This window comes from Saccharopolyspora sp. NPDC050389, from assembly GCF_040655595.1.
Classification (GTDB): domain Bacteria; phylum Actinomycetota; class Actinomycetes; order Mycobacteriales; family Pseudonocardiaceae; genus Saccharopolyspora.
The window spans coordinates 1-55,847 of record NZ_JBFAKG010000029.1; the positions used below are offsets into that span (position 1 = coordinate 1).

Annotated in this window: 59 protein-coding genes and 1 pseudogene (1 of these 60 running past the window's edge); 21 read left to right on the top strand and 39 right to left on the bottom strand. The window is 67.9% G+C overall.

What is annotated here, in order from left to right; genetic code table 11:
• Positions 1 to 133 precede the first annotated feature (133 nt).
• Together AB0I53_RS20215 and AB0I53_RS20220 are read right to left on the bottom strand one after the other, a co-directional pair.
• The gene (locus tag AB0I53_RS20215; RefSeq protein ID WP_358604844.1) at positions 134 to 694 is read right to left on the bottom strand and encodes a hypothetical protein; all 561 of its coding nucleotides are present in this window, start codon (positions 692 to 694) and stop codon (positions 134 to 136) included.
• Positions 695 to 1,259: 565 nt separating this feature from the next.
• Entirely contained in the window at positions 1,260 to 1,640 is a 381-nt protein-coding gene (locus AB0I53_RS20220; protein ID WP_358604846.1) for a helix-turn-helix domain-containing protein, read from the bottom strand.
• A 72-nt stretch (positions 1,641 to 1,712) separates the two neighbouring features.
• On the opposite strand from AB0I53_RS20220, the gene AB0I53_RS20225 reads away from it, so the two are divergent.
• Complete coding sequence (locus tag AB0I53_RS20225) at positions 1,713 to 2,639, top strand: NADP-dependent oxidoreductase (protein WP_358604848.1); 927 nt, start codon at positions 1,713 to 1,715, stop codon at positions 2,637 to 2,639.
• A gap of 228 nt (positions 2,640 to 2,867) precedes the next feature.
• Here the strand turns inward: AB0I53_RS20225 and AB0I53_RS20230 are convergent, their stop codons facing one another.
• The 12 genes from AB0I53_RS20230 to AB0I53_RS20285 form a co-directional block, all read right to left on the bottom strand.
• Positions 2,868 to 3,191 carry a gas vesicle protein K gene (locus tag AB0I53_RS20230; RefSeq protein ID WP_358604851.1) on the bottom strand — a complete coding sequence of 108 codons (324 nt, stop codon included), beginning with the start codon at positions 3,189 to 3,191 and terminating at the stop codon, positions 2,868 to 2,870.
• Positions 3,184 to 3,420 (bottom strand): gas vesicle protein, encoded by a 237-nt coding sequence (locus AB0I53_RS20235; protein WP_358604854.1) that lies wholly within the window; start codon positions 3,418 to 3,420, stop codon positions 3,184 to 3,186. The genes AB0I53_RS20230 and AB0I53_RS20235 overlap by 8 nt, the downstream gene beginning before the upstream one ends.
• A complete protein-coding gene (locus tag AB0I53_RS20240; RefSeq protein WP_358604856.1) occupies positions 3,417 to 4,199 on the bottom strand; it encodes a GvpL/GvpF family gas vesicle protein in 783 nt (260 codons plus the stop codon). The genes AB0I53_RS20235 and AB0I53_RS20240 overlap by 4 nt, the downstream gene beginning before the upstream one ends.
• On the bottom strand, positions 4,192 to 4,647 hold the full coding sequence (locus AB0I53_RS20245; RefSeq protein WP_358604858.1) for a gas vesicle protein: 456 nt from the start codon (positions 4,645 to 4,647) through the stop codon (positions 4,192 to 4,194). The genes AB0I53_RS20240 and AB0I53_RS20245 overlap by 8 nt, the downstream gene beginning before the upstream one ends.
• Positions 4,644 to 5,093: a gas vesicle protein GvpO gene (gene gvpO, locus AB0I53_RS20250; protein WP_358604861.1), complete on the bottom strand. Its 450-nt coding sequence runs from the start codon at positions 5,091 to 5,093 to the stop codon at positions 4,644 to 4,646. Before gvpO ends, AB0I53_RS20245 begins: the two co-directional genes overlap by 4 nt.
• Before the next feature lie 4 nt (positions 5,094 to 5,097).
• A complete protein-coding gene (locus AB0I53_RS20255) occupies positions 5,098 to 5,349 on the bottom strand; it encodes a gas vesicle protein GvpG (protein ID WP_358604863.1) in 252 nt (83 codons plus the stop codon).
• Between the two features lies 1 nt (position 5,350).
• Positions 5,351 to 6,145 (bottom strand): GvpL/GvpF family gas vesicle protein, encoded by a 795-nt coding sequence (locus tag AB0I53_RS20260; RefSeq protein ID WP_358604866.1) that lies wholly within the window; start codon positions 6,143 to 6,145, stop codon positions 5,351 to 5,353.
• Positions 6,142 to 6,564, bottom strand: coding sequence for a gas vesicle protein GvpJ (gvpJ, locus tag AB0I53_RS20265; protein ID WP_358604869.1), 423 nt, complete (start codon positions 6,562 to 6,564; stop codon positions 6,142 to 6,144). Before gvpJ ends, AB0I53_RS20260 begins: the two co-directional genes overlap by 4 nt.
• A 4-nt stretch (positions 6,565 to 6,568) precedes the next feature.
• Positions 6,569 to 7,726 (bottom strand): SRPBCC family protein, encoded by a 1,158-nt coding sequence (locus tag AB0I53_RS20270; RefSeq protein WP_358604872.1) that lies wholly within the window; start codon positions 7,724 to 7,726, stop codon positions 6,569 to 6,571.
• 18 nt (positions 7,727 to 7,744) lie between these two features.
• Positions 7,745 to 8,398: a hypothetical protein gene (locus AB0I53_RS20275; protein WP_358604875.1), complete on the bottom strand. Its 654-nt coding sequence runs from the start codon at positions 8,396 to 8,398 to the stop codon at positions 7,745 to 7,747.
• A gap of 1,131 nt (positions 8,399 to 9,529) precedes the next feature.
• The gene (locus AB0I53_RS20280; protein WP_358604878.1) at positions 9,530 to 9,979 is read right to left on the bottom strand and encodes a hypothetical protein; all 450 of its coding nucleotides are present in this window, start codon (positions 9,977 to 9,979) and stop codon (positions 9,530 to 9,532) included.
• 239 nt (positions 9,980 to 10,218) lie between these two features.
• Entirely contained in the window at positions 10,219 to 10,653 is a 435-nt protein-coding gene (locus AB0I53_RS20285; protein ID WP_358604880.1) for a hypothetical protein, read from the bottom strand.
• A 204-nt stretch (positions 10,654 to 10,857) separates the two neighbouring features.
• On the opposite strand from AB0I53_RS20285, the gene AB0I53_RS20290 reads away from it, so the two are divergent.
• From AB0I53_RS20290 to AB0I53_RS20300, 3 genes are all read left to right on the top strand, one after another.
• A complete protein-coding gene (locus tag AB0I53_RS20290; RefSeq protein WP_358604883.1) occupies positions 10,858 to 11,526 on the top strand; it encodes a hypothetical protein in 669 nt (222 codons plus the stop codon).
• Positions 11,527 to 11,600: 74 nt separating this feature from the next.
• Positions 11,601 to 12,092: an Asp23/Gls24 family envelope stress response protein gene (locus AB0I53_RS20295; RefSeq protein WP_358604885.1), complete on the top strand. Its 492-nt coding sequence runs from the start codon at positions 11,601 to 11,603 to the stop codon at positions 12,090 to 12,092.
• 33 nt (positions 12,093 to 12,125) lie between these two features.
• Positions 12,126 to 12,266, top strand: a complete 141-nt coding sequence (locus AB0I53_RS20300) for a hypothetical protein (RefSeq protein ID WP_358604888.1) — start codon at positions 12,126 to 12,128, stop codon at positions 12,264 to 12,266.
• Between the two features lie 19 nt (positions 12,267 to 12,285).
• Here the strand turns inward: AB0I53_RS20300 and AB0I53_RS20305 are convergent, their stop codons facing one another.
• On the bottom strand, positions 12,286 to 13,329 hold the full coding sequence (locus AB0I53_RS20305; RefSeq protein ID WP_358604890.1) for a glucose 1-dehydrogenase: 1,044 nt from the start codon (positions 13,327 to 13,329) through the stop codon (positions 12,286 to 12,288).
• A 320-nt stretch (positions 13,330 to 13,649) separates the two neighbouring features.
• Complete coding sequence (locus tag AB0I53_RS20310; protein WP_358604893.1) at positions 13,650 to 13,928, bottom strand: hypothetical protein; 279 nt, start codon at positions 13,926 to 13,928, stop codon at positions 13,650 to 13,652.
• Between AB0I53_RS20310 and AB0I53_RS20315 the strand changes: the two genes are divergently transcribed.
• Both AB0I53_RS20315 and AB0I53_RS20320 read left to right on the top strand, forming a co-directional pair.
• Entirely contained in the window at positions 13,825 to 14,445 is a 621-nt protein-coding gene (locus AB0I53_RS20315) for a DUF4142 domain-containing protein (RefSeq protein WP_358604896.1), read from the top strand. The two genes, AB0I53_RS20310 and AB0I53_RS20315, sit on opposite strands and share 104 nt — an antisense overlap.
• Positions 14,442 to 15,071, top strand: coding sequence for a class F sortase (locus tag AB0I53_RS20320; protein ID WP_358604899.1), 630 nt, complete (start codon positions 14,442 to 14,444; stop codon positions 15,069 to 15,071). Before AB0I53_RS20315 ends, AB0I53_RS20320 begins: the two co-directional genes overlap by 4 nt.
• Before the next feature lie 409 nt (positions 15,072 to 15,480).
• Here AB0I53_RS20320 and AB0I53_RS20325 read toward each other — a convergent pair whose 3' ends face one another.
• The 3 genes from AB0I53_RS20325 to AB0I53_RS20335 form a co-directional block, all read right to left on the bottom strand.
• Positions 15,481 to 16,575, bottom strand: coding sequence for a nucleotide disphospho-sugar-binding domain-containing protein (locus AB0I53_RS20325; protein ID WP_358604901.1), 1,095 nt, complete (start codon positions 16,573 to 16,575; stop codon positions 15,481 to 15,483).
• 378 nt (positions 16,576 to 16,953) lie between these two features.
• Positions 16,954 to 17,877, bottom strand: coding sequence for a hypothetical protein (locus AB0I53_RS20330; RefSeq protein WP_358604904.1), 924 nt, complete (start codon positions 17,875 to 17,877; stop codon positions 16,954 to 16,956).
• Positions 17,878 to 18,521: 644 nt separating this feature from the next.
• A complete protein-coding gene (locus tag AB0I53_RS20335; RefSeq protein WP_358604907.1) occupies positions 18,522 to 19,676 on the bottom strand; it encodes a helix-turn-helix domain-containing protein in 1,155 nt (384 codons plus the stop codon).
• A 187-nt stretch (positions 19,677 to 19,863) separates the two neighbouring features.
• Between AB0I53_RS20335 and AB0I53_RS20340 the strand changes: the two genes are divergently transcribed.
• Positions 19,864 to 21,171 carry an MFS transporter gene (locus tag AB0I53_RS20340; protein ID WP_358604910.1) on the top strand — a complete coding sequence of 436 codons (1,308 nt, stop codon included), beginning with the start codon at positions 19,864 to 19,866 and terminating at the stop codon, positions 21,169 to 21,171.
• 13 nt (positions 21,172 to 21,184) lie between these two features.
• Positions 21,185 to 22,426, top strand: a complete 1,242-nt coding sequence (locus AB0I53_RS20345; protein WP_358604913.1) for a M20 family metallo-hydrolase — start codon at positions 21,185 to 21,187, stop codon at positions 22,424 to 22,426.
• A gap of 444 nt (positions 22,427 to 22,870) precedes the next feature.
• Here the strand turns inward: AB0I53_RS20345 and AB0I53_RS20350 are convergent, their stop codons facing one another.
• The 5 genes from AB0I53_RS20350 to AB0I53_RS20370 form a co-directional block, all read right to left on the bottom strand.
• On the bottom strand, positions 22,871 to 23,539 hold the full coding sequence (locus AB0I53_RS20350; RefSeq protein WP_358604916.1) for a hypothetical protein: 669 nt from the start codon (positions 23,537 to 23,539) through the stop codon (positions 22,871 to 22,873).
• A gap of 93 nt (positions 23,540 to 23,632) precedes the next feature.
• Entirely contained in the window at positions 23,633 to 25,120 is a 1,488-nt protein-coding gene (locus tag AB0I53_RS20355) for a dynamin family protein (protein ID WP_358604919.1), read from the bottom strand.
• Positions 25,089 to 26,981, bottom strand: coding sequence for a dynamin family protein (locus AB0I53_RS20360; protein ID WP_358604922.1), 1,893 nt, complete (start codon positions 26,979 to 26,981; stop codon positions 25,089 to 25,091). Before AB0I53_RS20360 ends, AB0I53_RS20355 begins: the two co-directional genes overlap by 32 nt.
• A 52-nt stretch (positions 26,982 to 27,033) precedes the next feature.
• Positions 27,034 to 29,433 (bottom strand): hypothetical protein, encoded by a 2,400-nt coding sequence (locus tag AB0I53_RS20365; protein ID WP_358604925.1) that lies wholly within the window; start codon positions 29,431 to 29,433, stop codon positions 27,034 to 27,036.
• Positions 29,434 to 29,477: 44 nt separating this feature from the next.
• Positions 29,478 to 31,382, bottom strand: coding sequence for an Hsp70 family protein (locus AB0I53_RS20370; protein WP_358604928.1), 1,905 nt, complete (start codon positions 31,380 to 31,382; stop codon positions 29,478 to 29,480).
• Positions 31,383 to 31,724: 342 nt separating this feature from the next.
• Here AB0I53_RS20370 and AB0I53_RS20375 point away from each other — a divergent pair, with 342 nt between their 5' ends.
• The 5 genes from AB0I53_RS20375 to AB0I53_RS20395 all read left to right on the top strand — a co-directional run bounded on the left by AB0I53_RS20375 (position 31,725) and on the right by AB0I53_RS20395 (position 36,152).
• The gene (locus AB0I53_RS20375) at positions 31,725 to 32,096 is read left to right on the top strand and encodes a hypothetical protein (protein WP_358604931.1); all 372 of its coding nucleotides are present in this window, start codon (positions 31,725 to 31,727) and stop codon (positions 32,094 to 32,096) included.
• Between the two features lie 136 nt (positions 32,097 to 32,232).
• Entirely contained in the window at positions 32,233 to 32,976 is a 744-nt protein-coding gene (locus AB0I53_RS20380) for an IclR family transcriptional regulator (protein ID WP_358604934.1), read from the top strand.
• Entirely contained in the window at positions 32,973 to 33,923 is a 951-nt protein-coding gene (gene hutG, locus AB0I53_RS20385; RefSeq protein WP_358604937.1) for a formimidoylglutamase, read from the top strand. The genes AB0I53_RS20380 and hutG overlap by 4 nt, the downstream gene beginning before the upstream one ends.
• Position 33,924: 1 nt before the next feature.
• The gene (locus AB0I53_RS20390; protein ID WP_358604939.1) at positions 33,925 to 35,421 is read left to right on the top strand and encodes an ABC transporter substrate-binding protein/permease; all 1,497 of its coding nucleotides are present in this window, start codon (positions 33,925 to 33,927) and stop codon (positions 35,419 to 35,421) included.
• Entirely contained in the window at positions 35,421 to 36,152 is a 732-nt protein-coding gene (locus AB0I53_RS20395) for an amino acid ABC transporter ATP-binding protein (protein WP_358604942.1), read from the top strand. Before AB0I53_RS20390 ends, AB0I53_RS20395 begins: the two co-directional genes overlap by 1 nt.
• A 409-nt stretch (positions 36,153 to 36,561) precedes the next feature.
• Here the strand turns inward: AB0I53_RS20395 and AB0I53_RS20400 are convergent, their stop codons facing one another.
• The 3 genes from AB0I53_RS20400 to AB0I53_RS20410 form a co-directional block, all read right to left on the bottom strand.
• On the bottom strand, positions 36,562 to 37,623 hold the full coding sequence (locus AB0I53_RS20400; protein WP_358604945.1) for a phosphotriesterase-related protein: 1,062 nt from the start codon (positions 37,621 to 37,623) through the stop codon (positions 36,562 to 36,564).
• Complete coding sequence (locus AB0I53_RS20405) at positions 37,620 to 38,627, bottom strand: DMT family transporter (protein WP_358604947.1); 1,008 nt, start codon at positions 38,625 to 38,627, stop codon at positions 37,620 to 37,622. Before AB0I53_RS20405 ends, AB0I53_RS20400 begins: the two co-directional genes overlap by 4 nt.
• Positions 38,628 to 38,756: 129 nt before the next feature.
• Positions 38,757 to 39,497: a glutamine amidotransferase gene (locus AB0I53_RS20410; protein ID WP_358605145.1), complete on the bottom strand. Its 741-nt coding sequence runs from the start codon at positions 39,495 to 39,497 to the stop codon at positions 38,757 to 38,759.
• Between the two features lie 151 nt (positions 39,498 to 39,648).
• On the opposite strand from AB0I53_RS20410, the gene AB0I53_RS20415 reads away from it, so the two are divergent.
• Together AB0I53_RS20415 and AB0I53_RS20420 are read left to right on the top strand one after the other, a co-directional pair.
• On the top strand, positions 39,649 to 40,659 hold the full coding sequence (locus AB0I53_RS20415) for a LacI family DNA-binding transcriptional regulator (RefSeq protein ID WP_358604949.1): 1,011 nt from the start codon (positions 39,649 to 39,651) through the stop codon (positions 40,657 to 40,659).
• Between the two features lie 13 nt (positions 40,660 to 40,672).
• A complete protein-coding gene (locus AB0I53_RS20420) occupies positions 40,673 to 41,767 on the top strand; it encodes a M20 family metallopeptidase (RefSeq protein WP_358604951.1) in 1,095 nt (364 codons plus the stop codon).
• A gap of 303 nt (positions 41,768 to 42,070) precedes the next feature.
• On the opposite strand, the gene AB0I53_RS20425 is transcribed toward AB0I53_RS20420, so the two are convergent.
• The 3 genes from AB0I53_RS20425 to AB0I53_RS20435 all read right to left on the bottom strand — a co-directional run bounded on the left by AB0I53_RS20425 (position 42,071) and on the right by AB0I53_RS20435 (position 45,207).
• On the bottom strand, positions 42,071 to 43,375 hold the full coding sequence (locus AB0I53_RS20425; protein WP_358604954.1) for a nucleobase:cation symporter-2 family protein: 1,305 nt from the start codon (positions 43,373 to 43,375) through the stop codon (positions 42,071 to 42,073).
• Between the two features lie 109 nt (positions 43,376 to 43,484).
• Complete coding sequence (locus AB0I53_RS20430; RefSeq protein ID WP_358604957.1) at positions 43,485 to 44,546, bottom strand: 2-oxoglutarate and iron-dependent oxygenase domain-containing protein; 1,062 nt, start codon at positions 44,544 to 44,546, stop codon at positions 43,485 to 43,487.
• A 79-nt stretch (positions 44,547 to 44,625) separates the two neighbouring features.
• Positions 44,626 to 45,207, bottom strand: coding sequence for an XRE family transcriptional regulator (locus AB0I53_RS20435; RefSeq protein WP_358604960.1), 582 nt, complete (start codon positions 45,205 to 45,207; stop codon positions 44,626 to 44,628).
• Between the two features lie 223 nt (positions 45,208 to 45,430).
• On the opposite strand from AB0I53_RS20435, the gene AB0I53_RS20440 reads away from it, so the two are divergent.
• Positions 45,431 to 45,574 carry a hypothetical protein gene (locus AB0I53_RS20440; protein ID WP_358604963.1) on the top strand — a complete coding sequence of 48 codons (144 nt, stop codon included), beginning with the start codon at positions 45,431 to 45,433 and terminating at the stop codon, positions 45,572 to 45,574.
• A gap of 66 nt (positions 45,575 to 45,640) precedes the next feature.
• Here AB0I53_RS20440 and AB0I53_RS20445 read toward each other — a convergent pair whose 3' ends face one another.
• The 5 genes and pseudogenes from AB0I53_RS20445 to AB0I53_RS20465 all read right to left on the bottom strand — a co-directional run bounded on the left by AB0I53_RS20445 (position 45,641) and on the right by AB0I53_RS20465 (position 48,668).
• Complete coding sequence (locus tag AB0I53_RS20445) at positions 45,641 to 46,153, bottom strand: ferritin (protein ID WP_358604966.1); 513 nt, start codon at positions 46,151 to 46,153, stop codon at positions 45,641 to 45,643.
• Between the two features lie 230 nt (positions 46,154 to 46,383).
• Positions 46,384 to 46,863 carry a hypothetical protein gene (locus tag AB0I53_RS20450; protein WP_358604969.1) on the bottom strand — a complete coding sequence of 160 codons (480 nt, stop codon included), beginning with the start codon at positions 46,861 to 46,863 and terminating at the stop codon, positions 46,384 to 46,386.
• 39 nt (positions 46,864 to 46,902) lie between these two features.
• Entirely contained in the window at positions 46,903 to 47,784 is an 882-nt protein-coding gene (locus tag AB0I53_RS20455; protein WP_358605148.1) for an MBL fold metallo-hydrolase, read from the bottom strand.
• A 139-nt stretch (positions 47,785 to 47,923) separates the two neighbouring features.
• Positions 47,924 to 48,250, bottom strand: a pseudogene (locus AB0I53_RS20460) (FAD-dependent oxidoreductase); the annotation flags it as partial.
• 10 nt (positions 48,251 to 48,260) lie between these two features.
• A complete protein-coding gene (locus tag AB0I53_RS20465; RefSeq protein WP_358604972.1) occupies positions 48,261 to 48,668 on the bottom strand; it encodes a VOC family protein in 408 nt (135 codons plus the stop codon).
• A gap of 332 nt (positions 48,669 to 49,000) precedes the next feature.
• On the opposite strand from AB0I53_RS20465, the gene AB0I53_RS20470 reads away from it, so the two are divergent.
• Positions 49,001 to 49,456, top strand: a complete 456-nt coding sequence (locus AB0I53_RS20470) for a MarR family winged helix-turn-helix transcriptional regulator (protein ID WP_358604975.1) — start codon at positions 49,001 to 49,003, stop codon at positions 49,454 to 49,456.
• Between the two features lie 281 nt (positions 49,457 to 49,737).
• On the opposite strand, the gene AB0I53_RS20475 is transcribed toward AB0I53_RS20470, so the two are convergent.
• Positions 49,738 to 50,376, bottom strand: coding sequence for a GntR family transcriptional regulator (locus tag AB0I53_RS20475; protein ID WP_358605151.1), 639 nt, complete (start codon positions 50,374 to 50,376; stop codon positions 49,738 to 49,740).
• A gap of 188 nt (positions 50,377 to 50,564) precedes the next feature.
• Here AB0I53_RS20475 and AB0I53_RS20480 point away from each other — a divergent pair, with 188 nt between their 5' ends.
• Positions 50,565 to 51,098 (top strand): SRPBCC family protein, encoded by a 534-nt coding sequence (locus tag AB0I53_RS20480; RefSeq protein WP_358604978.1) that lies wholly within the window; start codon positions 50,565 to 50,567, stop codon positions 51,096 to 51,098.
• A 257-nt stretch (positions 51,099 to 51,355) separates the two neighbouring features.
• Here the strand turns inward: AB0I53_RS20480 and AB0I53_RS20485 are convergent, their stop codons facing one another.
• Complete coding sequence (locus tag AB0I53_RS20485; protein ID WP_358604981.1) at positions 51,356 to 52,834, bottom strand: GAF domain-containing protein; 1,479 nt, start codon at positions 52,832 to 52,834, stop codon at positions 51,356 to 51,358.
• Between the two features lie 206 nt (positions 52,835 to 53,040).
• On the opposite strand from AB0I53_RS20485, the gene adh reads away from it, so the two are divergent.
• Together adh and AB0I53_RS20495 are read left to right on the top strand one after the other, a co-directional pair.
• Positions 53,041 to 54,564 (top strand): aldehyde dehydrogenase, encoded by a 1,524-nt coding sequence (gene adh, locus AB0I53_RS20490; RefSeq protein ID WP_358604984.1) that lies wholly within the window; start codon positions 53,041 to 53,043, stop codon positions 54,562 to 54,564.
• Entirely contained in the window at positions 54,564 to 54,935 is a 372-nt protein-coding gene (locus tag AB0I53_RS20495) for a DUF779 domain-containing protein (protein WP_358604986.1), read from the top strand. Before adh ends, AB0I53_RS20495 begins: the two co-directional genes overlap by 1 nt.
• Positions 54,936 to 55,046: 111 nt before the next feature.
• Here the strand turns inward: AB0I53_RS20495 and AB0I53_RS20500 are convergent, their stop codons facing one another.
• A complete protein-coding gene (locus tag AB0I53_RS20500; RefSeq protein WP_358604989.1) occupies positions 55,047 to 55,424 on the bottom strand; it encodes a PH domain-containing protein in 378 nt (125 codons plus the stop codon).
• 163 nt (positions 55,425 to 55,587) lie between these two features.
• On the bottom strand, positions 55,588 to 55,827 hold the full coding sequence (locus AB0I53_RS20505) for a hypothetical protein (RefSeq protein WP_358604992.1): 240 nt from the start codon (positions 55,825 to 55,827) through the stop codon (positions 55,588 to 55,590).
• A 3-nt stretch (positions 55,828 to 55,830) separates the two neighbouring features.
• On the opposite strand from AB0I53_RS20505, the gene AB0I53_RS20510 reads away from it, so the two are divergent.
• Positions 55,831 to 55,847, top strand: partial view of an acetyl-CoA acetyltransferase gene (locus AB0I53_RS20510; RefSeq protein ID WP_358604995.1) — the 5' end (the start) only. 1,021 nt of this gene lie beyond the right edge of the window; only the first 17 of its 1,038 coding nucleotides appear in the window; it begins with the start codon at positions 55,831 to 55,833; its stop codon lies off the right edge, out of view.

Sequence of the window (55,847 nt, forward strand, 5' to 3'; positions counted from 1 at the left end):
CTGCTCCAAGGCGTCTTACTGTGCTGGACCGGCGTTTGCCCCACATGCCAACGAAAGCTCCCCAAACGAAGACCAACTTAACGAAGTACTACTAGTACTCCAGCCGGACTTCGTGATGTCGTTGGTGGGCCGCTCAGATGCAGGTGCGGCCCATCAGTTGATCATGGTCGGTTGTGTGGACTAACCCTGATCGGCTGGTGGCCGCGGGCTCCAGCGTAAACCCTGACCGATGGGCGGTGATGTTCGAGCAGATGATCACCCGCATCGCTGGTCGGGGAATCGCTACTACGACTGGGCGTTCGCCGACATCGACACCGACGAGCCGAGCGGACACCGGTGGTTGCTGATCCGTCGCAACCGCACCACCGGCGAGCTGGCGTTCTACCGCTGCTACTCGCCCCGCCCCGTTCCACTGCGAGTCCTGGTTCAGGTCGCAGGCCGCAGGTGGACAGTCGAGGAATCGTTCCAGACCAGCAAAGGTCTCACCGGGCTTGATCAACACCAGGTCCGGCTCTGGACCTCGTGGCACCGCTGGACAGTCCTGGGGATGCTCGCCCACGCATTCCTCGCCGTCGTCGCGTCCACCGAACGAAACCCCGGACCGGCGACCCTCGGGTGGATCTCCTTGACCTGCAACGAAATCCACCACCTGTTCACCGCCCTCATCGCCCGACCAATACTCGATATTGCACACCGGATCCGCTGCTCACAGTGGCGCAGACGCCACCAATACCGCGCACAGCAAGGCCACTACCAGCGACAATCCACCCGTGAACCATGACCATCACGAACTTCGGCTGGAGTACTAGGCCGGAGCGTTGTCAGGGCTGCTTCCCACCCTCCCCGGAGTCCCCCGGATCAGGCTGCCCCTGGCTTCAACCGAGCTGCTGCGACAGCCCGGCGGCGGGGTCCTCTCTCCAACACACTCGGTCATCCAACGCCTAGTGGCGCACCATCCCGTCGACGATCAGCACGGTGTCGGAGCCGTGTTTCTTCGTCAGGGGCGCCAGTGCTAGCAGTGGGGCCAGTGGTCCATCACCCGGTCCACAGAGGATTTTGGCGATGCCGAACTTCAGCGCGATCTGCCGGTAGGTGCGGTTGGTGCGCCGTCCGTGCCAGCTTGCTGAACCGGCACATCGACTGCTCGGTGAACACGGGCGCCCACTCCGGCTTGTTCGCGCTGATGAGCTGCTCCACACCATGATCATCGATCATGGTTCGCCAACGCGCTACGGAACAACCTTTAGAGCGGTGAGGGCTCAGCTGTGATGGGCGACCGGCTCGGAATCGGCGTCGAGCGCATCGAGCACTGCGGCGCCGTTCGCCCTCGCCCACTCGGTCAGTATGTGGATCGGATCGATCAGCGTCGCTCCGAGCGGGGTGAGCTCGTACTCGACGCGGGGCGGCACCTCGGCGTAGGCGTGGCGGCGGATGAGTCCGTGCGCCTCGAGCCGTCGGAGCGTCTGGGTGAGCATCTTGCGGGAGATGCCGCCGATCAGCTCGATCAGCTCGCCATGGCGCACCGGGCCCTTGCTGAGGCCGTAGAGCACGACCACCGTCCACTTGTCGGCGATCAGCTCGACCGCCAGACGCGCCGGGCAGTCGGCAAGAAAGGAATCACTGGGACCGAAACCGCGCATGGCGCCAAAGGTACCTGCTGGTTCCTATCGGAAACATAGTCTGGGTTCTCCCCTTCCAAAGCCAGGAGAGTCATGCGAGTCATCACCCAGCAGAAGCTCGGCGGTCCCGAGGTACTCACCATCGTGGACGCGCCCGCGCCCCAGCCCCTGCCGACCGAGGTCCTCGTCCGTGTCAAGGCGATCGGGCTGAACCCGCTGGAGGCGCGACTGCGCGCAGGCGAGTTCCCGCTGATCGGCAAGCCGCCGTTCATCCTCGGCTGGGACATCAGCGGCGTGGTCGAACAGGCGCAGACGTGGCGATTGCGGCCGGGCGACGAAGTGTTCGGAATGCCGCTGTTCCCCCGGGCGGCCAACGCGTACGCCGAAGTCGTGGCTGCTCCGGCGTTGCACCTGGTGCGCAAGCCGGCGTCGCTCTCGCACGTCGAGGCGTCGGCGCTGCCGATCGTCGGGCTGACGGCGTGGCAGGGCCTCGTCGACCTCGCCGGCGTGACCGAGGGCGACCGCGTCCTGGTCCACGGTGGTGGTGGCGGGGTCGGGCATGTCGCGATCCAGATCGCGAAAGCGCTCGGCGCGCACGTGATCACGACCGCCAGCGGGAGCAAGCGGAAGTTCGTCGAGGGGCTCGGCGCCGACGAGATGATCGACTACACGACGGTCGACTTCACCGAGGCGGTCCGCGACATCGACGTCGTGCTCGACACGCTCGGCGGCGACACCGTCGAACGCTCGCTCGACGTGCTCCGCCCAGGCGGGCACCTGGTGACGGCGGTCGCCGACGAGGATTCCGAGCTCGCCGCCAAGTTCGAGGCGGCCGGCATGCGCTTCAGCGGCATCGCGGTCGACCCGGATCCGGTCGCCCTGCGGCGGCTCGTCGAACTCGTCGAACAGGGCAGGCTCCGGGTCCACGTGCAGGAGACGTTCCCGTTCGAGCGCGTCGCCGACGCGCACCGGCTGCTCGACGGCGGTCACCTCCAGGGCAAGCTCGTGCTCACCGTCTGATCCCGTCGTGGGGCCTTGCGTGAGCGAGGCCCCACTGATGAACGGACTTCCGTCGCTCCAAGCGGCTGGCCGACCACCTGGTCCAAGACGTGATTCGGCAAGGTCAGCAGGCTGGCGTCTTCGTCGAACGCCACTACCAGCGACAATCCACCCGTGAACCATGACCATCACGAACTACGGCTGGAGTGCTAGACGCGGCTGGGCTTCTTCGCCCCCGGACCGAGGGTGCTAGTCATCGCGTGGCAGCAGGGGGCCGAGCGGCCCAAGGTCCAGGTTGAGATCCTCAGCGGCGAAGCCGAAGCGGTCGCGGAGTTCGGCCATCGCCTCTTCCAGCTTCATGAGAGCCAGGCCCAGCTCTTCCACCTGATCCTCGTCGAGCCCGCCTTCGTCGACGCGGCGCAGGGCCTGCCGTTCCATCAACTGGCGCAGCAGTTCGACGATGGTGAGGACGAGCCGGACCAGGTCACGTTGGACCGACTCCGCGTCGGTTTCGATGCGGTGCGGCAACCCGCGCTGCCTTTCGGGTCGGTGGTCGCGCCGAGATTCACCCATCGTCGATCTGCTCCCACGAGTCGACATCCATCGTGCCCTCGTGGATCGAGGTGATGATCGCCCGCAAAGACACCCGCACCAGGTCGACCCCGGCCAGCGAAATGGTTACGTCGCCGACAAGCACGACGCCACCCGCCAGCAACCGGTCGAGAAGGTCGACGAGCGCGATCTCCCGGGAGTCGCGAACTGTGAGCGGGCTGCTGTCGCGGCCCCCGGCAATCGCGCTCACTGCTGATCCGCACCTTCCACCGCTGCGAACGAATACGGGGCCCACGGCCCGGTCAGCTCGATCCGCAGGGCGCTCTCCGCGGCGATGCTCTCCACCGCCGCAGTGAACTCCTCGGTTCGCGCATCGTCCACCAGGTAGGCGCCGTTGAGCACCATCGACCCCTGATAGCCCGCGAGATCACGATTCTGCGGCGGGTGCACCCGGTTCGCATGGGATAGTTCGCTGAGCACAGCGTGGATCTCCTCGGCTTGCTGCACCGCCTCGCGCTCCGCCTCGGCCTGTCCCTTCCGTCGTTCCCGAAGCTTGCCGAGGTATGCCTGCCCTGGCCGATCCTGGGCGCCACCGGGGTTCGAGGCGGCGGGCTCCCGCTGCTCCTTCCAGCTGACGTCGGCGAACGCCTTGACACCCCACTCGGTATGACCGGAGATCAGCTCCAGGATGTCGGCGAACGCTGGTCCGCGCTCCGCGAGTGCGGCCCGAACGCGGTCATCGTTGTAGTAGACCGTGGCCAGGGCCAGCGGGGCGACGGGCGAGGCGGTGGCGGCGGCCTCGACGACCCGGCTGTGCGCCCGGACCGTAGTTTCCAGCCACCGCATGTCCTCCAGGTTCTTGCGCAGCCCTTGTTCGCCGAACTCCTCGGCGTCGACCGTGCTGACAAGTGCGGCGAGGCCACCGGAAGTGACCAGCCGGACCTCCGACCCGGCGATTCCAGCCACGTGCCCGGAAATGTCCACGTCTCCTCGCAAGATCGCGTAGACGTAGGAGAGCGTTTCAGCCACGGTCCTGCTCCTCGGAGCTGCGTTCGCGCGCCTCCCGATGAGGTTCGGGAAGCGGCTCGTCCTCCAGAGCGGCCTCGGTCGCGCTGCGCCCGGATTCGAGCTCACGCACCTGTGATCGCAGCGACCGGTTCTCTTCGACCAGGTCACGGTGACCGGAGGACAGCGTGGGGTCGTGTTCCCACCAGTCGATCCCCATTTCGCGGGCGCGCTCGACCGAGGCCACGACCAGCCGGAGCTTGATCGTGAGCAGTTCGATGTCGAGCAGGTTCACCTGGATGTCACCGGCGATGACGATGCCCTTGTCCAAGATCCGTTCCAGGATGTCGGCGAGATTCGCCGACTGCGGCTGTGCGGGCGTCGCGCGCTCGCCGTACCACGTCGGTGCGCGGGCACCGCCTCCTCGCACCGCCGGAGCAGTCGTCCGGTCGTTGCCGTCATAGCCTGTCATCGTTCGTTGCCTCGCCCTCTGGCATAGCGGTCGACACGGTGGTACGAAACGAGATCACCGTCCGCGTCCAGTTCCGCCTCGTACACGGCCAAGATGTCGGCCGAGTCCGGAACCCGGCGGCTCTCGACCACCTCGACGCCCACGACCCAGCCCGTTTCGGACCGTTCAAGGGACGTGACGCCTTCCGGCTCTCGACCGGTCAGCTCGTGCACTTGGCGAACGGCCAGCCGGGCCACCTGGGCCGCTTTGAGTGAATGCCGCGCTCGCGCTCGGCCTTTCTCGTCGTCACTGTCGGGTTCCTGGTGCGCCCGCTTCGGCTTCTGGTCCCGCTCCGGGCTGCTCTTGGCTGCCGCCGTCTTGGATCCCGTTTGCCGAGGGAGGTTGCGCCGGCGGCGCTCCGCCGGTGACTCGCGATCCCCAGACCCGTCGCGCCGCGCCGTGGCCACCAGGTCACATCTCCTCTCCCCGACGTCGCCGCTGCGCCTCGAACAGCCTGGCCAGCAAGTCTTCGTGCAACCGGTCGCGTTCCGGGTCAGTCAGCTCACCGGCGGCGTAGGCGTCGTCGACGTCGGCGATCTGGCGCTGGATGAGCGCGGGATCGTAGTACTGCTGCTCCGCGTGCTGTTTCACCTTTTCGGCGACCCACACGGCACCTCGCACTGGTGCCAGAGGCAGGGTGAGAAGCCCGGTGATGAGTCCCATATCAGGCCTCCGGCAAGAAGTTGTAGGGTGCGAGCGGACCGATCAAGCGCAGGTCGATCCGTCCCGCCCACCGCTCCCCCAGTTCGTCCAGGGCCTGCTCGAACTGCGGGATCTGCTCGCGATCGACGAGGAACGCGGCGTGCACGGCATCGTCCTCGGCTGCGACCGCATGTGAAACTGAAGCGGCAGAAGACGATTCGAGCGAGGCCATCAGCGTCTCCGCATCGGATTCGCGCTTCTGGGCGACGGCGTTGCTGACCAGTTCACCCAGCCGCAAGCGCTCCGCGTAGCCCGCTTCCTCCGGCAGCCCGCTGAGATCTTCGCGGAGCTGTCGGACCTCGGGCACTTCATCCACGATCTCGCGCAGGTGCGCGCTCTCCGCGTACCTGCCTCGAACGGTGAACTGGACGAGTCCTGAAAGTTCGGTGAGCATGGCCTCGAAGTGGTCCTGATGGGGTTCCAGCAGCTCCTCGACGACCGCTTCCGCGGTTCTCACAACGGAACCAAAACGCATCGGTATCACGGTCGTTTCGGCGGCGAGGGTGTCGAGGACGCGCTCGTGCGCGAGCAGGTCCTCGCGGGTGCCGAGCGGTCGAGCCAGCCACACCTCGCTGATCAGCGCGGAGAGTTCGCCGCGCGAGGCAAGCACCACCTTGGCCTCGTCGTCCCCGACGGAGGGCAGCCCGTCCGGCAGCTCTTCTCGGCGATCGATGATGCCGTAGACGTACACGGCTTTCTCGACGTCGCCTTCCGGCTCGGTCCGGACACTCTCGGCGCGCTTCGCGTGCGTGGTCATCGTTCACGCTCCCGGCTCCGCGGTTCCCTGCGCTTGACGGGCTGCTTCTCCCGCTTCTCCTCCTGATCGCCACCCCGGAATTCGTCGAACTTGTCCTTGGCCGCGTCGATCACGCCCTTGGTCTTGCCTTCGACGCCGCTCTGCGTCATGCCCTCCATCAGCTCCGGGAGGTCCTTGCCGCCCTTCTGATCCAGGTCCAGCCTGTTGGTCGCCTCGGCGAACCGCAGGTAGGTGTCCACACTGGCCACTACGACCCGCGCGTCGACGGTGAGGATCTCGATTCCCACCAGCGAAACCCGAACGAAGACGTCGATGACGAGCCCCTTGTCCAGGATGAGTTCGACCACTTCCGCCAAGTCGCCCGACGAACCGCGCTGCACCGGCGATCCGCCGCCCCCTTGCATGCTCGCGACGGTCATGTCATCACCTTCTCCGGCTGGACGTCACCGCTTCGCGGCGACGCCGGCCGCGCTGGTCTTCGTCTTCCCGGCCTTCGTCCTCTTCGTACTCCTCCTCGCCCTCCTCTTCGCCTTCACCCTCGGACTCCTCGGCTTCCGACTCTTCGTCGCCGTACTCGCCCTCCTCCTCTTCGTCGCCGTACTCCTCGGCTTCCTCCTCTTCTTCGCCGTACTCGCCCTCTTCGCCGCCCTCCTCGGCTTCGCCGTACTCGCCCTCGTACTCCTGCGGCTCTTCCTCGCCGGCCTCCGCGCCGTACTCCGCCTCTTCCTCTTCGCGCAAAGCCTCTTCGTGGGTCTTGACGACCTCGCGATCTCGGATCTCGCCACGCCAGCCTTCGATCGCGTCCTGCTCCAAGATCGTGCGCGTCATCAGGTGCCGCTTGATGTACTTGAAGTCGGCGCGAACACGGCGGCCCTGCGCTCGCCACATGTACGCGGTCTTCTCGAAGAGCCCCTGCGGGTAGTACTCGATGACGAGCAGGATCCTCGTCATGTCCGGCGCGAGCTCGTGGAAGGTGATGGAGCCATCCACGGTCCCCTTCGCGCCGGTTGAAGTCCACACGATCCGTTCGTCGGGAACCTGTTCGACGATGGTGGCTTGCCAGCTCCGTTTCGAGAGGAAGATCTGGGCTTGCCAGTTGATCTTTTCGTCGGACTCCTGATCCACGCTGAGGACCTTCTTCGTCATGCTCGGGAAGTCCTCGAACCTGGTCCACTGGTCGTACACGACGCGAATCGGCAGGCCGACATCATTGTGCTCGATGATGTTGACCACCTTGGACTTGCCCTTCTTCCCTCCTTTTCCGCCGCCCATGCCCAGTGCACCTTTGACCTTTTCCGTCACGCCCGTCAAACCGGCTTTCAGCGCCGATTTGACGGGGGATCCACCTGCCGCCAACTCCTTACCGCCCGTGACCGCTGCCATCAGTCCGGCACCACCGTTCTCCGCCGATTCGGTCAACCGTTCGGTCATTTCTTCGACCTTGTCGCCGACGAAACTGGCTGCACGTTCCCCGGCCGACGTCAGCAGCTCCTTGGCTCCGGCCTTCAACGGATCAAGCGGCAGTTCTCGCAACAAGCCACCCGATCTGGATTCGCGACTTTCGCTGGACGGTTGCGCCATGGTCATCACCCAGCCCGCTCAAGACGTCTTCTTCGGAGCCGACGACTTGGGCCTGGAGCTCGTCGCCTGCTTGCGCTTGCCCTGTCCTGCCGACCCGCCACTCCGGCTTCCTGCCCGGCCGCTCGAACCACTGGAGGACTTGGCCGCAGACGTCGCCTTGCCCCGCTCACCGGACCGCGGCGTCCTCGTGGATTCCTTCTCCGCGGCAGAGCTCGATCGCCCGCCACTCGAGGCTGTGGAACGTTCGGGCGTGCGACCCCGTTCCTTCCTGCCTTCCGAGGACTGCTCTTCTTCGCTTTCCTCGGACTCCGTCTCGTCCTCGTCCGCCGCGGTAGTCTCCCCCGAGCTCGCCCCCCGCCGGATCGCCTTCTTGCTGAGGCTGGTCACTCCTTTCCCGGCGTTCGAGACCTGCTCCCCGGCAGCTTCGACGTTGACCGCACGCAAACCGGCGGCACGTTTCGTCAGATTGTCACCAAGCGATTCGATCTTGCTCGTCGCCGCTGCCATCGCCGCTGATTTGGCCGCGTCCAGCAAACGCTCTCGCACCTCTCCCGTGAGCTTCTGCACCTCTGGAGACGCTCCCAGCAGTTTGCCGCCCTTAGCCAGCAGTTCCTTGGGATCCGCTAAACGTCGTCCGGCCAGCATCCCCGCGGCTGTGATCGCGAGCTTCATCTTGCGACTGCGCCCGAGGGCGTAGCCGACGGCTACTGCCATAGCGATCTGAGGTCCGGATTTCATGATCAGCCCCCTGCCCGAACAGCCGGGCGGGCGTGTTGCCCGCAGTCACGACCAGCTCACGCAACCGGGTGCGGCCATGGGTTCGGCGCTACCACCTTGCACATTGACCAAGCGTCGAAGCCCGATCAGCCGACTACCGCGATTATCTTGCCAGGCTACCCGACCGCTGGACGCCGAACACCTTCGTCGCGAGCGATTTCGTGATCGAACCTGCTTTTCAAATATATCAAGCATTTCCATCGTGACCATCCCGCACGATGGAATATCATCGCTCGACTTCGAAAGCGAGATCACCGAAGCACGCCGGTCTCCCGGAGTTCCTCATCCACGATCCCACTCACCCAGCGTCGTAAGGGCCATGAGCGTTCTGAGTAGCACTCTCCGCGATCTCGGCGCCGCGATTCCTCGCCGCCCAGTTCTGCGGATTCTTCATCCGCTGGTCCTGAACGTATGGTCAGGCCGCTCAGGGCGCTCAGCAAGCCTCGGCCGGCTGCGAGCGTCGCCAGAATGCCCCGCGTCTGGGGTCTGGGTCGAAGGCTGTCCAGCAGCAGCGCGTCACTGATGTCGGCCGCCACGCGACCTACAACGGCCAGCAACAACGGGTTCGGGCTGGGAGCGAACGCCAGGGCCAGCCCCGACACAACGTCTCGGGCGCCGATGCCTCGGCAGAGCGCCGCCGTACCCGGGGAAGTTGTTCCGGCCGTGTCGGTCAGTCCGCATGGAACGGCCAGCGTCTCTGGGCGAAGAACGATCGTCGCACCCAGTGCGGCCGTCCCGATGCCGAGCAAGCGAGGGAACCACGTCATGGCGTCGCTCCTTCTCCAAGATGCGAATGCCTTTGGTGGACCGAAGATCCTTGATCAGTTGGGCACCGAACGCACGGCAAACCGTGCGCACCCACCAGTATGCGCCATACGGCGAATGAGCGATTGCGAGTCGAAGATCAACGACGTTCGGGAGTCGCCCGGCGCTGCAAGGTGGTCTTGGTGGCCGACGTTCACTAAGAACCCAGCTCGACCGGAACCTTCCGGCGCGCATGTCAGACGCTCGGAGCCAGGTACCGGGTCAGCCCTGGGCACCCTTCTTCGCTGCCTTCTTCTTCGCTTTTGCCCTGGGTGCCTCGCGCGCGGCTGGGATGGCACCCTCCGGAGGAACGATCGTCTCGTCCGCGGCCTCGCCTACCGACGCTTCGCCAGACGGCTGCTCGGCCTCGCTTGTTTCGAGCTCGACCGAGCGGGTCATGCGATAGGCGGCGTAGGCAGTGCCGGCTCCAGCCACAACGCCTGCGGCACCCACACCCGCGCGCCGCAGGAGCAGCTTCCTGCGATTCAAAACGGCGCGTCGGCGGGCAGGTCTCATACCGCTCAGTTTCTTGCGTGCCAGCCGGCGCGCGAGGTGCAAGGCGACTTTCCCCTTGCGCCAGCGGCCCAGCAGGTAGCCGATGAAAGCCGCCAGGTACACCTTGATCCGGACCAACATCACGACCCTCCCGAACGCCAAGATCGCGGTATGCACGCCAACATCCGAACGCTTGAAATCACACTGCATTCTCCCCTTTCCCAGAGTCCCTCGCGATTCGTCAGGGATTCCCGACACAGCCAGCGGCCGCGGTGATCGTGCGGAAGGATGAAGGTTCAAGAGCTTGTGGCAGCGATGACGATTACCTGCGTTCGGACGGCGACCGCGAACGTGTGGATCAGGGACGGGGTCCGCTCATCGCCAGCGAGGCATCCCCCGAACTCGCGGTCGCCCCATTACTCGGCCTGCAGCACTAGAGGCGCAGGTCCCTCAGCGCGCCGGGGTCGCACCGCCCTGATCACCGCAACGACGATCAGGAACAACAAGAGCAGCACGAGCAACACCGGTCCCAGCAGTAGGACGAGGACGAGGCAGAGGACCAGGAGGAGTTTGGCCTTGGCGCTCAGTCCGGCGACCGCGGCCTTCACCGCTGGCCACAACGGGTGCTTCCCCCTGACGGCAGCGGAAACCCCCGCCAGCGCGGCCTGCACGCCCGGCGACCCGCTCGCCGCGTCGGCGAGTTTGTCCAGCCAGGCGGGAACCTTCCGGAACAGCACCGCGGAGCCCATGGCCAACAGGTCGCGAACGATTCGCCCAGCGGCCTCCCGTAGTCCTCCGGCCAATCGGGCCAGTTTCCGGGTCCCGGCCTCGGCCTTGCCCAGCGCAGCCATGCATCGGGGCTACCCACGGGTGACTGCCGACAACCAATCCAGTGCCGAGCTGTCCGGTGCAGCGACTGGCAAGAGTAGTTCACGCATCGTGGTTTCAACCGCGGGAACTGGGGAACACCGAGCGCACAACTCGGACATCGCCGAGGTCGCGCTCATCAGGTTGGACGCGATTCTCCGGCAATGTGGTCAGCGCCGGAGGTAGCGATGACCCGGATCAAGGTGTTTCTGGCGACCGTCATCGGTTACGTGCACGCGTGGTTGACGAAGCTTGAGCTGCGAATGGCCGCCCGAAAGGTGAGCCGGAAGCTTCGGCGGCTCAACCCTGGTCCGCTCGTCGGCGCTCTGGGCGGGAAGTTGCGGAACGTCCCGCTTGTTCGCGAGCGGACCCAGCACGGCCTGAAGCGCACAGGTCGGACCATTTCCGGCGCTGCCGCAGGCCTGCCGAGGTCCCGCGCTGGAGGAGGGGAAAAGATGGACGAGCCCGGTAGCGAGGGACGGCTCCGCCGACTGCGCACAGGCGTGACCCGCAGAATCGGGGTGATCCTTGCTGCGACCGGCGGCGCCCTCGCCCGGGCCGGTGAGAAGTTGAAGGGCTCCGACGACGGCGCGCGAACACCGCCCGACGAAGACTCGAAACCGCAGGCCAAAAATGCCGCAGAGGAAGAGCGACCGGCGCGCGAGGTTGGCCGGAGTGCACCCGGGCCGCGCACCAAGAAAACACGTTCCAAGAAAGCGCCAGAGGAAACCGTTTCCCGCGATGCGACAGCGCGCGACGCCGGAGAGGGACGCAAACCGGTTCGCAAGCGGCGTGCCCCGATGCGGGCACCACATCCACCCGCATCCGGTAAGAGAAACACCCACCACCACGAGTAGCCCCGCATCGCGCCGAGCAGGTATTCGTGCCTTGCCGGAGGCGTGCGCGCCGGTAGTGAACGGAGATGGCCGCGATGGCCGAAGAGACCAAAGCCCCCACCACGCAGGCCAAGCACGCTGAAACCGCTTGGGCGACGACACCCGGAGGGGCCGACAAACCGCGGGCGGGTGAGGTCAGCGAGACAACACGGGGAGCCACAACGATCGCCGCTGTAGTGGTGCAGAAAATCGCCGCAGTCGCCACCCGCGAAATCTCCGGGGTCGCCGCGCTCGGCGGCGGCGTGGCACGGGCATTCGGGGCGCTGCGCGAACGCATTCCCGGCGCCCGCGCTTCCGAGACCTCTGGAGTCGCTGTCGAGGTCGGCGAAAAGCAGGCCGCCATCGATCTGGAAATCGTGGTCGAATACGGGACCGCCGTAGTGGACCTGGCACGAGCGGTGCGCCGCAACGTCATCACCGCGGTGGAACGCATGGCCGGGTTGGAGGTCGTGGAGGTCAACATCGCCGTCACCGATATCCGCCTTCCCGGCGAGGAGGAAACGCCGGCATCGGCGCGCGTCGAATGACGATTTCCGCCATACATCGGGCCAAGGAGCTGAGTGATCTCGACAGTGGGTCGGCCCAGGACCGACCTGCGCAACCGGCTGCCCGGCGGAATCACGCCAGACGACATCGCCACGACCACCCGCGTTCTCGACCTGATCACTCAGCGAGTCAGGGGCATGCACGCAGCACGGTGAACCGTTGGCGCCTTCGTTGTCAGGCCTGGAGATCCACGACGACCTTCACCTCGCCAGGACCCGACTCGAAGACATCGGTCCACGCGCCCAGCGGGATCCGGCGGCTGATCAGCGACCTCAACCAGTTCCTATCCGCGGCCGCCAATGCCTGCACGGCCTGGTTGTAGTGGCGCAGGTTGGCGCTGGCACTGATCACGAGGACGTCGTTGTCCAGCATCAACTCGTTGTTGATCACCTCCGCCGGGACGGACGTGGTGCGGTGGTGGCCCGTGATGCCGGTCAGCACGGTGATGGCGTTGCGCGCAGTGTGCCGCAGCACCTCGAACAGAACCTTGCCGGATCCGGTCGCCTCGATCACGACATCCGGTTCGCAGCCCAGATCGTCCAGCGAGGTGTGGTGGGCCGCGCCCAATGCGCGCACCAGATCCGATCTCGGCCTCCCGGTGACATGGTCAAGAACGTGCACGTCCAGGCCGCGCTGCGTGCCGAGCAGAGCAGCGAGCAGACCGACCGATCCCGCACTGGTCACCAACGCGTGGCGGGGAGCGAAGTAGGCTCGCCTGCCGATCGAGTCGGCCTGCTCCCACGCCTTGGCCACCACCGATGCAGGCTCCGCCAGCACTCCGAGATCACCGAGCGCAGGAGTGACCTTGATCGCGAAGCGGGGCTCGACCGTCCACTGCTGAGCACCGAAGCCATCCAGCCCCGTGATGCCGCACTCGGTGTACTCGCCGTTGAGGCAGAAATCCCACTGCCCGGCGGCACACGCCTCGCACGGCTGCGGGTCCGGACGCCGGACGACACCGACCACGTAGTCGCCCTCCTGGAAACCACTGATCGCGGGCGCATGGACCACTCGTCCGACGGATTCGTGGAAAAGGACCATGCGGCCTTGCCCCGGCAGCAGAAGACCGTGCGCCCCTTCGGTGACATCACGATCAATGCCGCAGAACCCCACCAGCAGGCCCTGCACGAGCAGCTCCCCCGGCTGCGGAACGGGATCGGGCAGTTCCGTGACCGCCGACAACTCCGGCCTACCCGGAACCACGGTGGCTGCCTTCACCTGAAGCCCCCCTCTCTTGCCGGCCGGGAGCACCTGAGGCCCGGACGATCGCGGTGCTCTCCGGATAGACCTGACCGTTCCGGCTGGTAGCCAGCACGACTTCGTCCTTGAACTTTCCGGTGATCCGCTCGGGGCAGCGGTAAATCCAATCACCACGTGGCGTAACACCGAGGAGACGTGGAAGGGTGAAATACCGGAATTCCTTTTAGCTTCCAGGATCTTGCGCGGTGGGACGTTGGTTTCGAAGGTGGCGATGCCTTCGGCGTTCGCTGGCCGGCAGTTTTGAGGCGCGGCGAATCACAGGTAATCAGCTTACCGATTTAGCCGTCGCCCTTCCAGGTGCCACGTACACGCGACCAACCGACCAAAGTTTCGGTAGTACGCCGGTGTTTCTGTTGCGGCACGTGGGGTAGCCCGACTCCGTGATGCTTTGAAAATGGGGGGATTGTGACCAGGATGAGGAAACGATCTGCGGCAGCGTTCGGTGGCGCAGCCATGGTGGCGGCGTTGGCTGTGCCCGGCGTTGCCGCCGCATCGGCCGAACAGGACAACTCGTTCATGGCGCAGGTCGCGCAAGTGAATCTGGCGGAGATCACCATAGGCAAGCTAGCTCTGCAGAAGGCCACCACGCCGCAGGTGCGGTCGTTGGCGCAGGAAACGCTCACCGATCACCAGAACGCACAGAGCAACCTCGAGCACCTGGCGGGACAGAAGGGCGTGACGTTGCCGTCATCGCCGAACGCACAGCAACAGAGCATCGGGAACCAGCTCGAGAGCGCGTCCGGCGGGATGTTCGACACCACCTACCTGCAGGCGCAGATCGCCGGACACCAGGAGGCGAGCACGCTAACGCGCACCGAGATCGACTCCGGTCGGGATCCTGACGTGCAGGACTACGCGAAGGGTTTTCTCCCGGTGGTCCTCAAACACCTGAGCCATGCCCAGGCCGGTGCGAACGCCCTCGGCATTCCGCCGAAGGGGGCCAACACGGGTTCCGGCGGCTTGGCGGAGCGGGCGCAGTCCCACGCCGCCGACCTCGGCCTGATGGCAGGCGGTCTGGCGATGGTCGTGGGCGCCGGTGTGGCGCTGCTGCGTCGGCGCCTACGGTTCGGGTGAGCTCATGGCGACGCCGGGTGCCGGAGATCCTGCTGGTGCTCGGCCTGGTGACTGTGGCAGCGGGGCTTGGCCACGCTCTGGCCAGCGGTCCCGCCCGGCCGCACACCGGTACCGTCCCGCCTGCCCATACCGGAAGCCCTCCTGAACCGGCTTCGGCGCCGGAAGCGCCGGTGCCGGTGTCACCGAACGAGGTGCCGCAGCGAGTGCAGCTGCCGACGTTGGGTGTCGACGCGCCGGTACAACCCGTGTTGCCCGGGCCGGACCACCAGTTGGGCGTGCCCGAATCACCGGGCGTGGTCGGCTGGTGGAGCGCCGGCGCCGCACCAAGTTCCCGGCGCGGCACAGTCGTGCTGGACGGACACGTCGACACGCGCAGCACCGGCCCTGGCGCCTTGTTCCGGGTGGCTGATCTCCAGCCAGGTGATCCCCTCAAAGTCACCTCCACCCACGACACGACCCGATACCGGATTGCGGCAGTACGCAGCTACCCCAAGGCATCCCTGCCAGCGGACCTGTTCGACCGCACCGGCCATCCCCGCCTGGTGCTGATCACCTGTGGAGGCCTCTTCAACGACAGCACCCACGAATACGATGACAACATCGTCGCCTACGCCGTCCCGACCTAGGCCACAAGGCCGAGTACTTCGTGGTGCGACTGCCGAAAACTTTATCCATGCATTTCAAGCGGCACGTGAGCACGCGAGAAGGACACTGCCGAGCCGGTCTTGTCGACGTACGTTCAAGTCGACGAAGTCACAGCTCACGACGGGAAAATCTCGTACGGATGGTCCTCGCAGTGACCACGTTCGTGCGCAGGCTGCGGCAAGGACGGCCGACTCAGGAAGGTGGGAGTCCTTTCTCCCACCACGGCCTCTAGTACGGCAGCCGCACAGTGTGACCTTGCCCCGGATCATCAGCGCCGTCACGTCCCCGGCGCACACCCCAGCCAGCGCGTGTCCTACAAGCCCGCACTCCGCCGTTCACGCGAATGATCACCAACCGGTGCCCGTTCGCGTCCCGCATCTCCCAGCCCAGCTATTGGGTGATTTCCTTGACGACATCGGCGGGGCTGGGGCGAGCGTCGTTCTCCGCGGCGGCGGCCTGGGCCCGATCGCGGAAGGTGTCCTCCCTCAACGCCCGCCGCACGGCGGGGAAGATCTCGTCCCCGCTGTCAACGGTGATCGCCGCTCCGGCAGCAGCGGCGCGGGCGGCGTTGATCGGCTGATCGGCGCCCTGAGGCCACAGCACCATGGGAAGACCGTGTGCCAGGGCGCCGAGGACCGTGCCGGAACCGCCGGCACCGACGACAAGATCCGCTCGGTCGAGAAGCCGGCCGAGCGGCACGAACGGCGCGTAGTGCACCTCGACACCGTCGAGTCGCCGGCTCGGCCAGGAGCCGTCATCGCCCGCGGCCGGATTCCTCAACGACGAGCCCACAGTGGCGATCACGTTGACCTCGTGGCCTGCCATCGCCCCCACGGTCGTGTCGAGCACGTCCGGGTCGGAGAAGATCGTGCCCAGGGTGACCAGCACCGTGGGCTTTGCCGGGTCTGCGAAGGCCGGCAGTTCGAATGCCAAGTCGTGGGGGCGCCGGTGGGCTTGCGCACGCATCGGCAGCACGGGAACACGGCTGGACCACTCGGGATCCTGCAGTAGTGGTGGGCACGGGTCGAGGTAGCTCAGCGGCCCAACGAGGTCCAGCCCGGCGTCCCGATCGCGCGAAGCCGCGGCGCGCTCGATCTCGGTGATCACAGCGGGCGTCGCGGGGCCGATACCTACCTGATACCAGGGGATGCCGAGATCAGCTGCGACCATCGGACCGATCGCGTCGAACATTTCGGCCACGATCAAGTCGGGCGCCCACTCGCGGCCAAGACTGATCGTTTCATCGCCGCCGAGGTCTACGCGGGAGCCGCCGAAGATCTCCCCGATGAGTTCGGGCCCCGGGTGGAAAGGGTCTGCGCCGGTGCGGCGGGCAGCGTCCTCGGAGAACTCCATCGGCATAGCACCTACGGCCAGGAACTCCACCTCGGCAGGGAGCTCCGGACCGACCGCATCCTGCACGCCGGCGCTGGTCGCCAGCGCAACGGTATGCCCTGCCTCGACCGCGGCCTGCATCAACGGCGCCAACGGCAGAACATGGCCGTACGCGGGGGTTGCACTGAACAAAATTCGCACAAAACCAACCTATACAGCAGTTCCAGCACTCGAGTCTGCACCGAAGTCGATCAGAGCCATTCGTTGATCGCGACGAGGCGAATGGTCGCCTCGAAGCACTACCCCCAGGAACCATCCCCGCATGCGCGGGGCCGACAGCAGCAGTCCGCCGGACCACTGCACAGTCCGGGAACCATCCGCGCGTGCGCTGACCCAACCCGCTGACCGCGGCGGCGCGAAGAACACTCGGCTGTGCAACTCTCCCCGAGGTCCCTTGGTACCTGGCTGATCGCGGCATCCCGTCGCCGGACTGCCCGCCGCTGGTCAAAACCCCCCGAGGCGCTTCATTCGTCAGGCCGGTGGCATCTTGGACTTCACCTCCCGCGCGATGCCGACCGCGTCCGCACACCGGTCTACGGGACCATGGTTGGTCAGGACCACCACGATCTTCTCGATCCCGACCCACGAGCCCGGCGGTTGGCGGTGCTCCCACTCGATCCGGCAAGAATCCTCTTGGGGCTTCGGGGTGACCTTCGCGACGACCCCACCGATGTCCACGGGCGGCAGTTCGCCGTCGCCCGCTGGCCCGCTGGCGAACGACACGTCGACACGGACACCACTGGGTGCCTCCCAGACGCACTCGTACAGCCCCCGCGGCTTGGGCTTGGTGGTGGCACTCGCCTGCGGGTCACGGCCCGCGAGCGGATCGAGCAGGAAGCACGGATCGATCCCGGCCAGCTCGGCAGGCGACCGATTCGCGATCGGCGGGTCCGTCCGCAGCTGCTCCACCACGTCGGTCATGATCTGCACCGCCGGGGAGCACGGGTCGGGAAGCTTGCTGTCGACCTGCAGGCCCAAAGCCTGCGGCGTGTACGCCGTCCCGTCGCTGCCCTGAAAAGCGACCCGAACGAGGCACGGGCCCGAGCTCGCCTTCTTGACCGCGGCGGGCAGACCGCCGATGCGATTCTCGCCAACATCGGAATCGCTGTTGTTCATGAACAGCGCGAGATCCATCGCCGCACCGCTGTGGTCCGTCATGGGAAGCGAGCACGACCCGAACTGGCCGTTGCCGTAGGAGCCGGGAACGCCGTACTGCGAGAGGTTGGTGGCTCGCAGCAGCGCGCATGGATCCACCGCGCGCAGCTTGGCCGGGGTCAAACCGCCGAAGAACTTGGTGCCCTCGATGTCGTACTTCTCCACCGCCACGGTCCTTCGCGGCGAATGGGACTTCTCCATCCCCGTCGAACAGCTGGTGGCCAGCAGAACAGCGAGCACAGCAACGATCAACCATGAGAACCGGTACACGGTGATCACACTATCCAGCGAAACCTCCGCGCGGACGGGAATCCCGTGATCGGTGGAACAGCCGCTTGCGACGCGCGATCGTCAGTCATGGCGTCGCAGGGTTGCTGGTGGGCGCTTCCAAGGTGCCGTGCCGATTCCGCTAGGAACCATGTGCCGATGCCGTGCGTCCCATTCACGACCACGGATGGTCAGCCCGAGGAAGTCGGGCCGTGGCTTGCCCTTTGGTGCGCAACTGGATCCTTCGTTGTCTGCTGCCAGAAAAGTAGTCGAAAGCACCGAGATAGGCTGTAATTTCGGCGATCTGGAGGCCGACGGGACTAGGGAGGATTGGGAGCGGACGCTCTTGGCCTGATGGAGAAACCCGCCCGCTCCTTCCCCATTGCACTACCGCAAGAACCGGTTTTCCGGCACGCCTGCTCGGTCGAACGTGGTGGGTTCCCGCAGTCGACGAGAGCGCTGCTGCAACTTCGGTCAGGCGAGCCCGACCACCTGCGGCCACCGTTCGACGAGCAGGTGCGGCCGTCCTCGCCGCGGACCGCGGCGCTGATCCGCTTCGCCTCCTCACGCGAGAAGACTGCGAAAAGCACCCTCGAAGTCTTGGTTGCGGAGGGGTGTCACTCGAGGGACAGCAGCATGCTGAGCAGTGCCGCGTCTTGGGGGACGGTCATGTCCAGCGCGGTCAGCTCGCGCAGCCGTCGCAGGCGGTTCACGACGGTGTTGCGGTGGCAGAACAGTTCTTTCGCCGTCGCGGCGATCGATCCGGTCGAGGCGAAGGACCGAGCGGTCTCGACGAGGCGTTCCCGCTCGCTGGCCGGGCATGTCGCCAGCCGTTCGCGCGCGGATTCCAGCAGCGCCGGGTCGAGCTGCAGCAGGTACGTCGCCGCCAGGCGATCCCAGACGTCGGCCACGGACGCCGGGCCGGCGACTTCGGGTGGTAGCGCGCGCAGCACTCGCAACGCCGTCCGGGCCCCGGCGGGCAATTCGGACAACGCCGGCACCCGGCTGCGCCCGCAGCGCAGGTCGCCGAGCCGGTCATCGGGTCCTTCCCCGGGCGGGGCCGACTGCCAGAACGCAACCGCGCAATCCTCCACGTCCGCAGTGAAGATCCGCGACCCGTGGCCCGTCGCCGAGATGACGAACGCGTCGAGGCGGTCGCGGTCGGCGTGGTCGCTGACGACGACGTCGAACGGCTCCGCCTCCGGTACCCCGAGCGTTCCGGCGATCTGCCGGACCAGTCCGGGGTTGAGCTCGGAAGAGCTGAACAGCGCGGAGATCATGGCGCGTTGGCGGTGCTGGTCCAGATCCGCGCGGGCGGCGGCCCCGCGGAGGTAGCTGACCTGGATTTCGGTGGCGAAGTCGTCGACCACCTGCCAGAGGTCGTCGACGTGGGCGATGAGGACGGGCATGTCGGTGGCACGGGAGATCCACAGCAGGGTCGACCACAGGGCGGTGAAGTCGCCGCGCACCGTCGACACCACGTTCTCCAGGGACACGTGCTGCTCGGCGCGGCGGATGCCGATCTCGCGGGGCAGATCGGTGAGGTGCCTCGGCGGGCGGCCGTCGGCGAGCATTCCGAGCAGGTACCGGAACGCTTCCGTGCTGGTGTTCCGGAACTCGGCGGCGTCGACGAGCCCGGCGTAGAAGCGCGCGCCGTGCTCCAGCTGTTGCATCAGGCTCTCGACGAGCAGGTGCTCGCGCTGCCGGAGTTCTTCCAACAGCGCTTTCCAGCGCGGGAGGCTTTCCTCGCGCATCCGAGCGATGTTGCGCATCGATTCCCCGGGATCCGTGTGTTGCCGAGTTGTGAACGCGGCGCTTCGACCGGGAACGCCCGGTGAGACCAAGCGGCCCTGTCGCCGTGAGCGTAGCTTCCGGATATGCATTTGAACAATGAAGTCGGGCAATGTCGGGGCAGATGACGAGTGACGATATGCAAGCGCACTTCCTACGCTTTCCGGCATGACAGCGCCGCCCATCTCAACCGTCCTCGACGAGCGGACGGCATCCAGAGCCGCCGCTGGAGCTCTCGTCGGCAATGCTCTCGAGTGGTACGACTTCTTCCTGTTCACCACCGCCGCCGCGCTGGTGTTCAACGTGCAGTACTTCGCCTCGGACGATCCGGTGACGGCCGTGATGGCGTCCTTCGCGACCCTCGCCGTGGGGTTCATCGCCAGGCCGGTCGGTGGCCTGATCTTCGGCCGCATGGGCGACCGCGTGGGACGGCGCAAGACGCTGCTGTTCACCGTCGCGCTGATCGGCGTGACGACCGGCTTGATCGGCCTGCTGCCCAACCAGTTCTCCATCGGCGTCGCGGCGCCGATCCTGCTGACCCTGCTGCGGATCGTGCAGGGGTTGGCGCTCGGCGGGGAGTGGAGCGGCGCGATCATCATCGCCGTCGAGCACGCGCCGCCCGCCAAACGCGGTTGGTACGCGGCGCTGCCGCAGATCGGTTCGCCGCTGGGCACGCTGCTGTCCTCGGGGGCGTTCGCGCTGGTCGCCCTGCTGTCCAAGGACGACTTCGATTCGTGGGGTTGGCGACTGCCGTTCCTCGCGGCGATCCCGCTGCTGCTGTTCGCCTTGTTCATCCGTTCCCGGCTGGAGGAGTCCCCGGCGTTCCGGGAACTCCTGGAACGTGACGAGATCGAGCATGCGCCGGTGTCCGCGGTCCTGCGCAAGTCGTGGCGGCAAGCCGTCGTCGGCCTCGGCGTCGCACTGCTGGGAATGGGCGGGTTCTACCTCGTCACGACGTTCGTGATCAGTTACGGGACGCGGGTGCTGCAACTGGACCGGACCCTGCTGCTGTCGGGCACGCTCGTCGCGGCGGTGGGTGAGATCGCCGTCATCGTCGTGGCAGGCCGGCTCGCCGACCGGTTCGGCCCCAGCCGTGTGGTGGTGGCCGGTGGGCTTGCCACCGCAGCCATCGCCTTTCCGGTGTTCTGGCTGATCGAGACCGCGCAGCCGGTTCTGGTGGTAGCCGGGATGACACTTGGGGTGGCTGGTCTTTCCTTCCCCTACGGGGCTTGTGGTTCGGTGCTCGCCGGGTTGTTCGAGCCGCAGCTGCGCTACAGCGGAGTTGCGATCGCCTCGAACGGGTCGGCCATGCTGAGCGGTTGCGTGCCGCTCGTCGCTACGGCGGTCTTCGCCGCCAGCGGCGACCAGATCTGGACCGCAGCCGCACTGTTCGTGGCAATCGCCCTGATCACCGCCGTTTCCGGGCTGTTCGCGCCCCGGCTCAGCATCGCCGGGCCGGCTGCAGCGCGCTACTGAGGAGGAGCACACGTTGACGACAGACAACGACGTCCTGGCTGATTTCCGGGCGCTGTCCGAGATCGGCGCCACCGAAGCCGGCGGGGTCGAGCGCCAGGCCGCCACGGTCAACGACCGGTTGGCCCGCGAGTGGCTGGTCGACTGGTTGCGGGCGCGCGGCTTCACCACGCGCGTCGACCGGATCGGGAACCTCTTCGGCTGCTACGAGTGGCATCCCGGGGCGCCGTACGTGTTGGTGGGGTCCCATTTGGACTCGCAGCCGCGCGGCGGTCGGTACGACGGTGCCTACGGCGTGCTCGCCGCAGCGCATGCCGCGTGCCGGGTGCATGAGCGCTTCGCCGAGTCCGGGGATCGACCGGCGTTCAACGTCGCGGTGGTGGACTGGTTCAACGAGGAGGGCTCCCGGTTCAAGCCCAGCATGATGGGCAGTGCCGTCTACACCGGGAAGATGCCGCTGCACCAAGCGTTGGCCGTCACCGACCACGCCGGTGTGACGGTCGAGGACGCTCTCACCGAGATCGGATTCCTCGGTGCCGAGGACGGGCCGCGTGCCGCGTTCGCGGCGGAGATCCACATCGAGCAGGGGCGCATCCTCGACAAGGAGGGCATCCAGATCGGCTTGGTCGAATCGACCTGGGCCGCGCACAAGTACCAGATCTCCGTCGTGGGCGAGCAGTCGCACACCGGATCGACGGTGATGGCCGACCGGCAAGACGCGTTGCTCGGTGCCGCGCGGATCATCGTGGCGGTCCGGGAGTTGGCCGACCGGTTCCCGGAAGGAGCACTGCACACCTCGGCCGGGCAGCTCATCGTCCACCCGAATTCACCCGTCGTCGTCGCCCGCGAGGCCGAGCTGCACCTGGACCTGCGCTCGTCGAGTCTCGACGTGTTGCACGAGGCGGACGAGATGCTCAACCGCGAGTTCGCCGCGATCGAGATGTCGACCGATGTTCGGATCGTCAAGAAGAGCGCGCACTTCTGGCCGGCGAGCGAATATCAGCCCGAGGGAGTCGACCTGGCGCGCGAGCTGTCCGGCGAACTCGGCCTGTCGCACCGTCCGATGCAGACGCTCGCAGGCCACGATTCGACCAATCTGAAGGACGTCGTGCCGACCGTGATGCTCTTCGTGCCCAGCGTGGAAGGCATTTCGCACAACGAGCGCGAATACACCAAGGACGAGGACATCTGCACCGGTGTCGACCTGTTGACCGGTGTCGTGGAACGCCTCTGCCGCGGAGACCTCCGCCAGCCATGAGCCGACGGCCCGAGTTCGACGCTGGGGTCGGGCGCCTTCGTCGCCGCCCGACCCCAGCGGCTCGGCAGGAGATGCGCGCGTCGATCCCGTCCAGGGCTCGCCGGCGCGGGCGAGCCTTTCCGCGGTCGTTCACCCGCGGCCATGGTCGGCGATTTCACCGTGCCCACCTGCAGTTCCTGGGTGAGCTAGCCCCGCAGGCACCGCTGCTGCCAGGGCAGACCAGAGCGGTCGAACAACCGGGAAAGACCACCACCGCCCATTCGGTGGATCGGGGCGGAGTTTCCTCAACCTCCACGCGAAAATCGCCAGAGCCCTGTCGACGGATTGCGTCGACGGGGCTCTTCGCGTTGTGACGTTGGAGGCGAGCCCCCATGCTGCATCGGGAAGAACAGATCCATCGTCGGCGTTTTCGCCGCCGAGGACGGGTCTGAAGCCATCATCTCCTCAATAGTCCGCCGAGTCGTCGTCGGTCATGTCCGGCTCGACCGAGTAGCCGCCATCGCTCATGCCCGGGTCGGCGGAGTAGCCGCCATCGAGCGAGCTCGGATCGACCGAGTAACCGCCATCGCTCATGCCCGGGTCCACCGAGTAGCCGCCGTCGCTCATGTCCGGGTCGATGGAGTAACCGCCGTCGAGCGAGCTCGGATCGACCGAGTAGCCGCCGTCGAGCGAGCCCGGGTCGACCGACATGTTCGGTTCGGCGGAATAACCGCCGCCCGACATGTTCGCATCCGCCGACATTCCACCCATGTCGTCCGTGCCGGGGAGGCACATGCCGGCGCCCTGCTCGGACGCGGCGGCTGCGGCTCCGGCGTCAGCGGGGTCCACTTCGTGCGGGAGGTCCTCTTCGCTCACGACCTCCATGCCGCGGACCGCGTCGACGCCTTCCCCGACGATGCCGCCGATTCCGCCGCCGACCTCGCCACCTGCCCAGTCCGACCCGGGTGGGCCGAACTCCGCACCGGCAGCACCCCCGATCACGCCGCCGATCGCTTTTCCGGCCCGCTCGCCCGCGTGCTCGTCGCTGAAGTCGCCTTCCTGGACGGGCCCGGGGAACGGGACGCCACTGTCGTTCGGATATCCAGGGTTCGCTTTCGGTCCCACGTTTTGCACAGGACCCTCCTTCCCGGTCCGCCGAATCAAACGCGCGCTCCAGCGCGGGGTCTGACCCGACGGGCGCCTATGTTCGGCTCAACCGACCCGCGGTCACCCGGTCGGTTCGACGAGGTCGCCCAGCATTCCTTCGCAGCTGCGGATCAGGACATGGGCGGCGGCGACCGACTGCCGCAGGCTCGCCGGGCTTTCCGCCCGGCCCTGCCAACGGGCCAGCGCCTCCTGCGCGGCATTGCGGATCGCCCCCTGGTCAGCCTCCGGCGCCAGCCCGAGGCGGCGGGCCGGGGCGATTCCCGAACTTCCCAGCAGGCGCTCGGCTTCCCCGACCTCCTCCTCGGTGAGCCCGGCGGGGTCTTGCCGCAGGGAGTTGAGCAACCGGAGCTCGGCGATCTCGTGGGCGCCGGCCCACACCCGCTCCACATCGGCGACCAGTTGTTTGTTTCCCTCCAAGGGCATTTGCCGCAGCACCGTGCCCAACGCCTGTAGCACCGATCGAGCTTTGAGCACTTCGGCCCGGGCGGCGAACTGGGTGCCCAGCGCCGCGACGAGCTGCCGCAGCCCGGAGTTCTCGATGAGCATCGCGGCCAGCTGCGTGGAACTGCCGCACTTGCCCGACCGGATCAGCTCGATGCCCAGTCGCAGGCCGTACAAGCCCAGGCGGTCCAGCAGCCGGCTCCGCCCTTCGGCGTCGACCTCGGCGGGGCAGTCCAGCTTGACGAAGCGGTCCACCGAAATCAATGTCGGTGCCAGTTCCTCGACCGGTGCCCTGGCCAGCAGTTCCAGCTCGCGGAATTCCTCCTCGCGCAGCGTCCGCCCGGTGTAGGCGAGCAGCCCGGTCACCGGCAGCACCGTCTGGCACAGCCGACGCACCTGCTCGTTCTTCCGGTAGGAATCGGCCACGCGCGCCGCGCTCGCCATCGAATCCAGCTTGCCCGCACCGATCTCGTCGGCCCGCGACAGCACGCCCACCGCGTTGACCGGTGTCGGTTGCACGATGTCGTCGTCGTGGAATGCCTCCAGCAACCGGATGTCCTCGCGGTGCGCGTAGCGCATCAAGTACAGCACCGCATCGGCCGGCGTGACCCGACCGTCCGCCGGCGTCAGGAAGTCCTGGGCCCGCTCGGAGACGTCCGCCGACACCGAACCGATCCCCGGTGTGTCGATGAGCATGAAGTTGCGCAGCGCGGCGGACGGCCACTCCACCACCAGCCGCTCCACGTCCGCGGCCCGGGCGCCGCCGAGGTCGATTCGGATGGCGCGGCCGTCCGGGCGGGCGTACCGCACCTCGCGCGCCTCCCCCTGCCTGGGCTGCAGCACCACGCGACAACTTTCGCCGTGCTGGAACCAGGTGACGATGCGGGTGCACTCGCCCGCGTCGGTGGCCGCCAGCTCCTCGCCGATCAGCGCGTTGAGCAGGGTGGACTTGCCGGCCTTGACCTTGCCCGCGATGGCCACCCGCAGCGGCTGCCGAACCCGCACCGCGAGGGTCTGCAGCGATGCCTCGGCCGGGGTGCCGGCGTAGGCGGTGGCCGCCGACCGGAGGACCCCGTCAACCTGCTGGATGAGCGATGAGTTGTTCATCCCGCACCCCGCCTTCACTTGCCCGGGAGAGAGTTTCGGCTTTCTTGCGCAGCACTGCCACGGACTTGCGGGCCTGCTCCATCTCGGGCAGGCGGCGCTCCCGCTGGTCCTTGTCGGCCCGCAACGACTTCTTCGCCGCCGCCACCGACTGCGCCGCCGCGTTCTGCAGTTCCGCCGCGCGTTCGGAATAGCCCTGCCGCATCTCGCGCTGCATCCGGCGGATGGTGTCCTTGGAGTCCTTGGCGATGTGGAACTTCAGGTCCTCGGTGTACTGGTTGACCGCCGCCTTGGCCTTCTGGCGGCGTTCCTGCACGTCGCGCTTGGCCCCGGAGCGCAGTCCGCCGACACCGCTGAGGACGCCGAAGGCCATCGACACCGGGTTCATTCCGGACATCAGCGCCACCCGGCCCACGGTCTTGAACAGCAGCATGCCGGTGCGCATCCCCTTGGTCTTCAGGCTGGCCTTGACGATCTCGACGTCCTCGGTCGCCTCCTCCAGCTCCTTGATCAGCTCCGTGGGGGCCTCGGCGTGCACTTCGACCTCGGCGCCCTGCTGGTCCTCGGCGAACTGCTCGGCCACCGACTTGCCGAGCTCGGCGACGCGTTGTTGGAGCAACGTGTAGTTCTCCACCACCTCCGCGGTTAGCCGGCGCCGCATCCACGCCTGGATCTCCTCCCAGGTCTTCGCCGGATCGCCTTCGTTGATCGCCTTGTTGGCCTCCCTGGCGAGGTCCCGGAACCGCCGCCGCATGTCGAAGTCCACATCGGACGAGATGTTGCCGAAGCCGTCACCGAGCGTCTGCTGCCAACGCGCCCCGGCGGCGCGCAACGACTCGGCCTTCTTGCCCGCCTCCTGCAGCTTCGCGACGAGCTCTTTGCCCTGCTCGGGATCGGCCAACGCCTTCTGCCGAGCCGCCAGCACCTGGTCGACCTGGTCCAGCACGTCGCGGAAGTTCGCGGTGACCGCGGTCAGGGTGAGCCGTTCGATGTTGGCGACCACTTTCTGCCCGAGGTAGGCCAGCAGCGGCACGCAACCGGACTCCGCGAACAACCGCTTGTCGCGTTTGAGCGCGGCCTGCGCCTGCAACGCGGTGGCCACCGGGAACACCGGGATCTCCAGCCCCGCGGCGCGCAGGTGCGCCTTGTCCTGCTCGACGATCTGCCGCCACTGCGGGTAGAGGTCGATCTTCGTCACCGCGCAGACCACGCTCGGGCAGAGGTTCTTCGCGGATTTGAGCAGTTCGATCTCCGTGGCGGTGAGTTCCTGCGCGGCGTCGGTGGCGAACACCAGCGCGTCGGCGGCCGACAGCACGCCGTAGGTGGGCGCCTCCGCCGTGTCGCTCAGGCCGCCGACCGGCGTGTCCACGAAGGTCACGCCCTGCGACAGCAGCTGGTTTGGGATGCCCACGTCCACCCACATCAACTTGCCGCCCTTGTCGTTCGGCGGAGCCTCGGTGACCTGCCTGGGGATTTCCCGCAACGGCGCAGCCACCCGGCTGGCCTCCTTCTTGCCGTTGCCGCTCGGCTGGTAGGTCAACGTGACGGTGGGCTTCTCGGCGTAGGCGATCGACATCGGCACGGCGGTGGACGCGGTGTCCACCACCGGGCAGATCGGCACGTTGACCAATGCGTTGACCAGCGAGCTCTTGCCCTTCTTGAATTCGCCGACCACGACGATGCGGATCAACCGCTTCTTCCGGTCGGCCAGGTGCTTCCGGTCCGCGTTCAACCGCCGGACCAGGTCCTTGCGCCCGCTCTTCTCGGCGAGCCTGCTGGCCGCGGCCAGGACGGCTTCGACGCCGTCCACCCAGTGCGCGGAGCCCCCCTCGGGGGGCTTGGGTTGCTGCGATGGCCCTGTCATTGCCGCCCACCTGACCCCGTTACCGTCAAAGTCCACTGTGGATGTGCATCGGTCAGAACCCGAAGAAGTCGCTGATGGCGTCGCCCGCGTCCTCCAGGGCACCGCCGACGTCGTCGACCACGTCGGTCACCGTCTCCGCAGCGTCGTCGAACACATCGCCCGCCGACGTGCCGAAATCGGTGAAGGTGTCACCGATGTCGCTGACCGCCTCCGTGCTGAAATCCCAGACGTCCGTGAGCTCGTCGTCGAATCCGATGTCGGTCACGAAGTCCCAGGTGGCGTCACCGACCGCGTCGGCGGCGTCGTCGATGGCATCGTCGATACCGGCGTCGCCGAGCCATTCGCCGAACTCGCTGCCGAGCCAGCCACCGGCTGCGGCTCCCAGCGGCCCGAGGAAAACTCCGCCGATGGTCGCGCCCGCGACTCCGCCGACCGCCGCGCCGTAATCGCCCTCGAGGAGGTTATCAACGCCCGAGGCGAGACCGCCGACGCCGAGCACGCCGCCGCCCACGTCCACCGCAGTGTCCAGCATGCCGCCCCAGTCACCGCTCATGACGTCGGTGGCCACGTCCGCGTATTCCCCGACACCGAGCGCATCGGCCGCGACACCAGCCGCTTCACCGGCCAACCCGCCCCAGTCGCCGCTGAGCACGTCATCGGCCACGTCGCCGATCGGACCGAGATCGCCGACACCGATTTCCTCGGCCGCAGTCCCGAGCAGGCCGCCCCAGTCGCCGTTGTAGAAGTCGGTGGCCGCCTGGCCGAAATCGCCGACACCGAGCCCGCTGGCCACGTTGTCGGCCAGCCCGCCGATGTCCCCGCTGAGCAGACCGCCCGCGACCTCGCCGAGCCCGGTGTCGCCGATCGTGGTCGTCACCGAACCGGCCAGGTCGCCCCACTCCCCGCCGAGCAGGTCGTCGGCGACCGTGGTGAAGTCGCCGAACCCCATCCCGGACAGGGTGTCGCCGGCGTAAGAACCCCAGTCGGTGCCGCCCAGCGTCCCACCGACCCAACCACCCAGATCGGCACCGGCGGCGGCCGTGAGACCGAACGGATCGCCCAGCGGCGCGCCCAAGCCGCCGAGCGCGTCGCCGGACAGGGCCGGCTCGGTGATCTGGAGCACAGCCGGATTCGAGAACGGATCACCCTGCGCCCACGGCAGCGTGGTCGTGGTCGTGGTCGTTGTCGTTGTCGTTGTCGTGCTCCAGCTCCCGGTGTCCCAGCCCCCAGCACCCAAGCCCCCGGTGTCCCATCCCTCGGGGAGGACCCCGGTGTTCCAGCCTCCGCCGTCCCAGAGCCCGGACGTATCCAAGGCCGTTGGGTCGTACCCCGTGTCCCAGGGGGCCTGCCCTGATTCGCCGAGCAAGCCGCCTGACGACTCGTCCGTCGCCGGGTCGATGGAACCCGGGTCGATGAAGTACGAGATGTCAGGGTCCTCCTGGACGCCCGTCTCGGCTGCGGTGCCGGCTCCCAGCGGCTCCCGCATGTCCTCGCCGCCGAAGTATCCGGTTGGACCCGCTACGCCGCGGGCGTCGAGGTCGCGCAGCCTGTCCAGGTCCTCCTGACTGAGATCCTGCTGTTCCGCTGCCAGGCCCGCGTCTTGTGTGGTCGAGTAGTCCGGGTGCTCGTACTCGGTGTGCGGCCCCAAGCTCTCGTAACCGGGCTCAGCCGGCTGCACATCGTCCCAGGCCCCGCGCTCCGGCTGCTCGTACTCCGTGTGCGGCGCCAAAGTCTCGTATCCAGGCTCAGCCGGCTGCACATCGTCCCAGGCTCCACGCTCCGGCTGCTCATAATCCGTGTGCGGCCCCAAGCTCTCGTAACCAGGCTCAGCCGGCTGCACGTCATCCCACGCCCCACGCTCCGGCTGCTCATAATCCGTGTGCGGCGCCAAAGTCTCATAACCAGGCTCAGCCGGTTCCACCTCCGGCTGTTCCCCGGCTCCGGGGTGCTCGTATCCCACCTCGGAAGTCCAGCTTTCACCCGCGGGGAACTGGTATTCCAGGGTCGTGTACTCGCCGGTGTCGGACGTCTCCTCGGCGGGTTGGTCCACGTCCTCCGTCGAGTAATCGGGAGCCTCCTCGACCACATCCGCTGGCTCGGTCCCGTAGTCCGCCGGCTCATCGACCGAGTAGTCGGATGGATCGGTGTAGGCGACGTCGGTGGAATCCTCGGCGGTGCCGTAGTCGGATGGATCGGTGTAGGCGACGTCGGTGGAATCCTCGGCGGTGCCGTAGTCGGATGGATCGGTGTAGGCGACGTCGGTGGAGTCCTCGGCGGTGTCGTAGTCGGATGTCTCGGCGGTGTAGTCCGTCTCGGCCGAGTAATCGGTATCTGCCGAGTAGTCCGGCTCGGCCGAGGAATCGGTTTCGGCGGAGTAATCCGTCGTTTCCTCAGCAGAGAAGTCCGTGGTCTCGTCGCCGGCACCCGTGTCAGCGACCATCTCCTCGTCCATGTCTTCCCGCCTCGTGTCGTGGGTGGTCGTCCACCCGGACGCCATCACTGGTTGTGGGTGCCCTTGTTGGTGCCGTCAGTTCCTCCGTCGCCGGTCTTCGGCGGGTTTTCGTCGGTGGGCTTCGGCGGATCGTCGGTCACGGTGCCGCCTCCGGAACCGCCCCCAGAGCCATCACCGGAACCGCCGGAACCCCCGCCAGATCCGTTGTCCGTGCCGCCACCGGAACCGCCCCCAGAGCCACCGCCGGAACCGTTGTCGGTGCCACCACCTGAACCTCCGGAACCGCCGGAACCGCCATCGGTGCCCCCGCCGGAACCGTTGTCCGTGCCACCGCCCGTACCGCCGCTGCCTCCGGAGTCGGTACCGCCCTGCTGGTTCGGGACGTACTCCGGCGTGGGCGCCGGAGCCAGGGGGGCCACCGCAGGTGGCGGAGGCGCGGTGGACAGACCCGACAGCAACGTCCAGCCGCCCCAACCCGCGCCCCCGAGCAACAAGGCCACAACGGCTACGAGCGTGATCACTCGCGCCCGCCGTTCCTTCAGCACTGCGGGGACCTTCAGCGATGGCATCGACGGCTTCGAAGGCATTTTGAGCGGCGAACTCGATGGTGCGACCGGTGCAGCCTCAGGCACGTAACCGGCCGTCTCCCCAGGTGCGGCCGCGACCGGAGCGGGCTCCGGCTCCTCGGCAGGTGCCGGCGGCTCCGCCGCTGCACGCTGCTGCGGCACCGGCTCCGTTGGCGCCGGCTCCGGCTGCATCGGTGCCGGCTCGCTCGGCGCCTCCTGCGGGACGCCTACCGATGGGCCCACCTCCGCGGCGGGCTCGCTCATCCCGGCCGGCGCCGGGCTCGCGGCTACGGACGGCGGAGCCGGGGTGAGCTGGCTGGCGGCTCGTTCGCGCGCGATGATGGCCGCGCCGGACGCGATCGCGTACTTCGGGGAGGCATCGACCGCCACCGGCCTGCGCAACTCCGCGGAGATCATCTGGGAGATCAGCGGGATTCGCGAGGATCCTCCGACCAGCAGCACCTTCTGCAGATCCCCCGGCTCGATCTCGGCCGAACGCAGTGCGCGCAGCAGGTCCCGGATGGTTTCGGCGACGCTCGGCCGGATCATCTGCTCGAACTCCTGCCGGGTCAGCCGCACCTGCGTCTGGACCTGAGGCAGCAGCACCGGCACGACCGTCTGGGTGTCCTCCGACAACGCCTCCTTGGCGGCTGTGCATTCGGCGCGCAGGCGCAGGATGATCTGTCGGGTCTGCACGTCGCGCGGATCAAGTCCGTGCAAGGATTTCCCGGTGCTGCGCACGACGTGGGTCAGCACGGCCTCGTCGAAGTCCATACCGCCGAGGTGTTCGATGCCCTGCGATGCTCCGACCAGGTCGAATCCGCGCTCGCGCTTGGCCAGCACCGCCGCGTCGAACGTGCCGCCGCCGAGGTCGTAGACGGCGACGGTGTCACCGGCGTCGACCCGTTCCGCCGAGGCGTAGGAGATGGCCGCGGCCTCCGGTTCGGTCACCGTGGTGGCCCCGGGCAGGTCGGCCAGCTGGAAGCACTGGGCGAGCAGGTCTTGCTTGTACGGCCCCCAGTTCGCCGGGTGGCAGACCGTCACGTGCTTGGGCGGCTCACCCCGTTCGCGGGCGACGGTGTCGACGGTCCAGCGCAGCAGCCGGGCCATCAGCGCGTCGGCGGAGAACGGTTTGCCGCCCAAGATGATCGGGGCCGGGTCGCCGAACCGGCGCTTGAATTCCCGGACCACGCGACCGGGGTCGGTTGCCGCCCGCCGGTGCGCGGCCTCGCCGACGAGGAAGTCGTCGGCGTCGGTCAGGAACAGCACCGACGGCACCTTCGGCGCGTGTTCACCTAGTGTGGCTACCTCGACTCGGTCCTCCACGGCGACCGCCGCCGCGGTGAAGGTGGTGCCGAGGTCCACCCCGATCTGGTATCCCATCGGCCTGTCTCCTGCGCCAGCCCTGGTTCCCGTCCCGGTGGTGATCTGCGGTACGCCTAGCGCACCCGCGGCCCGCCACTGCCATGTTCCGGTCGACTGTGGACCGCAGCCTCCACGCGGTGGCGTACCCAGGTAGCGACCGATGCGTTGTGGCCACGCACTATCTGCGTCCAGGCCTGTGCCGATCGCCCTGTAGCCATGCGAACACGCCGAGTTACCCGGCAATAGCGTCGAAAGTCCCGGCTCGGGCGAGGATCTGCACGCGGACCGCGGCACCCGAACTCGGTTGGCAGGCAGAATAACCTTCTGCCACAACCAGGTCTGATGTGGACAGTTTCAGAAGTGGCTTTCGGGATGCAATATGCCGCGAGCGCTGCACGAACCCGTTTGGGATCCACCGGAAACGACACCGCCCTGGACACGCCCCTGTTGCGACTGCACATGGAAACCGCATGCCGCCGCGGCGGAGCACTGACCCCCGATCTGGACCCCGACCAGTGCCTGATCCTGCTACGCGAGAAAGGCGAAAGCTTGGGTCAGCCGCTGCAGAAGATCTTGATCGACGAGTCTTGGCAGTTCCTCGGCATGGAATCCCCTGACCAGGGCGCCGCACTTTCGAGCCCGGCAGCGGTCCCACCGCGGAGCAGCTCCGTGGTGGGATCGCTGCCGCCGGCCCGGGGCGAAAGAGCGCCGCCGGGCAGCCACCGCCGGTAGTCGATTTGTCGCTGTCGGCCACCGGATTCGCCGCTGATCGCTCCTCTCCGTGCATGTTCGAATACTGGGAATCAAATTCCCAGTGAATGGGAGAAATTGCTGGGCGGCTGGGCGCCGCCGACGTAGCGTGCCCGCCGTGACAAGCCCGGAAACCAACCGGAAAGCCGGTAGTCGAGCAGCGCAGATCCTGGCGGTGTTCGCCGAGTGGGAGAGCGTGACCGCGGAGGAGATCTCCGCCGTCACCGGCATCCCGTCGAGCGCCGTGTACCGGCACCTGACGGCGTTCGTCGAAATCGGGCTGGTGCACCAGGCGCGCACGCGCGGCCGCTACTGCGCGGGGTCGCTGACGGTGCAGATGGCCGAGAACTACCGGCGCGAGGTGCTCAGCCAGGGCGGGGTGAAGCGCCGCCTCCGGCGGCTGGCGGCCGATACCGACGAACTCGCCGCGTTCCTCATCGCCCGCGACAACGACGTGCTCTGCGTCGAAGCGGCCGAGGGGACGCGAGTCGTCCGGTGCAGCTTCTCCCCCGGGCTGAGCAAGCCGCTCGCCTTCGGCGCGAGCGCCCAGGCACTGCTCGCGCACCTGCCCGAGGACCGGGTCGGACGTGCCGCCGCGGCGCACGCGCTGACCGCCGCGCAGGTGCAGAAGTTGGAGGTCGACCTGCGGCGGGTGCGGGACCAGGGCTTCGCGGTGAGCGTCGGCCAGGTCGATCCGGGCGTGTGGGGCGTGAGCGTGCCCGTGTTGGGCCGGAAGCAAGACCTCGTCGGCGTGGTCAGCACGATGGCCCCGGATTTTCGCGTCCGGCCTCGGCGCGATTCCCTCATCACGCTCACGCACGCCGCCGCGCAGGACATCAGCAGATTGGAGGATCACGCGTGAGCACACCCGTTCTTCGCTGGACCGGACGCGTTGACGGACCTGGCCCGGAACATCGCCGGTGGCACAACGCCATCAACGAATCACCCGGCGCCACCGGCGTCTCGCTGATCGGTTTTCCCAGCGACGAGGGAGTCCGCCGCAACGGCGGCCGGCCGGGGGCGCAGGCGGGACCGGGCGCGATCCGCGCGGCCCTGGGTTCGTTCGCGATCCAGCCGGAGGTCGTCGTGCACGACGCCGCCGACGTCGCGGTCGTCGGTGAGGACCTCGAAGCTGCGCAGGACGGCCTCGCCGAGGCGGTCGTGAAACAGCTCAGCGCCGAAAACCTCCCGTTCGTGCTCGGCGGCGGGCACGAGACGGCCTACGGCTCCTACCTCGGGCTCGCGCGCAGCGGCCTGCTGGACGGGCGGCGGCTGGGCGTGCTCAACCTCGATGCGCACTTCGACCTCCGGAAAGCCGATCGCCCGACGTCCGGCACACCGTTCCGGCAGATCGCCGCCGCGGAAGCCGCGCGCGGCGCCGAATTCACCTACGCCGCCATCGGGATCAGCCAGCCGAGCAACACCGCCGCGCTGTTCACGACCGCGGCCGACCTCGGCGTCCGCCACCTGCTGGACCTCGATTGCCAGGAGCGGCACATCGAGGACGTCCTCCAATTCGTCCGGGCCTTCGCCGCGGACGTCGACGCGCTGTACCTGTCGATCGATCTCGACGTGCTCCCCGCCGCACAGGCGCCGGGGGTCAGCGCCCCATCGACCCTCGGCGTACCCGCCGGTGTCGTCATCGAGGTGTGCCGGCTGGTCGCCAGCGACCCGAAGCTCGTCCTGGCCGACATCACCGAACTGAACCCCACCTACGACATCGACAACCGCACCGCTCGGGTCGCGGCTCGCCTCGTGCACACGATCGCGGTGAGCGCCGCCGGCCGATCCGTCCCGGAAGGACACTGAAATGCCCCGTCAGCGAACCTGGGCGCGGCTAGCGACCGCGCTGCTCACCGGCCTGGCAGCCTGCCTGCTCGTGCTCGTGCCCATGAATGCGGCGACCGCGGCGGAGCCTCCCGCCACCGGCAAGCTCGCGGCGCTGCGGTCCGGTCAGCTCCCGCTCCGAGTCGGCACCGACGCGACCTTCCCGCCGTTCGAGTTCACCGACGCCCAGGGCAACCAGCTCGGCTTCGACGTCGACCTGGTCCGAGCGCTGGCCGCGCGGGCCGGTATCAAGAACGTCGAGTTCGTCCAGATGCCGTTCGGCAACATCGTTCCCGCGCTGCAGGCCAACCAGATCGACGTGGGCGCCTCGGCGATCTACATCAGCGCCGAACGCGCCAAGGCCGTCGACTTCTCGGACATCTACTACCCCGGTGGCCTCGCGATCTTCGCGAACGAGAAGGACAACTCCATCGCGTCGCTGCAGGACCTCGCGGGTAAGCGGGTCGCCGTCCAGGTGGGCACGAAGTCCGTCGAGTGGCTCAAGCAGCACCAGCCCGCCGCGCAGCTGATCACGGTGCAGACCAACGAGCAGATGTTCTCGTCGGCGCGGCTGGGTCAGGCCGACGCCGTCGTGACCGGCGCGCCCGCCGGGAAGTACTTCATCGCCCAGCAGGGCGGCCTCAAGCAGGTCGGTGACCGCCTGACCGACGAGAACTACGGCTACACCTTCCAGAAGGCCGATCCGGAGCTGCGGGACGCGTTCAACACCGCGCTCAAGCAGATGCGCGACGACGGCTCGTACCAGCAGGTCACCGAGAAGTGGTTCGGCGCGGAGACCACGGCGGCCAAGCCGGCGGAGCACCCCCTGTTCAACGTCACCACCATCATCGAGTCCTCGGGGCAGATCTGGCAGGGCCTGCTCGTCAGCATCCAGGTCATCCTGAGCGCACTGGTGCTGAGCCTGCTGCTCGGCACCATCGGCGGCTTCGCCAAGCTCAGCCGGATCCCGCCCCTGCGGTGGCTCGGCACCGCCTACGTCTCCGTGATCCGCGGGACGCCGTTCGTGGTCCAGCTGTTCTTCATCTACTTCGGACTCCCCCAGCTCGGTCTGCAACTCCCGCCCATGGCGGCCGGAATCATCGCGCTCGGGCTCTACAGCGGCTCGTACGTGACCGAGATCTTCCGCGGCGCCGTGCAGTCCGTCGACCGCGGTCAGCTGGAAGCGGCGCGGTCGTGCGGGATGTCGCACGCCTCGTCCATGCGCCACGTGATCATCCCGCAGGCCTTCCTGCGCATGCTGCCGCCGCTGGGCAACGAGTTCGTCTCGATGACGAAGAACTCGGCGCTGGTGTCCTTCGTGACCATCCACGAGCTGTTCCTCGTGGGGCAGACGATCATCTCGCGCACCTTCGACGCGTTGACGGTCTACCTGTTCATCGGCCTGCTCTACTACCTGCTCACCAACCTCATCGGTTTCGCGACGAGCACCATCGAGAAGAAGATGGCGGTGTACATCTGATGGCACTACTCGAAGTCAAGGACCTGACCAAGGCCTACGGCGATGCCAAAGTGCTCAACGGAGTCGACTTCGCCATCGAACCCGGCCAGGTGGTCGCGGTGATCGGTCCCAGCGGCGGCGGCAAGTCCACCTTCCTGCGCTGCCTCAACCTGCTGGAGACCCCGACCGCCGGCAGCGTGCGATTCGACGGCGAAGAGCTGACCGGACGCGGTGTCGACCTCGACCGGCTGCGGTCCCGGATGGGCATGGTGTTCCAGCACTTCAACCTCTTCCCCAACATGACCGCGCTGCGCAACGTCGTGCTGCCCCAGATGAACGTGCTCAAGAGGTCGAAGGCCGAGGCCGAGGCGAAGGCGCGCGACCTGCTGCAGCGCGTCGGCATGCTCGAACGCGCCGACGCCTTCCCGAACAGGTTGTCCGGCGGGCAGAAGCAGCGCGTCGCGATCGTCCGCGCCGCCGCGATGGACCCGAAGCTGATGCTCTTCGACGAGCCGACCTCCGCGCTGGACCCCGAGGTCGTCCAGGACGTACTCGACATCATGTCCGAGTTCGCCGACGACGGCATGACCATGGTCGTCGTCACCCACGAGATGGGCTTCGCCCGCAAGGTCGCCGACCGCGTCGTCTTCGTCGACGGCGGCAAGATCGTCGCCGACCTCCCACCGGCGGAGTTCTTCTCCGACAGCAACACCAATCCCCGCATCCGCGCCTTCCTGGACAAGGTCCTCTGACCGCTCCACGACGGCCCGGCAAAGCCTGGGCAAGGCCCTGCGGACAGGGCCTTGCCCAGGCTTGATCCCCGTGCGCGGGGTGGTGGTACGACAGGTTGAAGCGCCGGCCAGAGGCAGTGCCCATCCGATTGTCCGTCCACAAGAGACGATCATCGGCAAGAAACGGGAAAGCGCAAGATGAGCCACCAAGGCTCACGGTGCCTCAGCGCAGTGCGACGCAGGGCGGAACGCAGCAAGGCGCCGGCTCGACGCAGGCCCAACTCTCACGCCTGCGCCGAGCCGACGCCTCGGGGCTCACGGGTTGCAGTACAACGCCGCCGCGATGAAGAACCCGCCCCAGCCGCTCACCAGGGTGCCGACGAAGAGACGCACTGCTCCTTCGCGGCGAATTCACGAGCCGCAGCGCACGTCACGGGCGGTGCCCGGTGTCCTGCCCGCTGAGCATGCGGGCAGGGTTGGCCCGGGTGAGCGTCTCGATCCAGTCGTCGCCGACTCCGAGTGCCCGCAGCATCTCGGCGAAAACCGTTGGCACGAAAGCGAACCCGTTCCCGCCGTGCCGCGTCCACATCTGCTTCAGGAAGACGTCGTGGCTGAGCAGCACCCGGTGGCCGTGGCCGGCCTCGACGAGCCCCGCGACGGCCGCCGCGCTCACCCGGCTAGCCGGGGCCTCGCCCTCCTTCGGGAACGTGATGTCCATGCCGATCATGTCGAACTCCAGCCAGACCCCGCGGTCGGCGATGCCGACCTGGTAGGCGGTGTCCGCAGCCGACGGGTCCATGTGCGACAGCACCACCCGGCCGGGGTCGACGCCGATCTCGTCGAGCACGATGTCGAGCACCTCGTGCCCGCGGCGCTGCCAGCCGGGCAGGTGGATCATGAGCGCGACCTCGGGGTGCTCGCACTGGGCGAGCGCGGCAGCCCGCAACGAGGCCGCCTCCGCCGGGGTGAAGTCCGGGGAGACACCGATCTCGCCGATGATCCCCGGCCGGGCCCGGTGCTCGCCGACACCGCGGGCGAGCTCGTCGCCGATGCTCGCGGCCTGCGCCTCGACCGAGTTGGCCGTGATGCGCTCGCCTTCGAACTTCTCCAGGTAGGCGCCGCAGCCCATGACGATGTTCAGGCCGGTGCGGCGGGCCGCCGCCACCAGCTTGTCGGGGTCGCGGCCGATGGCCGCGCTGCACGTGGCGTCGACGATGGTCCGGCCGCCGACCGCTTGGAAGGCCGCGACTTCGTCGACCACGCCGTCGACCGGCTTGGCGGCCAGGTTGTCCGGGCAGCAGTACGGGTCCTGCCGGAGTGCCCACGCCGCCGATGCGTCGACGGCGCTGCCGGCCAGGAACTCGGTGAACCGGTAGCTCGGCGGGTCGAGCACCCCGGACAGGTCGTTGAAGAGGTGCTCGTGCGGCAGGACGAGCCCCAGTTCGCCGGCGGGAACCGGGCCCGTGACGGTCTGCACGAACCCGCCGGTCACCGCGCGGCTCCCGGTTCGTCGGCCCGGCGGGAGGGGATCATGCCGATCCCGGCGGCGACCAGCGCGAGCACGGTGCCGATCACGGTGACGAGGTGGATCGGGTGGCCGACCGAAGGCACGACCAGGTCGAGCAGCAGCGAACCGACGAGCTGCCCGGCCACCGAACCCAGCCCGAGCAGGAGCAGGCCGAGACCGCGCACCAGCAGCGCCATGAAGCCGATCGACAGCAGTCCCAGCACCCCGCCGGTGTACATCCACCAGGTCGGCGGCAGCGAGAAGTGCGCCGTCCCGATCGCCAGCCGGACCAGCAGGCCCGCCAGCAGGACGACGAAGCCCACCAGGAAGTTGAACGTGATCGAGACCAGCATCGAGCCGCTCTCCCGCGCCACGGCCGCGTTGCCCGCCGGCTGCCACCCGGCGAGCAGCCCGGCGGCGAACGGCAGGACGGCGAGCGCGATCGCGTGCGGCACGTGGAAGTTCGGCGAGATCGTGACCGCGGTGGCGGCGACGGCCAGCGCGGCGCCGAGCCCGCGGGCGACCGAGATCGGCTGCTTGACCGTGGCGGTGACGCCGATCCGGTCGCAGATGACCCCGGAGATGATCAGCCCCGCGATCAGGGTGATCTGGAAGACCGCCACCCCGAGGACCCCGACCGAGACGCCCTCGGAGAGCACCACCGCGCCGCCGCAGAGGCCGGCGAGGTAGTTCCACCAGCCGATGCGGCGGCTGCGGATCAGGCGCGGAATGCCCAGCGCCTGCCGGCGCGTGCTGGGCCGCGCGAACACGATGACGAGCATCAGCACCAAGCCGCTGCCGAACGAGATCACGGCCGCGCTGTTGCCGTCGCCAACGGTCTCGCCGAGCGCGCCGTTGACCGCTGACTGCAGCGGGCTGAGCATGCCGGCCAGCACCGTGGCGATGACCAGGGCGGTCGTGGTGGCGCCGCGGGCCGCCCGGCCGGACGTCGCCGGCGGGGCCACCGGAGGAGCGGGGGTATTGGTCATGGCGGTGCGCACTCCCTAGTTTTCCGTGGTGCACCGGATGGGGTGAGACGGGGGCAAGGCTTGGACGTCGTTGTCGCGCCGAGGCACACCGCGGGTGGCTTGGGCAGCCCAGCGGGGGCGCGGCTGGGGCTACCGGTCGCCGGCCAACCAGGCGACTGCCTGGTGGAACAGCCGACGGTAACCCTTCCACTCCATGAACTCGGTGGGTGCCCAGTGCGGCGAGATGTCCGAGGCGAAGGCGAGGGTCCGGCCGGCTCCTTCGGCGCGCACGGCCAGCAGCGGCCGGGATTCGATCGTGGCGAGCACGGTCGCGTCGGGCTTGGCGATCAGCCGCTGGTAGCCGAGCAGGATCGGCCACTGCGCGTCCAGGCCCTCGGTGACCGGGTGCGCGGTGCCGGTGAGCTCACCGGCGATGCCTTCGGGGCATTCCACCCGGTCGTCGTAGGGCAGGATCTCGACCGGCAGCACGTCCTCGATCGGCGTGCCGTGGAAGTTCGCCTTGGCCTGGAACCCCTGGAAGCTGAGGTAGCCGCCGGCCATGGCCAGCCCGCCGCCGCCCCGCACCCACTCGGCCAGCAGCTTGAGCCGGTTCGGGAAGGGGCGTCCCTGGTTGAACACCTGCGGGTGCAGCAGCAGCGAGTTCGCGCCGATGTCCGACAGGATCACCACGTCGTATTCGCCCAGTTCCGCCGTCGACGCGGGGAAATCGGTGGCCACGGCGTGCGACGGCAGGTGCACCACCTCGTGCCCCTCCGCGCGCAACGCCGCGAGCAACGCCTCGGCGCCGATCTCGAGCTGGGCCCGGTCGATGGCGTCGAAGCCCTTGACGTCGGTCGTCCGGGCGACCCAGGACTCCCCGGCCAGCAGCACCCGACTCAATTCCGCCTCCTGGTGAAAGTACTTTGCGCAAACTTTGCGCTCGATGTTGCGCAAACATAAGCGGGCTCGTTCGGCGCGTCAAGAGCAAACCCCGGAGACTTGCCGATACACTGCGCTCGAACACTCGACGAAAGGGGCGGCGATGACGTTGACGCGCGTTGCGCAACTTGCGCAAGTGTCGACCTCGACGGCGTCGCGCTACCTGCGCGGCCAGCTGAAGGTGCAGTCGGAAACCGCTGCCCGGATCGACGCCGCCGTCCGGGAACTGCACTACGAGGTGCGCCCGTCAGCATCCCCGGATGCCGCGCGCGACCACGGGCCGGTCATCGCGCTGATCGTCCCGGAACTGGTCAACCCGTTCTTCGCGGCGCTGGCCGAGGAGATCGCCACCGCGGCCGCGGTCAGCGACGCCTCGCTCGTCATCGGGGTGACCGGGCGGCAGGCGCAGCGGGAAGCCAAGGTGAGCGATTTCGTCGCCGGCACCGAGGAGATCGACGGGATGATCTACGTCGGGATGCACCGTGAGAACCCGCGGCTGCTCCAGGCGATCGCCGACGGGCTGCCGGTGGTCGTGCTCGACGAGGAGATCGCCGACACCGCCGGGGTGGACACCATCGGCGTCGACAACTACGGCGGCGCCTACCAGGCAACGGCATACCTGGCGCAGCTGGGACACCGGCGCATCGCGCACATAGCCGGACCACGGGAGCTCTCCACCACCCGCGACCGCCTCCGCGGATACCGCGACGCGATGGCCCACGCCGGCCTGGAGGTCGACGAGGACCTGGTCCTGCACGGCCCCTACACCGAGCAGTTCGGCGCGAGCACCTTCCCGTACCTCACCGGCGCCGCGCAGCCGCCCACCGCCGTCTTCATCGGCAGCGACATCGCCGCGGTCGGCGTCCTCGGCGCCGCCGAACTGCACGGCCTGCGCATCCCGGATGACCTGTCGGTGATCGGCTGCGACGGCATCCGGGTCGGCGAATGGCTGCGCCCGAAGCTCACGACCCTGCAGCAGCCCGTCGCCGACCTGGCCCGAGGGGCCCTGGAACTGGTCCACGCCCGCATCGCCGAACCGGATACCGACACCGTGCGGCGGACCCTCCCGCTGCAGCTGGTCATCCGCGGTTCCGCGACCCCGCCCCAGCACTGACCACGGAGGACCCGTGACCGATCCGATCGCGCTCACCCAGCAGCTCGTCCGACTCGACACCCGCGCGGCCGGTGAGAAGGCCGCCGCCGACCTGCTCGCCCCGATGCTGGCGTCGGCCGGTTTCGAGGTCGCGGTCGACGAACCGCGACCCGGCCGCGCCAATCTGGTCGCCAGGTTCGGCACCGGCACCCCGATCACCCTCACCGGGCATCTCGACACGGTGCCGGCCGACCCGGCGACGTGGTCGTTCGACCCGCACAGCGGCGAGATCGACGGCGACCGGCTGCGCGGCCGCGGCAGCAGCGACATGAAGGCCGGCGTGGCGGCGATCGCCGCCGCCGCGATGCACTGCGCCCGCACCAGCCCCGAGGACCTGGCCGTGCAGCTGGTGTTCACCTTCGGCGAGGAAACCGGCTGCGAAGGCGCGGCGCTGCTCCCCGAGCTCGCGCCCAGCCCCGCGCTGCTGGTCGCCGAGCCGACCGCCAACCGGATCGTGCTCGGGCACAAGGGAGTCCTGTGGCTGCGGCTGACCGCGCACGGCCGCAGCGCCCACGGTTCCCGTCCGGAACTCGGCGAGAACGCCCTCGCCGCGCTCGCCGAAACCGCCGTGCGCATCCACCGGCACGCGGGCTGGCCGACCAGCCCGACGCACGGCCCCGCCACGGTCAACGTCGGCTCGTTCCACTCCGGTGTGCAGCCGAACCTGGTCCCGGACCGAGCCGAGCTGGTACTCGACATCCGCACAACGCCGGAGTTCACCGCCGCCGAAGCACGTGCCGCGATCGGCGAGCTCGCGCTGCCCGGCACGGACTTCGCTACCGAGCTGGACCTGCCCGGCGTCGCCACCGACTCCGAAAACCCGTTGGCGCGCAACATCATCGACGCCTTGTGCCCGGCGGATTCCAACCGACGACCCGAGTACGCCACGTACTTCACCGACGCCTCGGTGCTGGCCACTGCCCTCGGCTCGCCCGCAGTCGTCATCTACGGCCCGGGCGACCCCGATCAGGCGCACGTCACCGACGAGACGTGCTCCGTCACGGCGATCCGCGAAGCGACCGAGGCGCTGACCCGACTGCTCACCACGTGGCGGTCGGCGGCCCAGTAGGGCTTGCTCGCGTCCGGCTTGCGGCAAGCCCGGTCGAGCGCCGCCCCCGCAGACGCGGATCGTGACCGCCACTCCACCAGCGGCCCAGCCGCGACGCGCTCGCGCTCCGGAAAGAGATTCGCTGCTCCTTCGTAGCGAGCTCGGCGCAGTGTCCTGCTCGCAGGGCGCGAAAAAGCGGGTGGCCGCTCCGTGCATCCGCAGTTCGGATCCGACCCACGGTGGTGGCCGGGTCGTGGCCGATCGGCTATTGACCGTAGACGGACTTCAGCATCTCCAGCGGAGGCGCGAGAGCAGTGATTTGGATCAGCTCGTCGGCGTGGCCGTCGCACCTGGTTTTCGAGTGTGGTGGAAGGCGAGGTTGAGGGTGAACGCGACGATCAGAGCAGCGACCGAGGGACTGCCGAAGATCAGCTGCCACCAGCCGGGGAACCGGTGGTAGATCTCCGGGGCGACCACCGGGAGCATGCCCACGCCGATCGAGACCGCGGCGATCAGCAGGTTGTCGCCGCGGTCGAGGCCCGCCCGGCGCAGGATGTTCACGCCGACCGCGGTCACGGTTGCGAAGTTCAGCAGCGAAATGCCGCCGATCACCGGCTCGGGCAGTGCCGCGATGAACTCGCCCAACTTCGGGATCGCGCCCAGCACGATCATGAACATCCCGGCGACGGCGGTGACGTACCGGCTGCGCACCCCCGTCATGATGGTGAGCCCGACGTTGCCGGCGAAAACGGTGTCGGGGAACGAGTTCATCGCGCCGCCCAGGACGCCGGAGAGGCCGTCGGCCGCGAGGCCCCGCGCCAGGTCCCGGTCGCCCAGTGGCTTGTCGACCGCCTCGCTCACGGCGATCATCTGCGCGGTCGATTCGGCGAACACGACCAGCATGACCACGCACATCGAGAGGATCCCCGCCACCGGGAACTCCGGGGCGCCGAAGTGCAGCGGGGTGACCACGCCGAACCAGTCGGCGCCACCGAGCCCGGAGAAGTCGGTGATGCCCATCGGGATCGCGGCGAGCGTGCCGCCGGCGAGCGCGAGCAGCACGCTGACCTGGGCGATGAACCCGCGCGTGAACCTCCTGAGCACGACGACGAAGAACACGGCACCCGCGGCCAGGGCGAGGTGGTCGACGCGGGCGTAGTCGGCGCTCGCGGGATCGTCGCCGGCGATCATCCCGGGCACGACGCCGAGCAGCGCCAGGCCGACCACGGTGATGACGATGCCACTGACCAGCGGCGGGAAGTAGCGGAGCGCGCGGGCGAACGGGAAGGCGATGGCCAGCCCGAACAGTCCCGAAACCAGCATCGAGCCCCACACCGCGGGAAGCCCGTACTCGTGGGCGATCATGATCATCGGCGTGATGCAGACGAACGAACCGCCCGTCACCAGCGGTAACCGGGCGCCGAGCAGCCGCCCGACGCCCAGGCCCTGGATCAGCGTGACGATGCCCGCGACCAACAGGTCGGCGTTGATCAGCATGCCGACGGTCTTGGTGTCCAGCCCGGCACCCTCGCCGAAGACCAGCGGGACGGCGATGGCTCCCGCGTACATCACCAGGGCGTGCTGGAGTCCGAAGCTGAAAAGCCGCCCGGCGGCGGGCACTTCGTCCACGGGGTGTGCGGTCCCGCCGCGAAGTGATCTCAGGAAGAACAAGGATGGCCGCCTCTCGGGGGGAGCGGGTCAGGGCGGGAACCCGGCCCGCCCCGGCGGAGGAGGTTCGTCAGCCGTTCCGCGCGCCGAGCAGCCGGGCGGCCTCGCGCGGCGAGTTCTCGTTGAGCTTGCCCGCACGGGACCCGGCGAGCTTCTCCGCGAGATGGCGGCCCACCGTCGTCGGCGGGTACAGCGGCTCCTCGCCCTCGGGCACGCAACCGGGCAGCACGGTGATCTCCGCGTCCCAGTTGCCGTCGTGGAAGTAGGCGGCGGAGCGCCGCCGGATGATGCGGCCCGCATCGTCGGTGGGCGGCAGCACCCGGTGCATCGTGGACAGCCACCGGTCGTTCGTCCACCTGGCCAGCAGATCGCCCAGGTTGACCAGCAGGCAGCCGGGCTCGGGCAGCACGTCGTGCCAGGCCCCGTCGGTGTCGAGGATCTGCAACCCGCGGACGCGGTCGGCCCACAGCACGGTCACGATCCCGTAGTCGGTGTGCGCGCCCATGCCCATCTGGTTGCGGTCGACCACGACCTCTTCGTCGGGCACGCGGTAGTTGTTCATCCGCAGCACGTCGAGGGAATGGTCGGTGAACGGCACGAAGTAGTCCTCGTCGAGGCCCAGTGCGCGCGCGAAGATCCGCAGCAGCCGGTCGGCGAGCCCATCGGCCTGCGTGCACCACTCCTCCACCGCCCGGCGGTAGCCCGGCACGGACGGCCAGATGTTGGCCGGGTAGTCGGCTTCCGGGAGGTCGAGGCCCGGGAACGCACCGGACTCGGTGCCGACGTTGAACGCCTCGAAGAGATCCTCGACCGGCGCGGGAACGCCCAGGCTCAGGCTGAGCTTCTCGGTGCGCGGCGGGGTGTAGCCGCGGTTGATGTTCGGTGAGGGAGCGCGCAGTCGCTTCTTCTCCTCCAGCGGCAGGGCGAAGAACGCGTCCTGCGCATCGGCGAACGACCGCACGGTGCCTTCGGGGATGCCGTGCCCGGCGATCTGCATGAAGCCAACGGTCCGCGCGGCCTCGTCCACGGCGGCCGCGATGGCGGTGCGGTCGGCATCGGTCCCGTCCAGCCACGCGGATATGTCGATGACGGGAACTTCCAGCACTCCGTCGATGGCTCTGGCCTTGCCCATGATGGGTGTCCCTTCTCGTCGCGGGTACGCCCACCGATTATGGCCGACAATGCGTCATTTTGATTGCTCTTGGTTATCTTTATGTTCTGACATCGATGTCACTGGAGATGAGCAGCACGACGTGCAGCGCCTCGTCGCCGAGCCGCTCCCAGCGGTGCCGGATGGCCCCCGGGTGGAACAGGCAGTCCCCGGGGCCGAGCCGGACGGACTCCTCGCCCTCCAGGTCGACCCGCACCTGGCCGCGCAGCACCAGCATGGCGTGGTCGCTCTCCCGCCAGAACCACCCACCGACGTCCTCGCCGGGCTCGACGAGGTACTCGACGATCTCGGCGATCAGGCCCGCGCCACGCGCGATCCGGGCCCGCGCGGTGTTTGAAAGTTCGTTCGCCGGGGCAAGTTCGCGCTCGTCGGCGCGCACCACCTGGACGCGCGGAGCGGCGGGCGGGGGCAGCAGGTCGGCCGGGGTGACGCCGAGCGCCTCGGCGAGGCGGTACAGCGTGTTGATCGACGGCGAGTTCAGCCCGCGCTCGACCTGGCTGAGGAACGGCTGGCTGATCCCTGCTTCCGCGGCCAGCGCGCGGGTGGTGAGCCCGGCCCGCTCTCGCGCGGCCCGAACCGCGGCCCCCACACGGGGGGACGTGTCGTCGCGATGCTCAGGCATGGCCATGCGGTGGGCGCCCTTCGGAACGAACGGGTGATAACTAATAGCAGTCAACCCGCATGGCGGCGACCTCGCATCCCCTGCGGCTCGACCACCCCATTCTCCTGCACGACGGTCCCGGTCACGCCGCTCCACCCGGGCCGGCCCGCCCGGCGCACCTCGAACGGCCGCACGGGCGGGACATAGCGCCAGGCACGTGGCGGCCGGCTGAGATCATTTCGCCATGACCATTGATCGGAGCAGCGCAGAGGTGCGCTTTCGGCTGACTCACGCCGGGTCGAAGGTCTCCGGGCAGTACCCGCTGGGATCCTGCTGGTCCGATGAGCAGGTCGCGGGCTGGTCTCGCTATCTCGTAACCACCGAATGAGCGTGCGGGCCGACCCCGTCATGATCGGGGTCGGCCCGCCGACAGCACGCGCGCGGTTCGAGATGTTCAGCTGCCGACGTTCTCCCTCGCGAGGAAGTTCTCGACGTCGAACATGTTGCCCTGCGCGCGATCCATGACGTTGAGCAGTGTGGACATGCGCGAGATCTCTTCGACCTGCTCGTGCAGGAACCACTGCATGAACTGCTCGGCGAGGTGGTCACCTTCGTCGCGGGCCGTCCGGGACAGGGTGGTGACCTCAGCGGTCGTCATCCGCTCCTGTTCCACTGCATGAGCGATGAGCTCGCGCGCATCGCCGAAGTCGTTGCGGACCGCCGGTATGCCCGGAATCTCCACGGCAATGTTGTTGTCCATCATGTACCGTACGATCTTCATCGCCTGATCGCGCTTCTTCTGCGCCTGCCTGTAGAAGCACGCCGCCAAGCGGGGCAGGTCCCGCTGCTCGTACCACACGGCAATCGCGAGGTACTGCTGCGAAGCCGTGAGCTCGTTGCCCACCTGCTCCTCCAGCAGGTTCTGCGCACGCGACGTGCGGGGTTCAATCTTCACCACGCTGGTCATGGGGTCAAACTAAGCTCCGCAGCAGACCGCTACCCAGCTATTCCAACATTTTCAATCCCATTGAGCGACAATAGGTATGGCAAGGCAAACCTGAACACACCTGGAGTCGTCGATCGCATTCTCGCCATCAGCCGACGATCAGCGCCCAGATGAAACGTCCGAATCACGGCTCCACCTCGACCAGCAGGACCGAGCCGGAGCTCGACCGTGCCGCGAACAGGCGAGCACGACTACCCATCCGAGAAGACGAGACTTCCACGGACTGCGGCAGTATCGAGCGAGTTCGCAAGCTCATCCGCGATCTGACCGGAAGCCATGAACAGCTCTTGGCGACCGCAAGATCGAAGAGAAATAACACATTCACAGATAGAGCGTTCTGTCCAATAGGGACGGCCGATGAAGCGTTCTGGGAGCCAGCAGGCCACGCCACACTCGAACGCGTCTTGGCCGCAAACTGAGAACGCGTCCCAGTCGCCGAAATGGTTCGCGGTCCACAATAGGAACTGCGCCATTCCCTGCTCGCTGTAGGAGTGGACCAGCGACGACAACACACCGTCGAGCACATCCCGGTCCCATGTGGACAGCTTCAGCGAGTCGGGCAGGCGAGCACCGCGGTCACGCGAAGGCGGCGCCATCGTGCAACCGCAAGTCTCCCAACGCATCTCGTGCACGGCCGTGAACGGCGACGCCTCGCCGCCACGGCCGGTCAATGTCTGCGGGTGCCCGCCGAGTCGAGGGCAATGCGGGCGCTACGTCACGCGGAACCGCCCCTGCTCGACCTCCGCGACCAGCCCCTTGCCGATCAAACGGTCCAGGTGTCGCATCGCCGTCCTCCGCTCCACCGGCTTCACGTGCGCGCCTTCAACGTGAGCCCGGTAGACAAGCCTGTGCTCGAGGATCTCCGCGACTGTCCGCGGTTCGTCGAGGAGCGCCAGGAGCATCGCGTCCCGCTTCTCCACCACACCAACGAAGTCGTCGAGCCGCCGGCGAAACTCGGCGGCACCCTCGATCACACCCTTCTGGTGCGACGTGCCGTACCAGCGAGCGTCGATCTCCCGGCACCGGCTCATGGACGCCTCGAAGTCCGCGAGGCTGCTGCCGACATCACCGTAGTAAGGACCGAACGATGTCAGGTCGATATCCGCCACGAACAGAAAGCCGTCCGGCTCGATCAGGAAGCCGCTGTGACCCGCCGTGTGGCCGGGAAGGTGCACAACGGTCACGGTGCGCCCGCCGAGGTCGAACACGGAGCCGTCGGTGAACGCCATCGCATCCGGACGATCCTCCACGTGGAACTGATCCCGCAACTTCCTGTCGGCATCGGCAGTGGCGTCGGGAGGGAGACCGAATCCGGCGACCATGACCGAGCGAGATCGCAGCGCGGCGATGTCTGCTTCGTGGATATTGACGGGCACGTCGTAGCTTCCAAGACCGGCGACGTGGTCCTCATGCGCGTGGCTCACGAGGACCACGTCCGCGGGTGGCGCCGCTTCGACGAGCGACAGCGACGGATCGACGACCAGCGTGGCGTCGGTGCCGCGCACGAGCAGCGAGTTGCCGAACGGGTAGGCACCCCGCTTAGCTCCGACGAGCACGGTGACCTCTCCGTACTCCATTTCCGTGTACCCCATGGCGACCAACTCGTGTTCCTCTCGCACGTTCTCGGCTGATTCGGTCTTGAACCGTGGTCGAGTTCCGAAAACCTGTCAATGGTCCAGGTCGGGCGCCTCGACTTCCGCCTCGCTGACGTCGAGGCTCGGCGGAGGACCTTCAGACTTTGCTGTTGTGGAGACGATCCGACATCCGGTCGATCATCCACATGGCACGCAAGGTCAGCGGATTGGCGATGGGCGTGGGAGCAAACCACGGCCGTACTCGCCATACGGCCCTGAGGTCGTCATGGAGCTCGTCGCCGGCGAGCCGGTCAGCGAGCAGCGTGCCGAGGTAGGGCGCCTGGGCGAGGCCGTGGCCGTGGCAGCCGATGGCGTAGAAGACGTTCCCCGTCGCTTCGCCCGCGATGGGCAGCCACGACGACGTCATCGCGATCCACCCGCCCCACGTCCGACCCAGCGCGACGTCGCGAAGCGACGGGAATCGGGTGCGGACCCTAGTAGGACTGAAGCTCGATCAGGTGGCCGTCGGGGTCGCGCAGGTGGGCGCTGCGCAGGTTCGGGCCCCACTCCGGTCGGTCGGTCGGGCCGATGACGAGGCGGCCACCGTGCTCCAGGCAGAGGGCAAGCCGCTTGTCCACATCGTCCACCCGGAAGACAAGCATTGCGGTGTCCTGCGCCGGGCCGGGTTGTGCGGGAAGCGTCCTGGTGCCAATGGTTGCGGCCATCGCGCCGCGGTCGAACAGCACCAGGACGGCCTCGGCATTGACGTCCCAGTTGGCGTAGGGGCCTTCCTGTGTGCCTTTGACGAGGCTCGCGCCGACCAGCGGCGGCAGGATCGCCTCGTAGAAGCGGAAGCACTCGGCGAAGCGGGTGACGAGCAGGCGGGAGTAGAGGGCATCCACAGCAGGGCTCCTCAGGTCGGCGGCCAACAAATTAGTGGGTCCACACCCACTATAGAGACTGTTTTGGATGTGGTGAGGTGCGGATGTGGTAGCGCGGGGTTTTGTCTTTGAAGCGGCGCAGCCGCTTAGCCCACCTATGCGACTTGCACCGCCGCGGGTTCTCAGGTGTCTTCTCGCGAGGACAGCCCCGACGTGGTGAATTGGCATTCATGATGTCGGGGATCCCACAGCGAGAAGGCGACAGCAACTCCCGCAGGGGGGCCGCCACCCGCACCGCCACGCAGATCGAGTTTGGAAACAGCCTCTATAGGTGGGCACCTTAGACTCGCACCGTGTCCGCCGATCGATCCACTCCGCCAACCCTGCTGGATCTCAGCACCTACCTGCTCTCCCGGGTCGGCAAGACCGCCCGCGGCCTACTGGCCGAGCGGCTGGCCGAGCGCGGCCTGCGACTGTGGGACATGGCGGCCCTCGCCGCGCTGGCCGACTTCGGGCCGCACGCCCAGCGCGACCTGGTTGTCCGGCTGGGCGTGGACCCGAGCGACATGGCCAAGGTGGTCGACCAGTTGGCCGCCGCCGGGTACGTCGACCGGGCACGCGACATGGCGGACCGGCGGCGGGTCTCCGTCTCCGTCACCCCTGCCGGGCGGGCCGTCCTGGCGGACCTGGACGCCGAGGCACGAGCCGTCCAGGACAAGGTGCTCGAGCCGCTGAACACGAAGGAGCGCCAATTGCTCCAAGGATTGCTGCTACGCGTCCACGAAGGACTGGCGGACGTCGACAGTTAGAAAGCCGCGATCACTTTCCGGAATTCTGCCGCTACCTGCGCGCAGCCGTTCCCTGCGCAGCCTCCAACTGCCGCAGACCCGCTTCCCGCTCGTCGGCCACGTTGAAGGAGAAGCAAACCCTCTACAAGCCAACACGCCCGGATCCCCACCCAGCCGCATCCCCGAGCCGCCACTTGGTCCGGCAGTGGGCCAATTAGCCGACATCTCAGATGTCTTCTGGCCGTTGGGTTTCGGCAAGAACGGCGGTTCACCGGCCGGGCCCACAGCTCTGGCGTCGGTGATCAGGTGCGGTCGGTCAGTCCGGCCGCGGTCAGGGTGAGGTGCTGTGTCAGTGCATCTGCCGCGGCGTCGGCGTCGCGGGCCAGTGCCGCCTCCTCCAGCCGGCGGTGCTCGCCAACGTGGTCGCGGTCGGGGGTTCGGTGCGCCGACCAGCGGCGAGCCAGCTCGCTCGCGGTCCACATCCGGTCGAAGGTCTCCAGCAGGATGGGGTTGCCGCAACCCTCCAGCAGGGTGCGGTGAAAGACCCGGTGGGCTTCGGACCATGCGTCGCTGATGTACTCGCCTTCTTCCGGCACGAACGGCGGGGTGCGGGCCAGACGGTGGTGGGCGGCTCGTACGCGGGCCTCCCAGTCGACGTCGCCGCGCTCGATGGACATGCGCAGCACGACCGGTTCGATGCTCCGGCGGGCCTCCGCGATCTCCTGCCAGCGGCGGTCGGAGAAAGCCGGGACGGCGAAGCCGCGGTTGGGCAGCCGGTCGGCGAGGCCATCGCCGACCACCCGCACGAGCGCCTCGCGCACGACGGCCAGGCTCACACCCAGTTCCTTTGCGAGGTCCTGCGGTTTGAGGGCGTCACCGGGGGCGTGGTCCCCGCGCATGATCGCGGCCCGCAGGTGCACGTAGACCTGCTCGGAGAGCATCTGCTTCCCCGACGAGGCCGAGGTGTGGACCGTCCGCGTCATGACCGCAGCATAGACAATCCAGTGGAAAATCGATTATTCGTGTTATGGTCGATCCAAGGCGACGGTGGCGCCTTGGATCGACGCTGCGGGCTTCCGTCGGCCAGATCACCGCCACTCCCGCAGCACGGCTCGAAAGGAACGACGCGATGAGCGCCAACGACCCTCACGCCCGGCGGCCCGAAGCGCGCGTGGGCGAAGACGCCGAGCGGATCGAGGTTTCCCGACTCATCCCCGCCCCCGCCGGCGCCATCTTCGCGGTCCTGACCGACCCGAAGGGCCACGTGGACATCGACGCGTCGGGAATGCTCATCGACGCCGAAGGGGAACCGGTCAAGCAGCCTGGCGACCGGTTCCTGGTCCACATGGACCGGGAAGCTCTCGGGGACGTTCCCCTGGGCAAGTACGACGTCGAGGTCGTCATCACGAAGCTCACCCCGGACCAGGAAATCGCCTGGACCGTCGAAGGCCGGCTCCGGCCTCATGCCCGCCACATCTACGGCTACCGGCTGGAGCCTGCCGAGGACGGCACCCTCGTCACCTCTTACTACGACTGGTCGGAGATCGACGAGGAGTGGCGGGAGCGCATCACCTTCCCGGTGGTCCCAGAGTCCGCCCTCAAGGCCACCCTCGGGATCCTCGAGCGCACCGTCCGCCGGCGAGGCGGTGCCAACGCCTACTGAGACAGAGAGATCAACGGGCCGATTTCGCTGAGACACGGCCAAAAGGCGGCTACGCCGAACTGAAGGCGCTTGCTCGCCGTTCGTAGGACTGGTTGGCCATCAGGCGTGCGGTAGGTCCGTGACGCGGTTGAAGCCGGTTTGTTCGTACCGGCTCGGCAGTGGTCGCTGATCACGACAAGCCGTTCGGCATGGTGATCGGCAGACGTCCGCATCTTGTTGGCAGCGCACGTGCATCCCGGGAAGGCGATCGGGCAGCTCTACGGCTCTCCTTCCAGCAATAGGCGCAGCCGGGTTTCGAGGACGCTGCGCTGCGGAGCATCCGGTGCCATCAGGTCACGTGCTTTCTCCAGCACTTCCAGATCGTCGCGCCCGGCGTCGGTGTTGGCGAAACGCCAAAGCAGCTCCGGGCTCCCGGTGGCCAGCGCCAACCCGCGCAACGACGCCAGGAGTTCGTCGCGTTCGGCGCGGATCGCGACGGACTCCGAGCGCGGCAGCAGCAGTCCAGCGTGGTCGACGGCGGCTTCGGCGTCACCCCGGCTCAGCGCTTCGCGGACGGCGTGCAGATCGCTGTCGAGATCGGCGGCGATCCGGTACGGCCTGGTCTTGACCACGTCCTGGCCGAGTGCGTTGCGGATGCGGTGGATCTCAACGCGGACCGTGGTGGGGTTGCCCTGCTCTCCGTGCAGGAGCAGCGCCAGCCGCTCCGCGTTCAGGCCTCCCGGATGCATCGCGAGCAGCGCGAGGATCTCCGCGTGCCGCAAGCTCAGCTCGTGCCGCACACCGTCCACTGTGGCCATTGGAACCTTGTCGCCGAGCAGCCTCAACGACAACTGCGGCCGGCGACGGGACCGGGGCTGCCCGACGCGCAGCAGGTAGCCGCCGTCGAGCGGTTCGACCTCGGCGTCCTCACCGTCGTCCAACCGGACCGTTCCGCTGTCGTCGAGGCCGATCCGCTGCCCCGGCACGAACCGCGCCGAGGGTGTGCTCGCGACGATCCGTCCACTGGGGCTCAGCAGTGCCGCATCCCGACCGGACTCGGTGAGGTGGTGGGCGTTGCGCTCCCGGAGCAGGTCGTCGGAGGCGGCCAGGCGCCAGCGGAGTTCGCTCTCGACCAGCCGCGCACCGGCCACCACGAGCGCGAGCAGCGCCGGGTGCATGGTGTGCAGCGGCCCGCTGAGGTCGACCGCCCCGAGCAGTGCACCCGTGTCGGGGTCGCGGACGGGGCACGCGGCGCAGGTCCAGGAGTGGTAGGCCCGCACGAGGTGCTCGGCGGAATGGATCTGGACGGGAGCACCGGTGGCGAGCGTGGTGCCCATCGCGTTCGTACCGATCGCGCTCTCGGCCCACCGGGTGCCTTCGGCGAGCAGAACCCGGTCGGCGTCGCGGCATACCCGGGCGTCCCCTTCCCGCCAGAGGATGTTGCCGTCGGCATCGGTGATGATCATGACGTGGCCGGTGCCGTCGGCCGCATCGAGCAACGTCTGGCGCAGCATCGGCACCCAACGCGCCAACGGGTGCTCCCGGCGGATGTCGGCGAGCCTGCCGGAGGCGAACGACAGCGGCGGTTCCCTGCGATCGGGGTCGATCCGGGCTTCCAGCGAACGCCGCCAGGACTCGACGACGACCGGCCGCGGCTCGTGCGGCGACTCATCACCGGCCAGAACGGCAGCATGCACCCGCTCGAGCAGCCGGGCGCGCTCGAGCGGATCGACCGATGTGCCGTCGCTGGTGTTCATCAGCCTGCTGAAATGTGTCGGAATCGCCAGGGGACTTCGTCGCTGGACTGTTCATAGTGCGGGGCGCGCCGGTTGCAGGCAAGTATCGCGGCTCCCGGTTGCAACGTCGCTGCAACGTTGCGACTCCTAGCTTCTCGCCACACAGAGGCATGAGTGGCCCAGGTCACGACGGCTCGCGAGAGCCGCACCCACACGAGAGGCGAACGATGGTTCTGCATGCAGCCCCGGGAACCGCAGGTTCGGCGGTCGAGTTCCGCTCGCGCTACGACCACTTCATCGGTGGCGAGTACGTGGCCCCGGCCGGTGGAGATTACTTCGAGAACCCCACGCCGGTGACGGGCCAGGTGTTCACCGAGATCGCCCGCGGCACGGCCGACGACGTGGAACGCGCGCTCGACGCCGCCGAGGGCGCCGCGCCCGCGTGGGGCCGCACGTCGGTGGCGGAGCGGTCGGGGATCCTGCTCAAGATCGCCGACCGCATGGAGGCCAACCTGGAGAAGCTCGCGGTCGCCGAGAGCTGGGACAACGGCAAGCCGGTCCGCGAGACGCTGGCGGCCGACATCCCGCTGGCGATCGACCACTTCCGCTACTTCGCGGGGGCGCTGCGCAGTCAGGAAGGGTCGATCTCACAGATCGACGACGACACCGTCGCCTACCACTTCCACGAGCCGCTGGGCGTCGTCGCCCAGATCATCCCGTGGAACTTCCCGCTGCTGATGGCGACCTGGAAGCTGGCACCGGCGCTGGCGGCGGGCAACGCCGTGGTGCTCAAGCCCGCCGAGCAGACACCGGCATCGATCCACGTGCTGGTCGACCTCATCGCCGACCTGCTACCCGCCGGTGTCCTCAACGTGGTCAACGGCTTCGGTGTGGAGGCGGGCAAGCCGCTGGCCTCCAGCTCGCGGGTGCGCAAGGTCGCCTTCACCGGCGAGACGACCACCGGCCGACTCATCCTGCAGTACGCCAGCCAGAACATCATCCCGGTGACCGTCGAGCTCGGCGGGAAGAGCCCGAACATCTTCTTCGACGACGTCGCGGCGGCCAACGATTCCTTCTACGACAAGGCGTTGGAAGGCTTCACGATGTTCGCCCTCAACCAGGGCGAGGTGTGCACGTGCCCGTCGCGGGTGCTGATCCAGTCCGGCATCTACGACGGATTCCTGACCGACGCGGTGGCCCGAACCGAGAAGATCAAGCAGGGCAACCCGCTGGACACCGACACCCAGATCGGCGCCCAGGCCAGCAACGACCAGCTGGAGAAGATCCTGTCCTACATCGACATCGGCAAGCAGGAAGGCGCGAAGGTCCTCACCGGCGGCCACCGGGTCGAGCTCGAAGGCGACCTGGCCGGCGGCTACTACGTCGCCCCGACGATCTTCGAGGGCCACAACAAGCAGCGGATCTTCCAGGAGGAGATCTTCGGCCCCGTCGTCTCCGTCACCAGCTTCGACGACTACGACGACGCCATGAAGATCGCCAACGACACCCTCTACGGCCTCGGCGCCGGAGTGTGGTCCCGCAACGGCACCACCGCCTACCACGCCGTCCGCGACATCCAGGCCGGCCGGGTGTGGGTGAACAACTACCACGCCTACCCCGCCCACGCCGCGTTCGGCGGCTACAAGCAGTCCGGCATCGGGCGCGAAAACCACAAGATGATGCTCGACCACTACCAGCAGACCAAGAACATGCTCGTGTCCTACTCCAACAACGCGCTCGGGTTCTTCTGATGGTCGCCAGGGTCGACGTGACCCCGGAGGCGGCGGAGCAGATCCGCCGCCTCCGGGCGCGGCACGGGCCCGTGATGTTCCACCAGTCCGGCGGATGCTGCGACGGCAGCGCCCCCATGTGCTACCCGGCGGGCGAATTCGCAACCAGCGACGCCGACGTGCACCTCGGCGATCTCACCGTGGACGGCCAAGCCGTCCCGGTGTGGATGTCGAAGGCGCAGTTCGAGTACTGGAAGCACACCCATCTGACCATCGACCTGGTGCCGGGTCGGGGCAGCGGGTTCTCCCTGGAAGCCCCGGACGGCGTCCGGTTCCTGATCCGCTCCCGCCTGCTCACCGACGACGAGTGGAAACGACTGGAAGGGAGCTGAACACCAGTCCAGGCGCGTGCCCACCCGCTGCGGGGAAGGGAACGTTCGGCGCCGGATCGCGGGCCGGCGCAACGTCACCGCGAGAACCGGCTGCCGCGCTTTGCGACTCGCTCAGCGCGCTAGGTAGGCGCCCATGAGGGCCTGGACCTCGTAGACGTCGACGCCCTTGCCGAACTGCTTCGTGATCGGCTCGGCGTTGCCGGAAAGCCAGATCTTCAGCTCGGCGTCGAGGTCGAAGGTGCCGGCGGTCTCGACGGAGAAGTGGGTGATGCTGCGATACGGAATCGAGTGGTACTCGACCTTGCGGCCGGTCACGCCCTGCTTGTCGACGAGGATCAAGCGCCGGTCCGTGAACAGGAACGAGTCCCGGACCAACTGGTAGGCGGCATGAACCTCCTCGCCCTGCGCCAGCAGGCGCCCGAACTCCTGCGCTGCCGCACGAGGATCGACACGCGAAGCGTTGCCCAGCATCCCGTCGAAAAGTCCCACGCACACTCCCTGCCGAAGATCCGATGCCTTGCGATCACAGTAACGAAACGCCGGATGCCCGACACCGCCCCTCCGAGCATCGGCGCAGCGTCAGAGATCAAGCAGCTCGCCGAACACGTCAAGACCCACGTCGACGCGAGACGCAATGCGCTCGTGCCGATGGTCATCGGTGCCGTTGTGCCGGATCTGCAGCTGGTTTCGCGTCTCGTGGGCCGAGCACCCTCGCGGCGTCGCGCTCGGGATTCACTGCGATCAGTGCGATCGCGCTGGCGGCGAAGGCGGCCGCGCCGAAGATCTGGAACGCCGCGGCGTAGCCGGAAGCGGGCGATTCGGCCGCGTCCACGATCACACCCGTCAGATACGGCGCGATCAGCCCTCCTGCCGACATCACGCCCAGGAACACGCCGTGGCATCCGGCGCCTA

Coding starts and splice junctions, on each gene's coding strand:
- AB0I53_RS20485 (WP_358604981.1), bottom strand. CDS start 52,834: ATGAACACCAGCGACGGCACATCGGTCGATCCGCTCGAGCGCGCCCGG.
- AB0I53_RS20340 (WP_358604910.1), top strand. CDS start 19,864: ATGACAGCGCCGCCCATCTCAACCGTCCTCGACGAGCGGACGGCATCC.
- AB0I53_RS20335 (WP_358604907.1), bottom strand. CDS start 19,676: ATGCGCAACATCGCTCGGATGCGCGAGGAAAGCCTCCCGCGCTGGAAA.
- AB0I53_RS20480 (WP_358604978.1), top strand. CDS start 50,565: ATGAGCGCCAACGACCCTCACGCCCGGCGGCCCGAAGCGCGCGTGGGC.
- AB0I53_RS20395 (WP_358604942.1), top strand. CDS start 35,421: ATGGCACTACTCGAAGTCAAGGACCTGACCAAGGCCTACGGCGATGCC.
- AB0I53_RS20435 (WP_358604960.1), bottom strand. CDS start 45,207: ATGCCTGAGCATCGCGACGACACGTCCCCCCGTGTGGGGGCCGCGGTT.
- AB0I53_RS20245 (WP_358604858.1), bottom strand. CDS start 4,647: ATGACAGGCTATGACGGCAACGACCGGACGACTGCTCCGGCGGTGCGA.
- AB0I53_RS20270 (WP_358604872.1), bottom strand. CDS start 7,726: ATGGCGCAACCGTCCAGCGAAAGTCGCGAATCCAGATCGGGTGGCTTG.
- AB0I53_RS20255 (WP_358604863.1), bottom strand. CDS start 5,349: ATGGGACTCATCACCGGGCTTCTCACCCTGCCTCTGGCACCAGTGCGA.
- AB0I53_RS20275 (WP_358604875.1), bottom strand. CDS start 8,398: ATGAAGCTCGCGATCACAGCCGCGGGGATGCTGGCCGGACGACGTTTA.
- AB0I53_RS20360 (WP_358604922.1), bottom strand. CDS start 26,981: ATGACAGGGCCATCGCAGCAACCCAAGCCCCCCGAGGGGGGCTCCGCG.
- AB0I53_RS20315 (WP_358604896.1), top strand. CDS start 13,825: ATGGTGGCGGCGTTGGCTGTGCCCGGCGTTGCCGCCGCATCGGCCGAA.
- AB0I53_RS20445 (WP_358604966.1), bottom strand. CDS start 46,153: ATGACCAGCGTGGTGAAGATTGAACCCCGCACGTCGCGTGCGCAGAAC.
- AB0I53_RS20220 (WP_358604846.1), bottom strand. CDS start 1,640: ATGCGCGGTTTCGGTCCCAGTGATTCCTTTCTTGCCGACTGCCCGGCG.
- AB0I53_RS20415 (WP_358604949.1), top strand. CDS start 39,649: ATGACGTTGACGCGCGTTGCGCAACTTGCGCAAGTGTCGACCTCGACG.
- AB0I53_RS20260 (WP_358604866.1), bottom strand. CDS start 6,145: ATGACCACGCACGCGAAGCGCGCCGAGAGTGTCCGGACCGAGCCGGAA.
- AB0I53_RS20440 (WP_358604963.1), top strand. CDS start 45,431: ATGACCATTGATCGGAGCAGCGCAGAGGTGCGCTTTCGGCTGACTCAC.
- AB0I53_RS20225 (WP_358604848.1), top strand. CDS start 1,713: ATGCGAGTCATCACCCAGCAGAAGCTCGGCGGTCCCGAGGTACTCACC.
- AB0I53_RS20370 (WP_358604928.1), bottom strand. CDS start 31,382: ATGGGATACCAGATCGGGGTGGACCTCGGCACCACCTTCACCGCGGCG.
- AB0I53_RS20390 (WP_358604939.1), top strand. CDS start 33,925: ATGCCCCGTCAGCGAACCTGGGCGCGGCTAGCGACCGCGCTGCTCACC.
- gvpJ (WP_358604869.1), bottom strand. CDS start 6,564: ATGACCGTCGCGAGCATGCAAGGGGGCGGCGGATCGCCGGTGCAGCGC.
- AB0I53_RS20355 (WP_358604919.1), bottom strand. CDS start 25,120: ATGAACAACTCATCGCTCATCCAGCAGGTTGACGGGGTCCTCCGGTCG.
- AB0I53_RS20495 (WP_358604986.1), top strand. CDS start 54,564: ATGGTCGCCAGGGTCGACGTGACCCCGGAGGCGGCGGAGCAGATCCGC.
- AB0I53_RS20405 (WP_358604947.1), bottom strand. CDS start 38,627: ATGACCAATACCCCCGCTCCTCCGGTGGCCCCGCCGGCGACGTCCGGC.
- AB0I53_RS20285 (WP_358604880.1), bottom strand. CDS start 10,653: ATGGCTGCGCTGGGCAAGGCCGAGGCCGGGACCCGGAAACTGGCCCGA.
- AB0I53_RS20295 (WP_358604885.1), top strand. CDS start 11,601: ATGGCCGAAGAGACCAAAGCCCCCACCACGCAGGCCAAGCACGCTGAA.
- AB0I53_RS20455 (WP_358605148.1), bottom strand. CDS start 47,784: ATGGGGTACACGGAAATGGAGTACGGAGAGGTCACCGTGCTCGTCGGA.
- AB0I53_RS20290 (WP_358604883.1), top strand. CDS start 10,858: ATGACCCGGATCAAGGTGTTTCTGGCGACCGTCATCGGTTACGTGCAC.
- AB0I53_RS20230 (WP_358604851.1), bottom strand. CDS start 3,191: ATGGGTGAATCTCGGCGCGACCACCGACCCGAAAGGCAGCGCGGGTTG.
- AB0I53_RS20310 (WP_358604893.1), bottom strand. CDS start 13,928: ATGGTGATCTCCGCCAGATTCACTTGCGCGACCTGCGCCATGAACGAG.
- AB0I53_RS20475 (WP_358605151.1), bottom strand. CDS start 50,376: ATGCTCTCCGAGCAGGTCTACGTGCACCTGCGGGCCGCGATCATGCGC.
- AB0I53_RS20430 (WP_358604957.1), bottom strand. CDS start 44,546: ATGGGCAAGGCCAGAGCCATCGACGGAGTGCTGGAAGTTCCCGTCATC.
- adh (WP_358604984.1), top strand. CDS start 53,041: ATGGTTCTGCATGCAGCCCCGGGAACCGCAGGTTCGGCGGTCGAGTTC.
- AB0I53_RS20365 (WP_358604925.1), bottom strand. CDS start 29,433: ATGGACGAGGAGATGGTCGCTGACACGGGTGCCGGCGACGAGACCACG.